We start from the raw sequence: 57,671 nt of genomic DNA, 5'->3' as shown, positions 1-57,671 counted from the left end.
CGGTATTGGTTGAGCATGGTTTCCGTCTGCCGTCAGCGCTGGATAATCGTCCACTCAAATTCGATGAGTTCGAAGGCAAGATGGATCAGATCATCTATGTATCGGCCACACCAGGCCCGTATGAGATCGAGCATACCGATACGATGGTGCAACAGATTATCCGTCCAACCGGTCTGCTTGATCCAATTATCGAACTGCGTCCAACGAAGGGACAGATCGATGACTTGATTGGTGAGATTAACGACCGGATTGCCAAAGACGAGCGTGTATTGATCACAACATTAACGAAGAAGATGTCCGAGGACCTGACGGATTATCTGAAGGAAGTTGGAATCAAAGTTCGTTATCTGCACTCCGAGATCAAGACGTTGGAACGGATGGCGATTTTACGTGATTTAAGGTTGGGCGTTTTCCATGTCCTAATCGGAATCAACTTGCTCCGGGAAGGTCTCGATCTGCCTGAAGTATCCTTGGTAGCCATTTTGGATGCCGATAAGGAAGGATTCCTGCGTTCCGAACGCTCATTAATCCAAACGATTGGTCGTGCCGCGCGGAACAGCGAGGGTCGTGTTATTCTATACGGTGACAAAGTAACGGATTCGATGGATAAAGCAATAAAAGAAACAGAGCGTCGTCGTGCAATCCAGATCGAGTACAACGAGAAACATGGAATTACACCACAGACGATTCGTAAAAAAGTGCGTGATGTAATAGAGGCAACCAAAGTTGCCGAATCCAAGAAAGATTATCTCACAGGCGCAGCCGAGAAGATGTCGAAGAAAGATCGCCAGGCGCTTATTCAGCGCCTAGAGGTAGAGATGAAAGATGCAGCCAAAAACCTGCAGTTTGAGCGTGCTGCCGAGCTTCGCGATGCGTTGCTGGAACTTCGCGCTGAATAAGATACAGCTCATTCATATGCTCCGGTAAAGATGGATCTGTAACAAGAGAACGGCCAATTGGCCGTTCTCTTGTTGAGTAAGGAAATCGTTGATATCTACCGATAATAAGAGATGTTGAAATCTTGAAATCAAGTCTATACTGATAGAAATGTTGAAATTGGTTAAAAGGTTTAATAGGAAAGCAATTGGGAGTCGAGAGTGCCCCAGTGTTGACCTTTGGAGCCGAGCCGAAGGCAATGGCGACCTGACGCGACCAGGGCGAAGCCGAGAGCGTCCGCTCTTGACCTTGGAGCCGAGCCAAAGGCAATGGCGACCCTGTCGCGACCAAGGCGAAGCCGAGAGCGTCCCGCTCTTGACCTTGGAGCCGAGCCAAAGGCAATGGCGACCTGACGCGACCAAGGCGAAGCCGAGAGCGTCACCTCGCAGTAGAGCGGTCGTATAAGGTTCCGGCAATGAGCCGGAACCTTATACGGAGCCGCGGGCACACGACAACCCTTCACATAGCAAGACCCGACCCCTCACCGTTGCACCGCTTGTTTCGGGTGTCCAGAGGGCTGCGCCCTCTGGGGCCCTCCCTTGGAAGGGAGGGTTTGGGAGGGATCGAAAAGCCTTTAAAGGTTTGGATTAACACACTGAGAGGATGAATACTATTGGCGAGCGATAACATTGTCATTAAAGGCGCACGAGCGCATAACCTGAAAAATATAGACATTACCATCCCACGTGACCGCTTTGTTGTATTGACCGGCCTGAGTGGCTCAGGCAAGTCCTCGCTGGCTTTTGACACGATCTATGCCGAAGGACAGCGGCGTTATGTAGAATCATTGTCAGCTTACGCACGGCAGTTTCTGGGACAGATGGAGAAACCGGATGTGGATTCCATCGAAGGATTATCTCCTGCCATTTCAATAGATCAGAAAACAACAAGCCGTAACCCACGTTCCACAGTAGGAACCGTGACCGAAATTTATGATTACCTGCGTCTGTTGTTTGCACGTGTGGGCCATCCACATTGTCCGGACCATGGCGTGGAGATCAGCTCCCAAACCGTAGAACAAATGGTTGACCGCATTATGCAATATCCAGAGCGTACCCGGTTGCAGATTTTGGCACCCATTATCTCGGGCCGTAAGGGTGAGCACAAAAGTGTATTTGCTGATGTATCCAAGCAGGGCTTTGTCCGTGTACGGGTGAACGGGGAACTGCGTGACCTGTCAGAAGATATTCAATTGGAGAAAAATAAAAAGCATACCATTGAAGTCGTTGTTGACCGGATTGTTGTTAAAGATGATGTACAGGCGCGTCTGGCCGACTCTATTGAAACAGCACTAAATCTGTCTGGTGGACAACTCCTTGTGGACATTATGGGCGAAGAAGAGCTGCGCTTCAGTTCCAACTTTGCCTGCCCGGTGTGCGGATTCAGTATTGAAGAGCTTGCACCACGGATGTTCTCATTTAACAGTCCTTTCGGGGCTTGCCCGGATTGTGATGGGTTAGGTGTCAAAATGATCGTTGACCCTGATCTGCTGGTACCAGATCGGACTAAGACCATCGAAGATGGAGCTTTTGATGCTTGGACAGGTGGTACATCCACCTATTATCCGCAGTTCCTGAAGTCGGTATGTGAGCACTTCAACATTCCGCAAAATGTACCTGTCGAAGATCTGCCAGCTGAGCAGATGAACAAGTTGTTGCAGGGTACAGGTACGGAGAAAATCCGTTTCCGCTATGAGAATGATTTTGGACAACGGAAGGAAGCACTGGTTACCTTTGAAGGTATCGTGAATAACCTGGAGCGTCGTTACCGTGATACAGCTTCTGAAGGTATTCGTGAATTCATCGAAGGTTACATGAGTGCGAAGCCTTGTGGTACATGTAAAGGTCAGCGTCTGAAACGGGAAAGTCTTGCGGTTACGATCAATGATCATAACATGGCGTATGTGACTAGTTTGTCCATTGGTGAAGCTGGCCGATTCTTTGATACATTGGAATTGTCGGAGAAAGAGCAGACGATTGCCAAGCTTATTCTGAAAGAAATCAACAGTCGTCTCGGCTTCTTGGTGAATGTTGGTCTGGATTACCTTACACTGAGTCGTGCTGCCGGTACATTGTCCGGTGGGGAAGCCCAGCGGATCAGACTGGCTACACAGATTGGTTCCAGTCTGATGGGTGTGCTGTATATTCTCGATGAGCCAAGTATTGGCTTGCATCAACGGGATAATGACCGTCTGATCTCAACACTTGCGCATATGCGAGACATTGGTAACACGTTGATCGTGGTTGAACATGATGAAGATACGATGATGGCTGCCGACTATATCATTGATATTGGTCCAGGTGCAGGTATCCACGGAGGTACCATCATGTCACAGGGTACACCGGAGGAGATCATGAACGATGAGAACTCCTTAACCGGTCAATATCTGAGTGGACGCAAATTCATTCCGATTCGTACTGAACGTAGAAGTGTAGGAGACCGTTGGTTGGAAGTACGTGGAGCCAAAGAAAATAACCTGAAGAATCTGAATGTGAAGATTCCAGTGGGTGTGTTTACTGCGGTAACGGGTGTGTCTGGCTCAGGTAAATCCACATTGATCAATGAGATTCTCTACAAAACGCTGGCACGTGATCTGAACCGTGCTCGGGTACGTCCGGGTCAGCATAAAGAGATTCGTGGTCTGGAGCATATCGATAAAGTTATCGATATTGACCAGTCGCCAATCGGGCGGACACCACGTTCCAACCCGGCAACGTATACAGGTGTCTTTGATGATATCCGGGATCTGTTTGCTCAGACGAATGAAGCCAAAGTCCGTGGATACAAGAAAGGCCGGTTCAGCTTTAATATCAAAGGTGGACGTTGTGAAGCCTGCCGTGGAGACGGCATTATCAAAATCGAGATGCACTTCTTGCCGGATGTCTATGTTCCTTGTGAAGTCTGCAAAGGCAAACGATACAACCGGGAAACGCTTGAAGTGAAATATAAAAACAGAAATATTTCCGATGTGCTGGAAATGACGGTTGAAGATGCAACCCAATTCTTCGAGAACATTCCGAAGATCCATCGTAAAATGCAGACACTGATGGATGTGGGTCTGGGCTATATTAACCTAGGACAACCTGCAACCACATTGTCTGGTGGTGAAGCCCAGCGTGTGAAGCTTGCTTCCGAGCTGTATCGCCGCAGTACAGGGAAAACCATCTACATCCTCGATGAGCCGACTACCGGTTTGCATGTCGATGATATCGATCGTTTGCTGAACGTGTTGCACCGTCTGGTTGATTCCGGGGAATCGGTGTTAGTGATCGAGCATAACCTGGATGTGATCAAAACGGCAGACTATGTTGTTGATCTGGGTCCAGAAGGCGGTAGCGGTGGAGGTACCATTGTTGCAACCGGAACACCTGAGGATATCGTTAAAGTGGAAGCTTCTTATACCGGCAAGTACTTGAAGCCGGTTCTGGAGAGGGATACCGAGCGGAGCAAGGCACTGCAGTTGGTGGACTAAGGTCCTCTAACCAGTAGTTATATCAATATGAAGTGGCAGTATTGGCCCTTCTTTTCGAAAAGGTAAAGACGTTGGATTACGATCTGATGTGCTCTGCTTCCGAGAAGAAGGGTTTTTCATTTTGAGTTATGCACAGTGTTTTCCTAGGACTAAGGCTATTTCGTGAAAGTGTTTACATATGCATTATGATGAGCGTTACAGGAATATTCAGCCAAATTGGATTTTTTTCATTTTTATGGATGATAGGGCTTGCATTACAAGCAGGGTACAGATAACATAGAGGAAGATATTAGGGTATGCGTTAGCTGTTCAACTATGGTAAGGAGGTCTGTCTATCCATGCTGTTTGCAGAAGCTGCCACGGCGAGTACATCGAATTTTAATGCATTTGATATTTTTGTCATCTTATTTACGATCCTGATTTTCATCGGAGTTGTTCGGCTTCTTCGGGCACCGAAGAAAAATCTGTTTGCGATCGGATTTGCAGTAGTCAGCCTACTGGTATTTCTGATGACAGACTATGCGATGATAACGGGTTGGTTTGCTCAGTAGGAATGCCGCAGAATTTAAATGTAATTTAAGCCAAAAGAGTTACAGATGAACACTTTCCACGAGAGACATGGAGGGTGTTTTTTTCATTTATACTGAAACGATTGAACAGGATTCTATCTTCTCTACTAAAATAGGACTTAAAACAATTGTATATCCAGATTCTGTATGATACATTGAGGGATACCGGAATTGCAGATGAGAGAAAGAGAGAATAGATTCAGCGATGAATCCGATGTCGAGTCGCGCAAGAAGGATGTATAGAGAGGGTCAGGTGAGAATATGAGCGTGTTGGGTAAAAAGGGGATAGCCATACTGATGGCTGCTGTACTCTCGATTAGTGTAGCGGCAACGGCCGGTGCAGCTGAATCCAAAGCGGCGATGCAAGCGAAAGTAGTAGACGGTCAAGTCTATGTGAACACCAAGGATCTGCTCAAGGCAGTTGGTGGAAGTGGACAATATGATGCCAAATCAGGAACGTACACGTACAAGGGAAGTGAAGCCATTCCCAAAGTGATCGAAACGGTATCTCCTTCGGTCGTAGGTATTATTGGGAAATCTACCGAAGTGCAGGACGGTGCAACATCAGACGACCGTTATAATCTTGCACATGGTACAGGTGTCATTATCCGGTCCAATGGATGGATTGTAACGAATGCACATGTGGTCGACGGATTAACGAATCCGGTTGTCGTAACGACGGATGGCAATACATACAAAATTACGAAAACATACAGTGATGCACTCAGTGATCTGGCGCTAATCAAAATCAATGCCAAATCACTCAAACCGGCGAGCTTTGCCAAAGCCTCACAAACCACTGTTGGAGAAACGGTGATTGCCTTGGGTACGCCGATTTCCTTTTCTTTGCGCAACTCGGCAACGGTAGGGGTAATTAGCGGCTTGAATCGTGGTGTTGAGGCGACCTACCGGTTGATTCAGACCGACACGGCCATTAACCCAGGAAATAGCGGAGGACCGCTGGTCAACCTGAAGGGTGAAGTGGTTGGTATCAATTCCATGAAATTTTCTGCGGTCGGCGTAGAGAGTTTGGGGTTTTCGATTCCAGTGGATACCGTTCAATATATCATCGATCAGTTTTTTAAATATGGAAAAATAAAACGTGCAAGTCTGGGGCTACAGCTGGAGGAAAGTTGGTCTGCGATTGTGGGCCTGCCTACAGATGATCCCTTAACGATTACGGGCGTATTGTCTCCAGAAGCCAAGAAAGCCAAAATCAAAGAGGGCGATGTCCTATACAGTGTCGCGGGCACACGTGTCTCTTCAGTAGTGGATATCAATGAGTTGCTCAAAAAGTATCTGCCTGGGCAAAAGGTAAAGCTGTTGATGCAATCGGATGGCGATATCGTCACCCGCACGTTGGTGCTTGCTGATCGCGCAGACATCGTAGACGAGGAAGATGAAGCGTTCCTTGCAGATGAAGAACAATAAAGCCCGGCGATCAGCCCGGATGGAGAGAGGACGAAAGAACGGAATGAAAAAGTCATGGATACGTGTGCTAAGCACAGGTGTATTAACCGGGATGCTGACCATTGGCGCGGCATTGCCTGTATGGGCATCTGATCTGACGACAAGTGAACTACGCGTCAAAGCGGGCAGCACGAGCGCCTACATTAACGGCGATAAGCAGGCCATAGCCAAACCGTACAAGGTCAAGGGCGTAACGATGGTACCTGTCGGTGTATTCAAGAAAGCATTTGGCAGTGAAATCCGGTTGGAGAAAAATGATGTTGTCAAAATCAAGGAAGGCCCGCACACCGTGACTCTAACGATTGGCAGTTCAATTGCTTGGGTGGATGGTGTAAAACATGAGATGGGTGCCGCTCCCAAGATGGTGAATGGTGTACTTATGGTTCCACTTCGTCCGGTTGCTGCCGGTATCGGAGCGACGCTAGCTCCAACCAGCTCCGGAGAAATGGTCATTCGTCTGTTGCAAACCGATGATTCGGTGAATGACGAGGATGGCCTTCATCCGGATGAAGGCAAAACCAGAATTGGCAACAGTTTTTATGGTTGGTCCATTAACTACCCGGCAGACCTTATAGTTTTCCAGACCGGTGAGCAGGAGCGCATGATGACTTTTGGCGCTGCGGACAACAGTTATTATCTTGAAGTGTATGTTAGCGATCAGGATGTGGCTCTGGATGCGGATGATTTGTTGCAGCAACTTGTCCAGGAGGCCAAACAATCGGGAGATACAGTGCTGGATCGTGAAGCGGTGTCGAAAGGCAAAACGCCTTATGCACGGATTATCGTGAAAGATGTAGACGGCATGTTATGGGAGATGCGTCAGTATCTGAGCGAAGGTCGTCAATATGATGTGTACCTCGCGGATTACGAAGCCCTGAATTATAAAGATCTGGGCAAACGTGCAGCGCTACTCAATTCATTCCAGCCAACCTATGCGGAATCGGATCGAACGATCAAGGATCTGTCCACCGTAGATAATGGCATGCGCTCCGCGTGGAACGATGATTATGGTATTGAATTGAAGATTCCTGCCGGCTGGTCTATGGATAACAATCAGATGATCTATGAAGCCAAGGATGGTGCATATCTGCAATGGCGTGTCACATCTGCGAAGGCAGGTACTACGGTAAAAGACTGGAGCGGCCAACTGGATAAGTGGATGCGTGAGACATTTACACCAGAGAGTTACGAGCCAATTGGTTCATATACGATGGATATCTCGGGAGAGACTGCCGAGGTGAATGAATTCCGTTATAACTTTGGCGGGGGCTGGCAGACCGAGTTCGATGTTCTTTTGCAGAAGAATGGGTATCGATATTATGCAGAGTATACGTTCCCTGAGGAGCAGGTTGCAGATCGGACATGGTTCGAACGAATTATGAAGAGTGTGGAGATTGATTTTGATACGGTTGCCGATAATTTCGGTCAGCTGGATGAAGATCCTTATTTGACAGACAAAACGAAGACACTTACACGTACGTCCAAACGTTATAAATACAGTGTAGATATTCCGCGTTACTGGACGCCGTATAGTGATCGATTCGAATATTCACCTGTGGTGTACACCTTTACTGGCGGAGAATTCTCCATTGCGGCGAGCGAAGACAAGTCGATCGAGATGACGGTCAGCCAATTGAGAGAAGCCTATGCCGAAGCCACCAAAACCCGTAAGAACTTCAAGTTGCTTGGCAGTGAAGAGCTGACGTTTGCGGGTGTGCCTGCATTTTCCTTTACGTATCATGAGCTGGACAAAGGCGTGCCATATGCGGGTCGTCAGATCGTGTTTGAAAAGGACGGAACAACCTATACGATCACAAGTGGGCTGAATGATGCCAACAAGACAGAAGTTCAGGCGGCAGCCTTGGAAAAAGCAGTGAACTCATTTACTTTTATTAAATAAATGTAGTGGAGCCGGAGGGTCAAAAGACCTTTCGGCTTATTCGTTTTCTGTATAAGATAAATTAAATATTTACACTGGGACGAAGAGTGCAGAACCGATCTGAAGAAGCGAAGCGTGCGCGTTTATCACCAGATTTTTCCCCTTTAGAAAAGGAAATAAAAAATCTGGGGGTAACAGCGATCGGAAGATGGTACTGCAATCGAAGTGTCTAGTGTAAATCTTAATGGAAATGAAAATGGTAAACGGTTTTTTCAGGAAAACGTAGAAGAGTCGGTGCAGAAGTGGTACACTATACTAGTTCAGGAGTTATGACTACTGATCTGATGAATAGGATGACTGTAAGCTTGGAGTTCAGGCAATACAGACATAATAGATAGATATTGTAATACCGTGACAATGCAGGTGTACCCGATAAGGTGCAGTCTTAGGCTTAGTATGTTCAGACGTTTAGGGATATAGGGATGAAATCCGGCGGATAGCCGGTTATGGGGAGGATCTACATGAAAACAGCAACAATACGAAGAGAAGACGTTGAACTTCTGGCACCGGCTGGTGACTGGGATTGTATGCGTTCGGCGGTAGCTAATGGCGCAGATGCAATTTTCTTCGGAGTCGAAAAGTTTAATGCACGGGCACGGGCGAACAATTTCCGTATGGACGAGCTGCCGGAGATAATGGCGTTTTTGCACAGTTATGGCGTAAAAGGTTTTTTGACCTTTAATATATTGATTTTTGAAAATGAATTGACGGATGCCAAAGAACTGATTGACGCTTGTGTCGATGCAGGTGTGGACGCTGTAATTGTTCAGGATTTGGGTTTGGTGAAGATGATCCGCGAGATCTCGCCGGATTTCCCGATTCACGGTTCAACACAGATGACAATTACGTCTCCGGAAGCGGTCGAGTTTACGAAGCCGTTTGATATGGAACGTGTCGTTCTGGGACGGGAGAACAACCTGAAGCAGATCCAGAAGATCGGGGAGCAGGCGAAACTTCCAATGGAAGTATTTGTTCATGGTGCGCTGTGTGTATCCTACTCGGGGCAGTGTCTTACTTCCGAAATGTGGGGAGGACGTTCGGCGAACCGCGGGGAGTGCGCACAAGCTTGTCGTCTTCCATATGACCTGATGGTGGATGGGGTGCACAAACCGATGGGTGATGTGGCTTATCTGTTGTCTCCGAAGGATCTGGCAGCGATTGATCTGATGCCTGAACTGATCGAAGCAGGAGTAACTTCTTTCAAAATTGAAGGACGTCTCAAAACGCCAGAATACGTAGCAAACGTAGTAAGCAAATATCGTAAAGCGATTGATCGTTATTTTGATGGAGATAACACACCGCCAAGCAAGGAAGAAGTTCGCGAATTGCAGCAAAGCTTCTCCCGTGGCTTCACGCATGGTTTCCTCAGTGGTACAAACAACAAAGAACTGGTGGATGGAACGTTCCCGAAAAGCCGTGGTGTCTACCTCGGTCGTGTGGATCAAGTGTTGCGCGATGGTGTGGTCCTGAAGCTGGATGCACCCGTGAAACGTGGAGACGGAATTGTATTTGACGCCGGAGACCCTACTCAGAAGGAAGAGGGCGGACGTGTATACGATGTACGTCGCAAAGGCGTAAAACTCGAAGGCGAAGCCGAAGAGGGCTGGATCGTTGACGTTGTGCCAGGCCGCAGTGACGTAGATCTGCGCCGCGTGAAAGTTGGCGACAAAGTGTGGAAAACAAATGACCCGGCGCTGGATAAACGTCTGCGTCAAAGCTTCGAGACCGAGAAGCCGTACCGTGTATTCCCGGTGAAGGTGAAGGTCATCGGCAGCCCGGGGCAGCCGCTTAGCACATGGTGGACAGACGTACAGAAAGGCACGACCGTCCGCATTGATTCCGAGATGGAACTGGACATCGCGCAGAAGCGTCCAATGACACATGAATTGCTCGAAGAGCAGTTCGGACGTCTGGGAGGCACAGTGTTCCAACTGGAAGGAATGGACGTCAACCTGCACGGTGACGTCATCATCCCAATGCGTGAGTTGAATAACATTCGCCGTCAGGCGGTAGAACAACTCGCGGGCGAGCGTCCTAAACCACCCGTCTACGTGAAACGAGCGGTAGATGTGTACGGCGATTCGGTTAAACCGGCATCGCCAGTCGCTCGCGGTCAAGCAGAACTGACCGCACTCTGCCGCAGCCTGCCACAAGTGGAGGCAGCGATTGAAGCGGGTATCGGCATGATCTATGCCGACTTCGAGTTTATCAAGCAGTTCCCGGCAGCCGTGGAAGCTGTGCATGCCGCTGGTCGCAAGATCGCGCTGGCAACACCGCGTATTCACATGCCTGGGGAGAACGGATATCATAACAACATCTTGCGTCTGAAGCCGGATGCGGTATTGGTACGTAATACAGGCGCACTGTACTTCTACCTGCGTCACCGGATGGAGAACCCGGATGCGAAGCACCCGGAATTGATCGGCGACTTCTCATTGAACATCGCCAATCACAAAGCAGTTGAATTGTTCCTGGAAGCAGGATGTGACTGGATCACGCCATCCTATGACCTGAACATTCAACAAATGGTTGATTTGCTGGGCCACTCTCGTACAAGTCAAACCGAAGTGGTTATCCACCAGCATCTGCCGATGTTCCACACCGAGCACTGTGTGTATTGTACGTTCATGAGTGAAGGAACGGACTTTACGAACTGTGGCCGTCCTTGTGAGGAACAGCGTGCATCACTGCAAGACCGGATCGGTATGTCCCACCCGGTACGTGTGGATGAAGGTTGCCGTAATACGGTATACAATGCAGTGGAACAGTCAGGTGCCGAGTATCTGACCAACTTTATGGATCTGGGTGTATCCCGTTACCGTGTGGAGTTCCTGGAAGAGACACCTGAGCAGGTACGCGAAGTTATCGATCTATACAACCGCGCACTGCGCGGCGAGATCAGTGGTACACAAGTTTGGAAAACACTCAAAGCAACGAACCAACTGGGCGTTACACGTGGTCAATTGGTGAAATAACGTTTGTATGGTACTACAACAGTTACAAGCATGAAGGAACCCCAATCTCTGCTTCAAGGAGCTCTTGGGGTTTTTTTACATCATGATACAGGAGGCGAAGAAGCGTGGCGCCATTCACAATTATGGATATCAAATTGCTGTGCGGGGTCACGGCATTCAAGCGCGGAGAAGATTATAACCAATCTGGCAGGGTGACCAATCTGGTGGTCAGTGAGAATCAGCTTCATTATGAAGCACAGGTACGTGGATCGGAGCGTTATCAGGTGACGGTGGATATAGATGGATCAGGTGAGGTTGTGGCAGGTTGCAGTTGTCCGGGTGACGGCAGGCATTATGACTATTGCAAACATGTCGCTGCTGTCCTGTTGGCTATTCACGAATGGGGTGAGCAGCAGGAGCGTAATGCCACGATTGCTTCGGGGAAGCCTCCTCAACCTGCTCCAGGCCAAGGAGCCAATACCAGTTCCAGCTCAGGTTCCAAGTCCAGGGTTGGGACGTTGGTCGAAGAAAGCATATGGGAGCGACCACAGTCCGCTTCACAACGAGAGCAACTGAATGATGCCCCAGAGCGTCCGCCCGTTCACTTTGCCCAAGCAGGTCGTCCAAGCTCAGCTTCGGGGTGGGGCCGCTCGGCAGATAAACCTTCTTACCGTACGGCGGATCAGATTCTGTCCATGTTTGCCAAGGATCGGAGACCGCTGCATGGAAATGATCGTAAATACACTGCCCCTGTCAGCCGTTCCTCCCTGCGGGAAGAATTGCAGGTTCAGTTTATATGTAAGCTGACACAGGTTCACAAGGGTGGTGGGAAACTTGCTCTTGAATTGAAAGTAGGTAACAAACGTCTGTATGTGGTGCAGAAAGTGAAGCAATTCCTGAACTGTATCGAGAAGGGCGAGCCCATGTCATTTACCAAGCTGTTTCACTATGATCCATTGATGCATGTTTTCACTCCGCAGGATCAGGCCATTCTCTCGATGCTTATTCGAATGAGACAGAGTGAGGAGGCCTATCGCCAATCCATCTCCGGTTATCTGGGAGCTTCGGACGGACGGGATATACTGATTGCTCCGCTCGTATGGAAGCCATTGCTGGAATTACTACTACAGGCGGACAGTCGGATGGAGGGCACGGGATTTGCCAATGGGCCACTCACACTAGGGGAAGGGGTACTTCCTTTATTTTACCGGATCGCCCAGGGAGCGAATGAAGGGTATCAGCTTGAAATTTCGGGACTGCGTGAGCTGATTCTTCTTCCTGCTTATGATGCCGCCGTGGTGGAAGGACAGTTGCATATGTTGGAGCCGATGCAGATGCGAAGTCTGGAGGACTTGAGTGGGGCGCTCACGTCGTATGGAATCAAGGAAAGCATCGATATTTCGACTCAGCAGGTGGATGAATTCGTACAGCATGTCGTGCCAGAACTGCGTACGCTTGGACATCTGTCCATTGATTCGCAGGTGCGTGAACAGATCGCGGAACCGGAACTTTCACCGAAGCTGTACATTGACTTCTCTCGTGAACGTATTACAGCGCGTCTGGAATTCGACTATGAGGTCATGGTTATTAATCCGCTTGCCGAGTATTTAATAGATGAAGAAGAGAAAAAGGTTATTTTGGTGCGTGATCGATACAAAGAGCGGAATCTGATTGAACGGCTTGATCGATCCTTTCTCGAAAGGGATGGTAGTGTTTGGGCGAGCGAACGGGAAGATGCAATATATGATGTAATGTATCATCTGTTGCCTGAGCTTGAGAAACAGGTAGATATCTATATGCCAAACGCCGTGAAGGCGATGGTGCAATCCTATCCAACACCGCCGAAAGTACGGGCAGATTTGGGAAGAGGATTGGACTGGCTGGAGATTTCATTTGAGATGGAAGGTGTGGACGAGCAGGAGCTTCAGGAACTCATGCGTCGCATTGTGGAAAAGAAACCGTATTTCCGTCTCAAGAGCGGTGTCTTTCTTTCACTTGAAAATGAAGGTGCAGATAGCTTCGCTCACATGGCCGATTCACTTGGGCTGGGAGCAGATGACATCAAGAGTAGCCATATCCGGCTGCCAGCTGTTCGGGCGTTACAATTGCCAGGCAGGGACGAAGTTTCCGGTCATGTGAAGTGGGGAGGCTCTCTGAAACGTTTCCTCGATGATCTCAGAGATCCCGAAAGGATGGATTTTGCATTGCCGGGATCACTGACCCCCATCCTGCGGGATTATCAGAACAGCGGATACCAGTGGCTGCGTACCCTCGCTTATTATCGTTTTGGCGGCATTCTTGCGGATGATATGGGACTTGGCAAAACGTTGCAAAGCATCGCGTATATCACAGCAGTGCTTCAGGAGAATCCCGACTACAATATGGACAATACGGGCGTTGATAAATACCGGGAGAGCGGATCATTACGGGGCGGTGAAACGTTGACGACTTCCGACATCGATCCCAAAACTGGGCTCCCATTGGATAAGATGGCTTCAGTGAATACGGATGGTTTATGGTCCACGATGCAGCAGGATGGACTGACAATCCGAACGAGGGTCATTCACCCTCCGGTACTTGTCGTGGCGCCTGCCTCGCTAACCTATAACTGGGCCAATGAGTTTGCGCGGTTCGCCCCGCATCTGAACGTACTGATTGCCGCAGGTCAGAAAGAAGAACGAGCCAGCATGCTTTCAGGCATGGATGAGGCAGATGTAATTGTGACGTCGTATCCTCTGTTGCGACGGGATTTGGACAGCTATCTCGGCCGAACCTTCCATACGCTCATTTTGGATGAAGCTCAGGCAATCAAAAATGCTTCTTCTCAAACCGCGCAGGCAGTGAAACAAATTCAGGCTCCGCGTCGTTTTGCACTCACAGGAACGCCTGTAGAGAACTCACTGGATGAATTGTGGTCCATTTTTGAAGCGGTATTCCCTGGATTGTTTCCAAGTTACAGAAGATTCCGCGACCTTCCTCCGGAACGGATCTCGCGGATGGTCCGTCCGTTTATTCTGCGCCGTCTGAAGAAGGATGTGTTGGAAGAATTACCTGATCGAATTGAAACGGTACAGCGGTCAGAGCTTACGGTTGAACAGAAGAAACTGTACGCCGCATACCTTTCCCAGCTTCAGGATGAAGCATCGAAGGACATGGAGGATAACGGATTCCAGAAGAATCGCATCAAAATTTTGGCTGGCATCACGCGCTTGCGTCAGTTGTGTTGTCATCCGGCCCTCTTTGTGGAAGGATATCAAGGAGATTCCGGGAAAATGGAACAGTTGCTAGAAACGGTCGAGGATTGTTTGGCTTCAGGCAAACGAATCCTCATCTTCTCCCAATTTGCGAGCATGTTGAACCTGATTCGTCAGACCCTTGCAGCACAGGGAAGAAACCTATTTTACCTCGATGGTCAGACCCCTGCTCAGAGCCGGGTCGAGATGTGTCACAGATTTAATGAGGGCGAAGCTGAACTGTTCTTAATCTCCCTGAAAGCTGGAGGTACCGGATTAAACTTAACAGGGGCAGATACCGTTATATTATATGATCTGTGGTGGAATCCTGCCGTGGAAGAACAGGCAATTGGCCGTGCCCATCGCATGGGACAGAAACAAGTGGTGCAAGTCATCCGCTTGGTTACCGAGGGTACGATCGAAGAGAAGATTTTGGAACTCCAGCAGCGCAAGAAGGACTTGATTGCCGAAGTAATCGAACCGGGAGACGGGGGATCGACGACCTTATCCGAACAGGATATCCGCGAATTGTTGATGGTATAATGAAGTCCAAGCATCCTAGCAATAAGAATCATTAAATATATGAATCTATACAAGATGGACTAATCATTTACATGATAACGGAGAGGACAGAAATAACCTGAAAAAGCGAAGCGTTCGCCTAAAAGCTTTCTGAAAGAAAGCTGCATCGGAAGCATACGCTATCCCCGGATTTTCCCCTTTAAAAAAGGGAATAAAAAAATCTGGGGATAACAGCGATTGGAAGGTTGTTCTGTCATCGTAGTGTCAGTGTAAATAATTTTCAGTTCAACTTATCTAGCAAAAGGAGTGGGTTCGTGTGCGTATTCGCAAAGCGATTATTCCAGCCGCAGGGCTGGGTACCCGGTTTCTGCCTGCCACCAAGGCGATGCCTAAGGAAATGCTGCCCATCGTGGACAAGCCAACGATTCAGTACATTATTGAAGAAGCCGTAGCTTCAGGCATTGAAGATATCATTATTGTGACAGGTAAAGGGAAACGGGCCATTGAAGATCACTTCGATTATTCTTTTGAGCTGGAGCAGAATCTGGCGGATAAACAGAAGTGGGACTTGCTTAACGAAGTACGCAAACCCTCCGAGATGGCAGATATTCATTATATCCGTCAAAAGGAACCGAAGGGACTTGGTCACGCCATTTGGTGTGCCCGCAAGTTTATCGGCAACGAGCCTTTTGCCGTCCTGTTAGGGGATGATATTGTGGAAGCGGAACATCCCTGCCTGAAGCAGATGATCGATGTCTATGATGAACTGCAATCTCCGATTGTTGGTGTACAGCCTGTTGATTGGAGCGAGGTATCCCGCTACGGGATTGTAGACGGAGAATTGCTGACTCCTACCGATGATCGTGTTTTTCGGGCCCGCCGCTTAATTGAGAAACCAAAGACCGAAGATTCCCCTTCGAACCTTGCTATTATGGGACGTTATATTCTTACACCGGATATCTTTGAGATACTAGGTCAACAATCTGCTGGTGTCGGGGGAGAAATCCAGCTCACGGATGCCTTGTCCCGATTGAATGAACAGCGGCAGATTCTCGCATATCATTTTGACGGACTGCGTCATGATGTTGGTGAGAAGTTGGGCTTTATTGAGACATCTATTCACTACGCATTGCAACGCCCGGATCTACGGAAAGATCTCTTAAAGTATTTGGAACAGGTCGTAAAGGATCAATAAATGGTTTTCCGCATGCCCTTGAAGTCCAGCCGAAGAATGATATCGCGGCTGGGCTTTAATTTATTTTATGGAAGAGTAAATATGAGGGTTATACAGGCCAATGAACAAACACATACCCGACACTTTACATATACATAGTCAATATGAAGAAATGATGTCAACAGCAAAACGGAGGGATGTCATGAAGGTACTTCCGCTGTTTATGGATGGCGCTGCCATATTGGAACCCAAGGTTTATGGTGATCACCGTGGATATTTTATGGAGAGTTATAATGAGCAGGTTCTGCGTGAACAGGGGATACAGCACGTCTTTATTCAGGACAATCAATCCTTGTCGGCTGAAGCAGGTGTTCTGCGTGGGCTTCATTATCAACTTCAGCCCAAAGCACAGACTAAATTGGTTAGGGTTATATCTGGGGCTATATATGATGTGATTGTGGATGTCCGCACCTCATCCCCTACTTTTGGCCGATGGAAAAGTGTCATTCTAAGTGAGTACAACCAGCGGCAACTGCTTGTTCCTCAAGGATTTGCTCATGGATTTTGTACCTTGGTGCCTAATTGCCGGGTAACTTATAAGGTAGATGCCTATTATTCGCCTGAACATGATCGTGGAATTCTGTGGAACGATCCGGCGCTCGCCATTGATTGGCCTGTGACGAAACCTATATTATCGGAGAAGGATCAGAAGCATCCTTTACTGAAAGATGCTGAACTGAATTTCGACTAATTAATCAGACTTTTCAGATACTTCTGTATCTGGAGGCAGAGGGAGAGAGACAGCATGAAACTACTGGTTACGGGTGGGGCCGGATTTATCGGCAGCAACTTTGTGTTATATATGCTTCGTGAACATCCGAGTTATGAAATTATCAATGTGGATGCATTAACGTATGCAGGGAACTTGGAGAACTTGCATACGGTAGAGTCCAATCCCCGATATACCTTCATCAAGGCAGATATTGCAGATGTACAGCAGATGGAAGCTGTTTTTTCTCAAGGCATCGATGTGGTTGTGAATTTCGCTGCCGAGTCTCATGTGGATCGAAGTATTTTGTCCCCGGATATCTTTGTGCGTACCAATGTGATGGGTACTCAGGTTCTGCTGGATGCGGCAAAGAAGTATCAAGTCACCAAATTTGTTCAGGTATCGACGGATGAGGTATATGGATCATTGGGTGCAACAGGGTTATTTACTGAAGATACACCTCTGATGCCAAACAGTCCTTACTCTGCAAGTAAAGCTGGCGGGGATCTGCTCGTAAGAGCCTATCATGAAACCTTTGGACTGCCTGTAAATATTACACGTTGCTCCAATAACTACGGGCCTTTTCAATTCCCTGAGAAACTGATTCCGCTGATTATATCCCGTGCATTAAATGATGAAGCCATTCCAGTATATGGTGACGGCCTCAATATTCGTGACTGGCTTTATGTCGAGGATCACTGCAGCGCGATTGATCTGGTGATTCATAATGGACAATCTGGAGAGGTATACAACATTGGTGGTAATAATGAACGTACTAATATATATATTGTGGAGAGCGTGTTGGAACAACTGGGTAAACCGGCGAGTCTGATTCAATATGTACAGGATCGATTGGGACATGACCGACGTTATGGTATAGATCCTACCAAGATACGTACAGAGCTCGGATGGCAACCTGCACACAATTTTGAGACAGGGATCAAGGAGACGATCGAGTGGTATCTGAAACATCAAGATTGGTGGACGAGAATTCAATCAGGCACATATCAGGACTATGTTCAGCTTCAGTACGGTAAGCGGATGGGTGATTCGTCCAAATGAACTATAGAGTTATGGTGACTGGCGCGGCAGGACAGCTGGGTTATGATGTGGTGAAGACCTTTCAAGCAGAGGGTCATCAGGTATTGGCCTGTGACAAAAACCAGATGGATATTACCGATCAACAGCAGTGCACAGATATGATTACAACGTTCCGGCCTCACATCATTATTCACTGCGCTGCTTACACGGCGGTCGATCAGGCTGAGGTAGATGAGGATACAGCATACGCAATTAATGCATCAGGTACTAGAAATATCGCGGTTGCCGCCGAGAAAGTGAAAGCAAAATTGGTATATATCAGTACTGATTATGTATTTGATGGGAGCGGGAGTACACCTTACCGCGAGTACGATGTAACGAATCCGCAGAGTGTATATGGCAAGTCGAAGCTTGCTGGGGAACGGCTGGTTCAAAGTTTGTGTACGCAATGGTTTATCATTCGAACATCATGGGTGTTTGGCGTGTATGGCAGTAATTTTGTCAAAACCATGCTGGAACTTATGGAAAAACGTCCACAACTGCAAGTTGTTCATGACCAACAAGGTTCGCCAACCTATACGGTCGATCTTGCCCGATTCATTCATATCCTTTCCATAAGTGAAAAATATGGTATCTATCATGCCTCCAATTCAGGAACTTGCACATGGTACGAGTTTGCAGAGGCAATAAAAGAAGAAGCCAATAAGCAGAGTGGGCTCGAGCCGACAGCCGAACTTACGCCATGCACAACCGATCAGTTTCCGCGTCCAGCCCCCCGTCCTGCATACTCGGTCATGGATCATTTGGCAATTCGAACGAACGTTCTGGAACCTCTGAGACCTTGGCGTGAGGCGCTGATTGCGTTTTTGAAAGAGTTGAGTGTACAGCAAAAGGACTGAGCATGTGGAGGGTCCGTGCTTTATTCCCAAACTACACCCACCATTTAACAGCCGCCTCGGGCGGCTATTTTGTTTTACACCTCATCAATTCGGGTAGTTAGCTAACAAAAAGGTACTGAGGATGTGAATGTGATATGAAACGCATTGCCGCCGTGTTAATACTACTGATCGTTACCGTGGGCACACTCTTTTTCGCCTATGAAAGCGAGAGTGAGGAACAACGGGACGGATTTACCGCCTATAGATTAATCGCCCATGCGATGGGCAGCATTCGTGATCAACCATATACCAACGCCTATGAAGCGATGATTGCCAATTACGAGAAAGGCACACGTGTATTTGAGATCGACTTTATGTTAACCTCGGATCGCAAAGCCGTAGCCAGACATGAATGGACCGCTAATATGAGCAAAATGCTAGGACAGGACGAACAGCTTCCGGAGGATAGACAAGCCGGGGCACTGACACATGATGAATTTATGAATACGCCTATTTTAGGCATGTATCAACCCATGGATGCTGATGGCATTATAGATGTACTGGCCGAGTATCCGGATATGTATATCGTAACCGACACCAAGGAACAGAAGGATGAGGATATTCAGCAGGTGTTACAGTCCCTGGTGGATGCAGCTAAAGAACATGATCCCTCCGTGCTGGATCGGGTGGTTGTACAGATTTATAACGAACCGATGCTCGAAACGGTGAAAGAAGTCTATGCATTCCCTTCCATTATCTATACGTTATATGCCACACAGGATACAGAAGCTCAGGTTGTTGATTTTGTACAAAAGAATGATATTGATGCCGTGACTATGCCGGAATATAAAGTAAACCAGAATTTCGTCGCCAAGCTGAATAGTGCAGGTTCTGTCACCTACGTGCACACCATCAACGACACTGAACAGGTGGCTAACTATGAGAAATGGGGCGTGTACGGGGTATACTCTGACGTGCTGACGGAGCAGGAGTTGGATGAAATGAATACACGTTTTGCCTGGAAACCGTAAAAATACATTTTTTTCTGTTCCCCTTTTTATACGAACATTGACACTCGCTGCCTGCTGACTTAGACTTAGTTTACAAGCTTTCTAGGATGCAGAAGAACCTCTGGAGGAATGTTCGTTGATAGACATGATTAAGCAGTGGAGACATGTATTTAAGCTTGACCCAGACCGGGAAATTACGGACGAAGAACTCGATCTGGTCTGTATGTCGGGGACCGATGCAATTATCGTTGGCGGATCTTCGGGGATTACCTATGATAACACGGTAGACCTGATGTCCCGTGTGCGTCGTTATGAGTTGCCATGTGTGCTTGAAGTATCCGATCTGGAGGCTGTTGTTCCCGGGTTTGACGGATATTTGATCCCGATGGTCTTGAATGCAACGGACAGCAAATGGATGATTGGGCACCACCAGCAAGCGATAGAGCGTTATGGTTATCTCATCCCGTGGGATCTACTTATTGCCGAGGGTTATATTGTGCTCAATGCAAACTCCACGGTAGCTCGGTTGACTGGCGCAGATACGGATCTGACGACAGGAGCTGCGGTGGCATATGCCCAGGCTGCGGAGCGTCTGCTCAATCTTCCAATCGTGTACATGGAGTACAGCGGAACGTTCGGAGATATGGAGCTTGTTGGTGAGACACACAGACAATTGGATCGGGCACACCTTATCTACGGCGGCGGAATTGATGATTCGGAGAAAGCCGCGCAAGCTGCCCAAGTGGCAGATACTGTCGTGGTAGGTAACATTGTGTACAGCGATTTAACTAAGGCACTTGAGACGGTTTTGGCTGTAAAAGGAACCATTTAATCGGTTTAGTTTACCATTCCCCCATTTTCCCCTTATGATCTGTTAAAATAGAACTTTGCCCTTACTAATTAAGCAATTCGTATACAAGAGTAAGGTTTACACAGAAACGAAGTGTTCTCTCTTGTATTTTTACTACCTTTAAATATAAGCTAAACTAATTTTTACACGAGAACGAAGAGGACAGAAATAAGCTGGAGAAGCGGAGCGTTCGCCTTTATTACCGGATTTTTACCTTTGAAAAAGTAGATGAAAAATCCGGGAATAACAGCGATCGGAAGATTATTCTGTCATCGGAGTGGCAAGTGTAACCTATTAATTTTGCTTTATAGACCAACCAACGAAAGGAGCATGCATGCATGCAACCTGTAAATATACATGATGCCGTTGCACGACTTAACACCCCTCAACGGCAAGCCGTCGAGGCGACGGATGGCCCGCTGCTGATTATGGCCGGAGCCGGCTCCGGCAAGACGCGGGTGCTGACACACCGGATTGCCTACCTCATTGCAACACGGAAAGCGCCCCCGTGGGGCATTTTAGCGATTACATTTACGAACAAAGCCGCCCGTGAGATGCAAGACCGTGTATCCCAACTCGTAGGTGGATCTCAGGGCCGCGACATATGGGTATCCACGTTCCACTCCATGTGCGTGCGTATTTTGCGCCGTGACATTGAACGTATTGGCTTTACCTCCAACTTCAGTATTTTGGACTCATCGGACCAATTATCTGTAATTCGTAGCTGTATGAAAGATCAGAATATCGATACCAAGAAATTCGAGCCCAAAGCAGTTCAATCCATGATGAGCACGGCCAAGAATGAACTGATCAGTCCGGAGCAATATGAGAAGCAGTCGGGAGACTATTTCGAGGGTATTGTGGCGAAGGTATATAAGATGTATCAGAAAAAGTTAAGAGCCAACAACTCACTTGATTTCGACGATCTCATTATGCAGACCATTCAACTGTTCAAAGAAGTGCCGGAAGTCCTCGACTTTTACCAAAAGAAATTCCAATACATTCACGTGGACGAGTATCAGGATACGAACCGTGCACAGTACATGCTGTGCCGCATGCTCGCTGACAGTCACCATCACATCTGCGTTGTAGGGGATAGTGACCAGTCGATCTATCGCTGGCGTGGGGCGGATATCAGCAATATCCTGAACTTTGAGAAAGATTACCCTGAAGCAAGTACGATTTTGCTGGAGCAGAACTATCGTTCAACTTCCAATATCCTGAATGCAGCGAATGAAGTGATCGGCCTGAATACAGGGCGTAAACCGAAGAAACTGTGGACGGACAAAGAGGGTGGTTCGAAGATCAAGGTGTACCGTGCGGATTCCGAGCATGATGAGGGGTATTTTGTTACCTCTGAGATTAGTAAAAATGTGAAGAACGGCAAATCCTATCAGAACCATGCCATTTTGTACCGTACCAACGCTCAGTCCCGGGTTATAGAGGAAATTCTGATCAAGTCTGATATTCCGTATCAGATTGTCGGCGGCATCAAGTTCTATGATCGTAAAGAGATCAAGGACATTCTGGCGTATCTGCGCCTGTTATCCAACCCCGACGATGATATCAGTCTTACCCGGATCATTAATGTACCGAAACGTAGCATTGGTGATACAACAGTAGCGAAGCTCGCGGCTGCGGCAGGAGAGCGTGGAATTTCTATTTTCCGTGTACTTCAGGTCGTAGATGATCTTGGTTTTGCTGGTCGTACGCGGAATGCGCTGGTGGAGTTCTATGACATGATCGCTGCGTTGCATCAGATGGTAGAGTATCTGTCTGTAACTGAATTGACCGAGAAGATTCTTGAGATGAGCCAATACCGTCTTGAGATGCAAAATGAAAACACACTCGAATCCCGTGCACGGCTGGAGAACATTGAAGAGTTCCTGTCGGTAACGATGGAATTTGAGAAAAATAATGAAGATAAAACGCTCGTGTCGTTCCTCACCGATCTTGCATTGATTGCTGACATCGACAGCATGAACGATGATGAAGAGGATCAGAGCGACGCGGTTACCCTGATGACCATGCACAGCGCCAAAGGTCTGGAGTTCCCGGTTGTCTTTATCGTAGGTATGGAGGAAGGAGTCTTCCCGCATAGCCGTGCCTTTATGGACAATGAAGAGCTGGAGGAAGAACGCCGACTTGCTTATGTAGGGATCACCCGTGCGGAAGAGCAACTTTTCCTGTCTTGTGCACAGATGCGGACGTTGTTTGGACGTACAACAGCGAACCCGCCTTCCCGCTTCCTGGATGAAATTCCGGATGAGCTGAAGGAAGACACCTCCATGGCTCGTGATCGTTACCGCCGTGGCAGTAGCGGAGGAGGCTCATATGGTGGACGTGGGTTAGGCTCTAGTGGAGGAAGTAACTTCGGTGGTGGCACCAAGCTGTTCGATCACCAAAGTAAAAGCGGTTCATCTGCTACCTCATCCACGCCAACTTCGCGTGTGACCACAAGTGTCTCCCGCCCAACATATTCTACGCCATCCTCTGCTTCCAAGCCGGTAGCTTCTGATGGTGAAGCAGGATTCAAGGCAGGAGATAAAGTGCAGCATGGCAAATGGGGGACAGGCACCATTGTTGCGGTCAAAGGGACAGGTAATGATACCGAACTGCAGATTGCCTTCCCGGCTCCGGTGGGTGTGAAACGTTTGCTTGCCGGATTTGCCCCAATTACGAAAGTAGAATAAGAACGAAACCTCCTTTTGCACGATAACAGAGAGAGCAGAAATAACTTGAAGAAGCATAGCGTTCGCCTTTATCCCCGGATTTCCACCTTTTAAAATGGATTAAAAGAAATCCGGGGATAACAGCGATCAGAAAGTTATTCTGTTATCGGAGTTCACGTGCAATAGGAGTGTTCGTTCTACATAGATCAAATTAACGGAGGGATGGCCCTGTATGGACCCGATGCACCGGATGGAGCAACTCGTTACCGAACTGAACCAGCATAATTATCAGTACTACACGATGGATCAGCCACAGATCAGCGATAAGGAGTATGATCTTCTGTACGATGAACTGGTTACGCTGGAACAGGAAAGCGGCATGGTTCTGCCTGATTCTCCAACACAGCGTGTGGGTGGCGAACTGCTAAAGGGGTTTACCCCGCATCGCCACTTATCCTCCTTATGGAGTCTGGACAAAGCACAGAATATTGAGCAGCTTCGGAGCTGGAATACCCGTGTACTAAAACTGATTAATGACTATAACAGTAAAAATCCCGATACGCCTTTACCGGAACCAGGTTATGTCATTGAGTTGAAGTTTGACGGATTGACGCTGAACCTGACATACACCAACGGTGAGTTGGTGCAAGCCTCTACACGAGGGAACGGTACCGTAGGTGAAGGTATTTTGGCACAGGTAAGAACGATCCGATCCGTTCCACTCAAAATTCCTTATACAAGCGGTACAATTGAAGTACAGGGTGAAGGTATCATGAATCTGTCTGTCCTGGATCGATACAATGAGACAGCGGCAGAGCCGCTCAAAAATGCGCGGAATGCAGCAGCGGGAGCGCTCCGCAACCTGAATCCGAAGGCGACGGCTGAGCGTCGGTTGAATGCTTATTTTTATAATGTAGGTTATTCGGATGACATTCAGTTTGCCAATCATCAGCAGATGATGGACTTCCTGCGTGAGAACCGATTCAAAGTTAATCCATCCATCACGTATTTCCATGAGTTTGATGATGTGATGGAACAACTGGCCGCGATTCAGGAGAACCGGGGGCAGCTAGACTACCTGATCGATGGAGCTGTTATCAAAATTACGGACATGCGCACCCGCGAAGTGCTGGGTTATACCGATAAATTCCCTCGCTGGGCGGTGGCATATAAATTCGAGGCAGAAGAGACCACGACGGTTCTTAACGCTGTGGTATGGAATGTGGGCCGTACTGGCAAAGTAACTCCGCTGGCACGCGTAGAACCGGTTGAACTTGCCGGGGTAACGGTACAGAACTGTACTCTGAACAATGTCGGCGATATTGAGCGCAAAAATCTGAAGTTTGCTCTGGGCACACGGGTCTTTATCCGTCGCTCCAACGACGTCATTCCTGAGATTCTGGGTAAAGTGACGGAGGAGAGTGATGGTGAGGAGATCGTCTTCCCTGAGCATTGTCCTGCATGTGGATTCCCACTGGAGCAACGCGGAGCGCATCTGTTCTGTAACAATAGACTTGCGTGTAAACCACAAACGGTGGCACGTATTTCCCATTTTGCTTCCCGTGATGCTATGGACATCGAGACGTTCAGTGAGAAAACAGCGATTCAGTTGTATGATGAATTGAACGTACGTGAGCCTGCCGACCTGTATACGTTACAGTTTGATGATCTGGTGAAGCTGGAGCGGTTTGGGGAAAAGAAAGCGAACAACCTTATCGCTGCGCTTGAGCTTAGTAAAGATAGAGACTTGGCTTCCTTCTTATACTCACTGGGTATTCCGAACACAGGTAAATCGACAACGCGCATGCTCGCTGATCATTATCGAGATCTGCACGCCATTATGAATGCAACCGTGGAAGAACTGGTTGAACTACCCGACGTGGGTGGTATTGTGGCAGAGAGCATCGTAAACTTTTTTGCAGATCCGTTTACACAGGCTGCAATTGAGAAAATGCTTAACTTGGGCGTGAAAGCTCAGGCACCTGAGGCACCAGCCGTTGCTGTTGTGGAAGATTCCTTCTTCAGTGGTAAAACGGTCGTCTTGACCGGAACGCTGCACCAATTGACGCGGGAAGAGGCAACGCAAAGACTGGAAGCGCTCGGAGCGAAGGTGACTGGCAGTGTGTCGAAAAAGACAGATTTGGTTATTGCCGGAGAGAAGGCAGGTAGTAAACTAACCAAAGCCCATGATCTTGGCATTCCTACGATTGAGGATGAGGACGAACTTGTACGTCTTTTGAACCCACAGGGTTAAAGTGTAATCAGAGAGTTCATAATGAGGAAAAAGAAAAAAGCCCCCGAAGACACGAATATGTGATCGGGGGCTTTTGCTGTTTATTGAATTATTTTTACAACGAAAGAACGCTCACCAATCTTATCTTATCTCATCATGATCCACTTAAATTGTTAGGGATGCGCTGAGATGCCCCTGTAAGCCATGCATCCTTATCATATCCTCGTTCTTCCCAGTAACCGATATGTTCGCTGTCGATGAGTTCAATGCGATTCAACCATTTTACTGATTTATAGGCATACATCTGAGGAATGACGAGCCGTACCGGACCGCCAAGATCAGCAGGGATAGGTTTGCCATCATGCATGACAGCGACCATAATATCTTCCATTTGTGCTTGATCCATCGTAATGGCATCCGTATACACACCATCACCGGAATAAAACTTCACGCTGTGAGCTTCCGGTTTGACCCCGGCTTGTTTCAAAAGCTGTGCAAGAGAAATGCCTTCCCAGGTATTCTTATATACAGACCAGCCCGTTACACAGTGGAAATCACTAACCTGTACGGTGCGCGCCAGCTTCACGAATTGTTCCCAATTCCAGACCTGTGCCCGTTCAACCAGTCCATCGATTCGGAAAGACCAGTTAGCATTGGAGAAGGACGGTATAGGCGTAACCGTATATACGCGGAAATGACCTTCAGCTCCGCCTCCAATGGGAGGTGAAGAGGCAGACAGCGGTTGTGGCAGAGGAACCATACGGTTAGGATCGTTCTCCAGCATGCTATCAATACTATTATCGATCTTGAGATTTCGACCTACCCAGGATATAAAAGTAGGACCAAGAGTCACGGCGAGACCAACCCCCACAGCAGAACGGATGAAAGCTCGTCGTGTATACAACGGTTGAGGTCGCTCCTCTGATTTGAGGGGATCTCTCTGGGAACTGCGATCAAACTGGGAAGAAGATATAGCAGCCGGAGTTTCTTTTTCATCCGATATTGAATCAGATGGATCAGCTGTATTTTGAGTTCGTGTTGAAGTTGTAGTGGTTTTAACCGCACGACGTGCAGGGTCCATTAACCATTTGGTCCGAGTGATGGAGTGATAGATAATATAAGGTAAGCCCACCCAAGTCAGCAGGTCATGGATCAAAAGTGCAGCATTCGACCATCGAGGTCCAGCTAGCTTGAACTGCCATAATACAATACCCGAGAGTAGCCAGCCTACCAGCAGCGCAAGAACAAAGATGGTGTTCACCTTTTGCCAGGGTCTATTACGAAGCTGTTTCCAGTGCTTTCCGGCCAAAATCAAGTAATATACTACGGGTGCCAGCATAGCTAGCCCAACGATGATATGTAGCCATTTTAACCAGACACGTCCAATTCCGAGTATCTCGCGCCAAAAGCCGCCTACCAGCATAAGACCTGTTATAGCAAGGATCACAACAATCCAGGCATTCCACGCATGGATGGAAACCAACTTTTTGCCGTAACCTTTCCGTCTGTTCTTTAACCATTGCTTCAAGTGCGATCACCCCATATAGGTTAGTAATGAGTTTATTCAGAACTTTGATATGTACTAGCTAGCTGTGAATGGAGTACGTGATCTGTGTAAAGGTGCAATGCGAGATGGATATACGATTGTTCATAGGCTACTTATGAAAGTAGTACACTTGACTGGTTAACCTTATCTCTATATCTATATACCTTATTATAGAGTTTTTGGATCACTTTCTTCAAACCATCAGAAGGGCAGGGATCGTTATCCCGATCGGTACTCTAACTAAAACTCATCTAGATCATTATTAATTGTGGTTATAGAAGGGAGTATTTATAGAATTGAGTTATTTCTTTTATATGTAATGCACTTTAAGGGTACCCTTCACTTGTTTAGAGAATGTGCTAATCTGTCGAATACAGGTTGGAAACAAGACACCGTAGATGAAGATATCATGATATCAGAAGGTTGATTAAAAATGCTTGCTAAATAAATCACTACGTGATATATTATTTCTTGTCGCTTCAAACGAATGATTGTCATAATCATTTGAAAGATGACGAAAACAAAGTGTTGACAGTAAGTTAGTTAACATGATATGATAAGATTCCTGTCCGGTTGACAAACGTCAACATAAACGGACATACAAGTTCCTTGAAAACTGAACAAATGGATAGTAACTTTTGATTCACAATGAATCGTCAGATTCAAAATGAGCTTATCGCTCTTTTCAATACTTTATTGGAGAGTTTGATCCTGGCTCAGGACGAACGCTGGCGGCATGCCTAATACATGCAAGTCGAGCGGAGTTGATAGGAAGCTTGCTTCCTTGATACTTAGCGGCGGACGGGTGAGTAACACGTAGGCAACCTGCCCTCAAGTTTGGGACAACTACCGGAAACGGTAGCTAATACCGAATAATTGTTTTCTTCGCCTGAAGGAAACTGGAAAGACGGAGCAATCTGTCACTTGGGGATGGGCCTGCGGCGCATTAGCTAGTTGGTGAGGTAACGGCTCACCAAGGCGACGATGCGTAGCCGACCTGAGAGGGTGATCGGCCACACTGGGACTGAGACACGGCCCAGACTCCTACGGGAGGCAGCAGTAGGGAATCTTCCGCAATGGGCGAAAGCCTGACGGAGCAATGCCGCGTGAGTGATGAAGGTTTTCGGATCGTAAAGCTCTGTTGCCAGGGAAGAACGCTTGGGAGAGTAACTGCTCTCAAGGTGACGGTACCTGAGAAGAAAGCCCCGGCTAACTACGTGCCAGCAGCCGCGGTAATACGTAGGGGGCAAGCGTTGTCCGGAATTATTGGGCGTAAAGCGCGCGCAGGCGGTCATTTAAGTCTGGTGTTTAATCCCGGGGCTCAACCCCGGATCGCACTGGAAACTGGGTGACTTGAGTGCAGAAGAGGAGAGTGGAATTCCACGTGTAGCGGTGAAATGCGTAGATATGTGGAGGAACACCAGTGGCGAAGGCGACTCTCTGGGCTGTAACTGACGCTGAGGCGCGAAAGCGTGGGGAGCAAACAGGATTAGATACCCTGGTAGTCCACGCCGTAAACGATGAGTGCTAGGTGTTAGGGGTTTCGATACCCTTGGTGCCGAAGTTAACACATTAAGCACTCCGCCTGGGGAGTACGGTCGCAAGACTGAAACTCAAAGGAATTGACGGGGACCCGCACAAGCAGTGGAGTATGTGGTTTAATTCGAAGCAACGCGAAGAACCTTACCAGGTCTTGACATCCCTCTGATCGATGCAGAGATGTATCTTTCCTTCGGGACAGAGGAGACAGGTGGTGCATGGTTGTCGTCAGCTCGTGTCGTGAGATGTTGGGTTAAGTCCCGCAACGAGCGCAACCCTTATATTTAGTTGCCAGCACTTCGGGTGGGCACTCTAGATAGACTGCCGGTGACAAACCGGAGGAAGGTGGGGATGACGTCAAATCATCATGCCCCTTATGACCTGGGCTACACACGTACTACAATGGCCGGTACAACGGGCTGCGAAATCGCGAGATGGAGCCAATCCCAACAAAGCCGGTCTCAGTTCGGATTGCAGGCTGCAACTCGCCTGCATGAAGTCGGAATTGCTAGTAATCGCGGATCAGCATGCCGCGGTGAATACGTTCCCGGGTCTTGTACACACCGCCCGTCACACCACGAGAGTTTATAACACCCGAAGTCGGTGGGGTAACCGCAAGGAGCCAGCCGCCGAAGGTGGGATAGATGATTGGGGTGAAGTCGTAACAAGGTAGCCGTATCGGAAGGTGCGGCTGGATCACCTCCTTTCTATGGAGAATCGTTTCCTGCAACGGAAACATTCAAATATGCAGGTTCTTAGAACCTGCAACAGCAACACAGTTACTTATCCATTTGTTCAGTTTTGATGGAATTTGAGGGGCCATAGCTCAGCTGGGAGAGCGCCTGCCTTGCAAGCAGGAGGTCAGCGGTTCGATCCCGCTTGGCTCCACCAAACAATTTCATCTATTTGGCTTGTTCTTTGAAAACTAGATATCGAAACGAAACAAACGCGAATTAGAACATTCCTTTAAGCTGAACTTGTGCAAACAAGTCAAGTGTATAAAGGTAGTTAAATTGCTTTTGTGATGGTATCGGGTGAGAGCGACTTTTGGCTTTGCGCAAGCAAAACAAGGGAAGCGAGCGACCGAAACCGGAACAAAATGGTTAAGCTACTAAGAGCACACGGAGGATGCCTAGGCGCTAGGAGCCGATGAAGGACGTGGCGAACAACGAAACTGCCTCGGGGAGCTGTAAGCAAGCTTTGATCCGGGGGTGTCCGAATGGGGAAACCCAGCTGGGGTAATTTCCAGTTACTCATAACTGAATACATAGGTTATGTAGAGGCATACCAGGGGAACTGAAACATCTAAGTACCCTGAGGAAGAGAAAACAATAGTGATTCCGTCAGTAGCGGCGAGCGAACGCGGAGAAGCCCAAACCAGAGAGCTTGCTCTTTGGGGTTGTGGGACGTCTCACATGGAGTTACAAAGGAACCGGTTAAGCGAAGAGGTCTGGAAAGGCCCGCCAAAGAAGGTAAAAGCCCTGTAGTTGAAAGTTGGTTCCCTCCGAGACGGATCCCGAGTAGTGCGGGGCACGTGAAACCCCGTATGAATCCGGCAGGACCATCTGCCAAGGCTAAATACTTCCTAGCGACCGATAGTGAAGCAGTACCGTGAGGGAAAGGTGAAAAGCACCCCGGAAGGGGAGTGAAATAGAACCTGAAACCGTGTGCTTACAAAAAGTCAGAGCCCGTTTTAGGGGTGATGGCGTGCCTTTTGTAGAATGAACCGGCGAGTTACGTTCCCGTGCAAGGTTAAGGTGAAGAGCCGGAGCCGCAGCGAAAGCGAGTCTGAATAGGGCGAATTAGTACGTGGACGTAGACCCGAAACCGGGTGATCTACCCCTGTCCAGGGTGAAGGTGCGGTAACACGCACTGGAGGCCCGAACCCACGCATGTTGAAAAATGCGGGGATGAGGTGGGGGTAGCGGAGAAATTCCAATCGAACTCGGAGATAGCTGGTTCTCCCCGAAATAGCTTTAGGGCTAGCCTCGGAAAACAGAGTCGTGGAGGTAGAGCACTGATTGGGTGCGGGGCCCGCAAGGGTTACCAAGCTCAGTCAAACTCCGAATGCCATAGACTTACTTCCGGGAGTCAGACAGTGAGTGCTAAGATCCATTGTCAAAAGGGAAACAGCCCAGACCATCAGCTAAGGTCCCCAAGTGTGTGTTAAGTGGGAAAGGATGTGGAGTTGCACAGACAACCAGGATGTTGGCTTAGAAGCAGCCACCATTGAAAGAGTGCGTAATAGCTCACTGGTCGAGTGACTCTGCGCCGAAAATGTAACGGGGCTAAACACACCACCGAAGCTATGGCTTGATGCTTTGCATCAGGGGTAGGGGAGCGTTGTATAAGGGTTGAAGGTGTACCGTAAGGAGCGCTGGACATTATACAAGTGAGAATGCCGGTATGAGTAACGAAAAGATCAGTGAGAATCTGATCCGCCGAAAGCCTAAGGGTTCCTGAGGAAGGCTCGTCCGCTCAGGGTAAGTCGGGACCTAAGGCGAGGCCGAAAGGCGTAGTCGAAGGACAACAGGTCGAAATTCCTGTACCACCGTAAGCCGTTATGAGCAATGGGGGGACGCAGTAGGGTAGTGACGCGGACTGATGGATGTCCGTCTAAGCAGTAAGGCTGATGTGTAGGCAAATCCGCACATTGTAAGGCTGAGCTGTGATGGGGAGCGAAAATTATAGTAGCGAAGGTCATGATCTCACACTGCCAAGAAAAGCCTCTAGCCAGGTGATGGTGCCCGTACCGCAAACCGACACAGGTAGGCGAGAAGAGTATTCTAAGGCGCGCGGAAGAACTCTCGTTAAGGAACTCGGCAAAATGACCCCGTAACTTCGGGAGAAGGGGTGCCCCGGTAGTGTGAATAGCACGAGGGGGCCGCAGTGAAAAGGCCCAAGCGACTGTTTAGCAAAAACACAGGTCTGTGCGAAGCCGTAAGGCGAAGTATACGGGCTGACGCCTGCCCGGTGCTGGAAGGTTAAGGGGAGTGGTTAGGAGCAATCCGAAGCTGTGAACCGAAGCCCCAGTAAACGGCGGCCGTAACTATAACGGTCCTAAGGTAGCGAAATTCCTTGTCAGGTAAATTCTGACCCGCACGAATGGCGTAACGACTTGGGCGCTGTCTCAACGAGAGATCCGGTGAAATTTTAATACCTGTGAAGATGCAGGTTACCCGCGACAAGACGGAAAGACCCCATGGAGCTTTACTGCAGCTTGATATTGAATTTGGGTACGATCTGTACAGGATAGGTGGGAGCCTTTGAAACGTGAGCGCCAGCTTGCGTGGAGGCAACGTTGGGATACCACCCTGATCGTATCTAGGTTCTAACCTGGTACCGTAATCCGGTGCGGGGACAGTGTCAGGTGGGCAGTTTGACTGGGGCGGTCGCCTCCTAAAGAGTAACGGAGGCGCCCAAAGGTTCCCTCAGAATGGTTGGAAATCATTCGAAGAGTGCAAAGGCATAAGGGAGCTTGACTGCGAGACCTACAAGTCGAGCAGGGACGAAAGTCGGGCTTAGTGATCCGGTGGTACCGCATGGAAGGGCCATCGCTCAACGGATAAAAGCTACCCTGGGGATAACAGGCTTATCTCCCCCAAGAGTCCACATCGACGGGGAGGTTTGGCACCTCGATGTCGGCTCATCGCATCCTGGGGCTGAAGTAGGTCCCAAGGGTTGGGCTGTTCGCCCATTAAAGCGGTACGCGAGCTGGGTTCAGAACGTCGTGAGACAGTTCGGTCCCTATCTGTCGTGGGCGTAGGAAATTTGAGAGGAGCTGTCCTTAGTACGAGAGGACCGGGATGGACGTACCGCTGGTGTACCAGTTGTTCCGCCAGGAGCACCGCTGGGTAGCTATGTACGGACGGGATAAACGCTGAAAGCATCTAAGCGTGAAGCCCCCCTCAAGATGAGATTTCCCAGTATGTAAGACCCCTTGAAGACGACGAGGTAGATAGGCTGGGGGTGGAAGTGCAGCAATGCATGGAGCTGACCAGTACTAATCGGTCGAGGGCTTATCCAATTAGCAAGTTGTAATTCGCGTGTTTCGTTTCGAATCTAGTTTTCAGAGAACGATCTCTGAAATGTAAGCTAAGCTATGCGTTTGGTGGCGATGGCGGAGGGGTTCCACACGTACCCATCCCGAACACGACCGTTAAGCCCTCTAGCGCCGATGGTACTTGGACCGCAGGGTCCTGGGAGAGTAGGACGCCGCCAAGCGAAGAACCACTGCCGATGTTATTCGGTGGTGGTTTTTATTTGTTTATTTTAGGGGATGCGAAAGCATCTCTTATTTGACTTTGTAAGAATCCTCTGACACACTCTAAGGGGTACATATATCAGATATCAGGCCATGATTTGGATTGATATAACTCTAGCGAATGGGGTGTAGGACAACATGGAAATTCAGAAATTGACGGTAGATGATTTTGAACCGGCGATGGCACTCTCCGAATATGCTTTTCAAGTAGTAATGAGTGAAGAACAGAAAGAAAAACGGCGGAGTCAATTTTCGTCACAGGATATATGGGGTGTATATGAGGACGGGCAGCTAGGAGCCAAACTTCACATCATTCCTTTTCAAACCTATATTCATGGCAGATCGTTCGAGATGGGCGGTATTGCGGGTGTTGCCACCTGGCCAGAGTATAGACGCAAAGGCTGGGTAGCGGGTCTGCTGAAGCATGCGTTGGAAGAAATGAATCGTAACAAACAGAGCATATCATTCTTGCATCCATTCTCTTTTGGTTTCTATCGGAAGTATGGATGGGAGACGTATGTTGAATTTAAACGTTATAAAGTACCTACAGCTCATTTGCCTCTGAAAAAAGCGACACCTGGAACGATTCGACGTGGGGATCCAGGCCTCAGCATATTAAAGGAAGTATACAGTGCTTATGCTGAGCGTTATAACGGAACTCTGGTTCGGGATGATGCAAGGTGGGAGAATTCAGTTCTTGTTAATGGGACCAGCCAGAAGGCTGTATATTACGATGAAGCTGATGCAGCACAAGGTTATCTTTTATATGAGGTTAAGGAAAATAAATTTACCATTAAAGAGATCATCTATCTGAATGAAGAGGCTAGGCAAGGGCTGTGGACCTTTATTGCTAACCATGATTCCATGATCCAGGAAGTTACGTTGCAGGCGCCTGCCAGTGATACGCTTGCCTTCCAATTGGATAATCCACGGATTCAGCAGGAGATTGTACCTTATTTTATGGCGCGTATCGTTAGTGTAGAGCAGTTTATATCCCAGTATCCATTTGCAAGCCAGGACTCACCGGTGCAGATTGTACTTCAGGTAGAAGATGCCCACGCTCCATGGAATGAAGGGGTATGGCAATTAAACGTGGCAATGAACGGAACAGCGTCCATATGGAAAACATCGGAGCCAATTACTGATGATCAGATCATTAAGGTGGATATTCAATCCCTTACCGCGGTCCTGATGGGATATCGCAGACCAACGGAAATGGCACGAATCGGAAGAATTCACGGACCGAACACAGCAATCAAGGCTTTGGAACAAGCGATTCCTGAACGGGAAACCTATTTGCTCGATTTCTTCTGATGACTATTCCCACTGCTCCATTTAACTTGATTAGCTTATATAGAAATACGGCGTGATTGAAAGACCAATGGACTTCTCCAGCAATTTTGGGGAGGTTTTTTTGTGTCCGGGGAATATTTCGTGTAAAATCGTAAAAAATGAATAGTGACCCCACTTGGCAAAACCACAAAATATGCTATAATGGTTATAAAGTCAAAGAAAGTCAAAGTCAACTAAAGGTTTAATACTTAAGTAGCTTTCTTTCTACAATCTGATGCATGATCGCCAATATACGGGATTCATTTCATCGGAGGATCAAGGGAATATTAAAGGACCTTCGTGCTTCCTTCGCTCTCCTGTTGACACCTGTGGAAGCAAGATTCGCTGTTTCCCTGATTGGTTAAATGGGTAGAGAAGGTGTACTCTGTGGGGGCGTGTGGGTCCTTATTGACTTAACGTTTCAGACAGTGGAGGATGATTGGATGCGTAATATCTCTGATATTATCGAACGATATCTGAAGAGTATTTTGCATGAAAGTCCCGAAGGAATGGTTGAAATTCAGCGTAATGATCTGGCAGATCAATTCTCATGTGTACCTTCCCAGATCAATTATGTCATCAGCACACGTTTTACACTCGAGAAGGGATACCTGGTAGAGAGTAAACGCGGCGGTGGTGGTTATGTTCGCATACAGCGCATTGAATTACCGGCCCAATCAGCTCTGCATAATCATTTGCACCATAGTATTGGTGAAGAGATCGGGCAGACAGCTGCCGAAGGTCTGATCTATCAACTGGAAGAAGCGCGCTTCTTGAACAAGCGGGAAGCCGGGTTGATGCGAGCTGCTGTATCTAGAGAGGTTATATTGGTCAAACTTCCTTACCGGGATCAAATTCGTGCCAGAATGTTGAAGGCGATGTTAATATCTTTGCTCGGTAAATGAAAACTATCGGGGTCAAAGGAGGTACATCAATATGCTGTGCCAAGAATGCAATAAACGTCCGGCGACACTTCATTTTACGAAGATCGTAAATGGAGAGAAGACGGAATTCCATATTTGTGAGTCATGTGCCCGTGAAAAAGGGGAAATGATCCCTGGAACAGCAGGTGGGTTTTCCATTCACAACTTGTTGTCCGGATTGCTTGATTTTGATCCAGCCGGCAAAAGTGGATCGGCAGGAACACCACCTGCAAAAGCTCTTCAATGTGAAGAGTGTGGTATGACGTACGCACAATTTAGTAAGATAGGCCGGTTCGGCTGCAGTTCATGTTATAAATATTTTGACAGTCGTCTGGATCCTTTGTTCAAGCGGGTTCATGGTAATACGTCCCATGTAGGCAAAGTGCCTGCACGAGCTGGTGGTCGCATCAAGGTGAAACGGCAAATTGCTGATCTGAAGCGTGAGCTACAAGAGAGCATCGCGCAAGAGGAATTTGAAGAGGCGGCCCAGATCCGTGACCAGATCAGAGGACTTGAAAAAGGAATAGCTCAGGAGTAAAGTTTGTCATGAGTAGGAGGGATGCGTAATGCCTAATCTGCGCTTTACAGAGAAGGCGCTCAGCGACTGGATGCGCAGTGATGCGGCTGATTCCGAAATTGTCATTAGCAGCCGTGTCCGGATTGCACGCAACCTTCAGCATGTTCCGTTTCCGATGCTGGCTTCCAATGAGCAATCGGAAGAGGTGCTGAATAAGCTGAGCGAAGTACTTCAATACGATGACGTTCATGCCTTTGGGGATTTTCATACGTTGGATCTGATCGATATTGACGAACTCGACAAACGGGTGCTGGTGGAGAAACATCTCATCAGTCCAAGTCTTGCGAATGAATCCAGGAATGGTGCGGTTATTCTCAGTGAGGATGAGTCTGTCAGTATTATGATTAATGAAGAGGATCATCTTCGTATCCAGTGCCTCTATCCGGGGTTCCAGGTGAAAGAAGCCTGGGAGAAAGCTTCCGCAATAGATGATGCTTTTGAAGCGCATGTGGATTATGCTTTTGATGATCGCAGAGGATACTTAACCAGCTGTCCTACTAATGTAGGTACAGGTGTCAGAGCATCGGTTATGATGCACTTGCCTGCCCTCGTGATGACACAGCAGATAGGCCGTATTCTAACCGCAGTTTCCCAAGTGGGATTGACGGTAAGAGGAATATACGGTGAAGGTAGCGAGGCGATGGGTAACCTGTTCCAGATCTCGAACCAGATTACATTGGGACAGACCGAACAGGAAGTCATTGAGAACCTGCATGGTGTTGTGTTACAGATGATTGGTCATGAACGTACAGCCAGAGAACGGTTAATTACCGACTCCAGACTGCGGATTACGGATCGTGTCATGCGTTCTTATGGCATATTGTCTCATGCAGCTATTGTTGATTCCAAGGAAGCTGCACAGCGCTTATCGGATGTACGCCTTGGCGTGGATCTCGGATTGTTGGATGGACTGTCCATTACGGTAATGAATGAGTTGAATGTCATGACACAGCCGGGATTTTTGCAGAAAACATTCGGGGAAGATATGCGCACAGATGAGCGTGACATATACCGTGCTCAGTTGATTCGTGATACGATCAATGCAGCGAAGCAGTCCTAGTAGCCTGATATAGTATTGAATTATGGTTTCATGCCGCATTGCGGCTTTTATATAATAAGGCATGTACAAATGCCGAATGACTTTATTCGCAGCATGGCTGCAAACAAAAATGATATGAAGAATACGACGGTTATTTCATTATATGACCCTCGTTTTATCCAAAACCATGGAGGTGCAGGAGATATGATGTTTGGAAGATTTACGGAACGGGCCCAAAAGGTGCTCGCACTCGCGCAGGAAGAAGCTGTCCGTCTCGGTCATAATAACATCGGTACTGAGCATATTTTGCTCGGCCTCATTCGTGAAGGCGAAGGCATCGCAGCCAAAGCACTGATCGGCCTGGGACTCGGATTGGAAAAAATTCAGGATGAAGTAGAAACGCTAATTGGCCGTGGCCAAGAGCAACCTACCAACATTGCATATACGCCACGTGCGAAAAAAGTAATTGAACTGTCTATGGATGAAGCTCGTAAATTGGGCCACACTTATGTAGGCACAGAGCATATCCTGCTCGGATTGATTCGTGAAGGCGAGGGTGTTGCAGCACGTGTGCTCAATAACCTGGGAATTAGCCTGAACAAAGCACGTCAACAAGTGCTGCAATTGCTTGGCAGCAGTGAAGCTGTATCCAGCCATAATGGCACACCTGCCAATGTCAGCACACCAACGCTGGACAGTCTGGCACGTGACCTCACGGCATACGCCAGAGAGAATAACCTTGACCCGGTCATTGGACGTAGTAAAGAAATTGAACGTGTCATCCAGGTGCTCAGCCGTCGTACGAAGAACAACCCGGTATTGATCGGTGAGCCAGGTGTAGGTAAAACAGCGATTGCTGAAGGCCTTGCACAAAAAATCATCGCAAATGAGATTCCGGAAACATTGCGCGACAAACGTGTAATGACCCTGGATATGGGTTCTGTAGTCGCTGGAACCAAATATCGTGGTGAGTTCGAAGATCGTCTGAAAAAAATCATGGATGAGATTCGCCAAGCAGGTAACATTGTTCTGTTTATCGACGAATTGCATACCTTGATTGGCGCAGGCGGAGCTGAAGGTGCCATCGATGCTTCTAACATTTTGAAACCGGCTCTGGCCCGTGGAGAATTGCAGTGCATTGGTGCAACAACGCTGGATGAGTATCGTAAATACATCGAGAAGGATGCAGCGCTTGAGCGTCGTTTCCAACCGATTACTGTAGATCAGCCTTCTCCGGAAGAAGCGATTCAAATCTTGCACGGTTTGCGTGACCGTTATGAGGCGCATCACCGCGTGAAAATTACGGACGAAGCAATTGTGCAGGCGGTTAAACTGTCTGACCGTTACATTACAGACCGTTTCCTGCCGGATAAAGCGATCGACCTAATTGATGAAGCGGGTTCCAAAGTAAGATTGAACTCTTACACGATCCCACCAAACCTGAAACAACTGGAAAGCCGTCTGGAAGATATCCGTAAGGAAAAAGACGCTGCAGTTCAAAGTCAGGAGTTCGAAAAAGCAGCAGCTCTGCGTGATACGGAACAGAAAATCCGTGAAGAGCTGGATGTAACGAAGAACCAGTGGAAAGAGAAACAAGGTCGCACCGATTCCGAGGTTACTCCTGAGGATATCGCACAAGTGGTAGCCAGCTGGACAGGAATCCCTGTGAACCAACTGAAAGAAGAAGAGACACAGCGTCTGATGAATCTGGAGTCTATTCTACATGAACGTGTCATCGGTCAGGATGAGGCAGTGAAGTCTGTCAGCCGTGCGGTTCGTCGTGCTCGTGCGGGACTTAAAGATCCAAAACGTCCGATGGGTTCATTCATTTTCCTCGGCCCTACAGGTGTAGGTAAAACAGAACTTGCTCGTGCTCTGGCTGAAGCGATGTTCGGCGATGAAAATGCAGTAATCCGGATTGATATGTCCGAGTATGGTGAGAAACATTCGACTTCCCGACTTGTCGGAGCGCCTCCAGGATATGTTGGGTACGAAGAAGGTGGTCAGCTGACAGAGAAAGTTCGTCGCAAACCATATTCCGTAGTCTTGCTCGATGAAATCGAGAAAGCACATCCAGAAGTATTCAATATCTTGTTACAAGTGCTTGAGGATGGTCGACTGACGGATTCCAAAGGTCGCGTCGTTGACTTCCGCAATACGCTGATCATTCTAACATCCAACGTGGGTGCCGAAGCGATCAAACGTAACTCTACACTGGGCTTCACTGCAGTTGTAGATGCAGGAGCAGATTATGACAACATGAAGGGGAAAGTGATGGATGAGCTGAAGAAAAGCTTCCGTCCAGAGTTCCTTAACCGGATTGATGAGATTATCGTGTTCCATTCACTCGAAGAAAAACACATCGCAGAAATTGTTACGCTTATGAGTGAAGAACTTCGTAAACGACTGCTCGAACATGAGGTCGATTTCGAACTCACTGATAATGCCAAGTCTTTCCTTGCGAAGTCAGGCTTTGATCCAGCTTACGGTGCGCGTCCGCTTCGTCGGGCGATCCAGAAGCATATCGAGGACAAATTGTCCGAAGAGTTGCTCACAGGTAACGTAACCAAAGGGGATTCATTGCTCATCGACGAAGAGAACGGTGCACTGTCTGTTACGAAAAAAGACGTAGTCGTTCCGTCCAATGAGGAAATCGAAACTAAATAATAATTAGCAAGCTTTGGAGTTAAACTTCAGCTTGTATTGATCCATAATCCTTAATCAAATCCTTCTCGGCTTCGGCCGGGGAGGATTTTTTGCACTTTGGACAGAAGACGGACATGATTATGTCAGGAACATGTGTAAAGTTTGCGATAATCCTTTACGAAAAATCTCAAACAATGGTAAACTTTTAGTAACCCTGCACGTCAGGGAGTTTGGGTGAAATTCGTCGAATAATGCAAAATGCTGTTATAAAATTAAATTATAGGAGTGCTGAAGTGGCCAAAGTTAAAACCAAGTTTCAATGTACGGAATGCGGCTATGAAGCCCCCAAGTGGTACGGTAAGTGTCCGGGTTGTCAGTCATGGAATTCAATGGTGGAAGAAACAGAGACGGTGGTCAAAACACAAGGGAGAAATTCTCCTCTGTTTGACAGTAAAGATAAACCGCTTCCTATCATAGATATAGATAGCGGTCAGGAACCGCGTGTACAGACTGGAATCGGAGAGTTGAACCGGGTATTGGGTGGCGGAATCGTTCCGGGTTCACTCGTTCTGGTGGGCGGAGATCCGGGTATTGGTAAATCAACGTTGATGTTGCAGACGTCTCATGCTTTGACGCATTCGGGTTTGCGTGTGTTATATGTTTCCGGTGAGGAATCAGTAAAGCAAACCAAATTGCGGGCAGACCGTCTCGGGGCACTCTCTGCCGAGTTGTATGTACTGTGTGAAACCAATATGGAACGTGTAGAGGAAGCGGTGGATCAGATCCAGCCGCATTTTCTGGTCATCGACTCCATTCAGACGGTATATCTTCCCGAAGTTACCAGTGCGCCTGGTAGTGTTGCACAGGTAAGGGAATGTACGTCAAGGTTCATGCGGATTGCCAAAGGCAGAGGCATTGCAACGGTTCTTGTGGGGCATGTTACCAAAGAAGGTGCTATTGCCGGTCCACGTATGTTAGAACATATGGTGGATTGCGTGCTTTATTTTGAAGGAGAACGGCATCATACGTATCGCCTGTTGCGTGCGGTGAAGAACCGTTTTGGTTCCACCAATGAGATTGGTATTTTTGAAATGGGCGAGGATGGACTTCGTGAGGTGGGCAATCCGTCCGAACTCTTTTTGTCGGAACGTCCACTGGGTGTAGCAGGTTCAACGGTAGTTGCCAGTATGGAGGGGACACGTCCTCTGCTCGTGGAATTACAGGCGTTGATCTCAACCACCCATTTCCCTTCTCCCCGCCGTATGGCAACAGGGGTAGATCTGCATCGATTAAATCTGATCATTGCAGTGCTGGAGAAACGGATGGGGATGTTTTTACAGACCCAGGATGCGTATCTGAACGTGGCTGGTGGAGTACGGTTGGATGAGCCCGCTGTAGATTTGGCGGTTGCCGTCAGCATTGCATCCAGTTTGAGAGATGTACCGACCAAGCCGGACGACGTCATCTTTGGCGAGATCGGTCTGACAGGTGAAGTTCGAGCCGTATCACGGGCCGAACAACGAGTGAAGGAAGCCGCAAAGCTGGGCTTCAAACGAGTCATTTTACCAGAAAAAAGCTTAAAGGGCTGGAAACATCCTCGCGGGATACAACTGATCGGTGTGAATACCGTGGCAGATGCACTAGCGGTTGCTTTAGATTAGGGGGCATAACAAGATGAAAGATATGAGCCAACTGGATAATATGAATGAGTTGTTAAGGCTGATCGCACCAGGTACACCTTTCCGCGAAGGTCTGGAAAATGTGCTGCGCGCCAAGACGGGCGCACTGCTTGTTGTAGGATACAGCCCTGAAGTAATGGAAGTGGTGGATGGGGGATTCTCGATTAACTGTGATTTCTCCCCGAACTATCTGTATGAACTCGCCAAGATGGATGGAGCCATTATTCTTAGCGAGGATTTGAAGCGTATTCTTTACGCCAATACCCAGTTAATCCCGGATTCATCTATCTCTTCATCAGAGACGGGGATTCGTCACCGGACGGCAGAGCGTGTAGCAAAGCAAACGGGTAAATTGGTCGTATCCATATCGCAGCGCCGGAATATCATTACCTTGTATCAGGGAACACTTCGTTATTCCCTCAAGGAAATCGGGGTTATTTTGACCAAAGCGAATCAAGCGATCCAAACCCTGGAGAAATACAAAGCGGTATTAACACAGTCCCTTACGAATCTGAGTGCTTCGGAATTTGAGGAATTAGTAACGATTCCTGAAGTGGTTAATGTGATTCAGCGTACCGAAATGGTGATGCGGATCAAAACGGAAATCCAACGGTACATTCATGAACTCGGGAATGAGGGACGACTCATTTCCATGCAAATGGAAGAACTTGTGGGTACAACGGAAGAAGAGGCCTGGTTATTGTATAAAGACTATGCCCGTGACGACAGTGATGACAAAATCCGTGAAATTATCGTGGGACTGAAAAGATTGTCGGACGATGAGTTGCTGGATGCACATCATATTGTCCGTCTTCTCGGCTATCCATCATCAGCGGCTACTTCTGAGGATTCGGTTGCCCCTCGTGGATTCCGGGTATTAAATAAGATCCCCCGCCTGCCCAATGTCATTATCCATAATCTGGTGGATCAATTCGAACAATTGCCTCATGTTATTATGGCTACAATTGAAGAACTGGACGAAGTGGACGGTATTGGTGAAGTTCGTGCCCGGACCATTAAGGAAGGCCTCAAACGTTTGCAGGAGCAAATGTTTATCGACAGACAGATGTAAGGGTTTGCCTATATAAAGGCTTGAAATGGATGAGGTGAAACAACGATGCTAACCAGATTCATTCCGAATCTCTTTACCCTGGGTAATCTGTTTCTTGGAATGATGGCAATTTTGCTTGCGATTGATGGAAATTACAGTTTGGCTGCCATTATGGTCATTGTAGCGATGCTGCTGGATGGTCTGGATGGCCGAGTGGCACGTGCACTCAATGCTCAAAGTGAATTCGGCAAGGAACTGGATTCCTTGTCTGACATGGTTTCCTTTGGTGCAGCACCAGCCCTGATCATATTTATGGTGTCGTTTCAAGATTCAATGCCGATCCTCGCCTGGATCGCAACAGCGGCTTTTCCGATCTGTGGAGCCATTCGTCTTGCACGGTTTAACGTTCGTCCGGGAATTCCCGGATACTTCACAGGTCTGCCGATACCGGCAGCCGGCGGGGTACTGGCCACACTGTCCTTGTTCAATAAGGATATTGGCCCGGTTAGCATGATGATTGCTACGTTGCTGTTATCGTATCTGATGGTGAGTTCGCTTAAATATCCCAATTTCAAAAAGGTCGGTTTGCCACGCAAGGCAATCTGGATTGCACCATGGGTTGTGTTATTTGCCATAGCCGTAGCCGTTATTTTCCCGGAGCAGTTATCCAAATTGATCTTTATTCCGTTGGTGTTATACGCCCTGTATGGAATGAAGCATAATGTGCGAACAGCGGCCTCACGTAGTCGGGCGAAAAAGCGCAAGGATGAGAAATCTTCCCGTCCTTCCGATCGTTAAGTCGCCTTGGGAACAGACACTATACAAAGAAAGCACGTACTCTCCTGAACTGGAGAATGCGTGCTTTTTGTTTATTCAGATCTATTTACGGTAAAAGAAACCCTTACGGACGACATACATATCTTCTTACGACAGATTAAACATCCCTAACGTTGAACACTTCTGTGATTCGTGATTTACGACCTCTTCCATGTTAATGTCCAGCAGATTGCAGAGAGCCGACATGTAGAACAGGTTCCGCCCTAGCTCAGAGCTGATGACCTCTCTGCAGTTCTCACACAACTCACCTTCCACATGCGTTTCCAGCAGGCCCTTGGTTTGAGCGATATCGCTCTCCGGGGCATATTTCTGCTTGGTGGCGTGCAGCTCGATGCAGCCGCATTCGGTAATGGCTTTGGACACGGCACGGTTAACAGACGCTCCGGCTTGTCCCGTTTTGGACAGTACATCAATCAGGCTGCGATGACGCAACAACAGTTCAGAAACTTGATCCTGGAAAGCCTGTAAACTTAGCGTACTCATTTTGCCACTCACCTCGGGATATGAATTGAATTCATTATATGCCAATAATTTACCTACTTTCAACTGACGATTGCAACATTTCCAAAAAGTTCTTCCAGATGGGATTAGTAATTCAGGAATTGGATCATACTGGATATAAAGATCAAGATACATTGAAGGAGGTGCAGGGACTAATGTGGAAAAAAGGCATTTTAACTTTTACAGGATTGTGCGGTGCATGGTTCGGCTACACGGCATATCATCTGGCAGGAAAATCGGTCCCATGGATGGCGGAGTGGATTCAGTCAGCAGGATTACTGGGAGCTGGTATATCGACGCTGCTGGGAGCTGTAATGTTTATGGCTGTATGTAATATTGGTGGAACATTGATGGCAGACAGGCTGCATAGTGGAATTAATTCATTGGCAAAAGTACCTATGAACGAATTGGCTGCAGGTGCTGCAGGTACAGTTGCAGGATTGCTCGTGGCCTTGTTGCTCTACCCTGTTGTGGGATGGATGGGGACGGCAGGAGAAGTGCTGCAAGTGGCGCTGACGGTGATTAGTGCTTATTCCGGTTATGCCCTTGCCATGGCGAAGAAAGACGATCTAGGGGCCTTCTGGATGACTGGACGATGGGGTCATCCCGAGGTGGACGAGGACAGACGGATGGAAGAACATAAAATTCTGGATACCAGTGTTATTATCGATGGGCGTATCGCTGATATATGCAAAACCGGATTTATTGAAGGCACGATCGTAATTCCGGAATTTGTTCTGGAGGAGTTACAGCATATTGCCGATTCATCGGATCTGCTCAAGCGGAACAGAGGACGGCGTGGACTGGACATTTTGAACAAAATCCAGAAGGAACTTGATGTAAAAGTCCTGATCTACGAGGGGGATTTCGAGGAAATCTCCGAGGTGGACAGCAAACTGGTTAAACTGGCTAAAGTGCTTCAGGGCAAAGTGGTCACCAATGACTTTAACCTGAACAAAGTGTGCGAACTCCAGGGTGTATCTGTGTTGAATATTAATGATCTCGCCAATGCGGTTAAGCCGGTTGTTCTGCCAGGTGAGGAGATCATGGTGCAGATCATCAAGGATGGCAAGGAGCATGGTCAAGGTGTAGCCTATCTGGATGATGGCACAATGATCGTTGTGGAGGGCGGACGCGAGTATATCGGCATGATGATGGAAGTGCTGGTGACCAGTGTGTTGCAGACTTCAGCGGGACGAATGATTTTTGCCAAGCCGAAACTGTTGGAAAAAGCCCAATAAAGCGGTATGATGGGTAGTGTATCGTTGAATGATATTGTATATCTTTGGACGATAAACTGACAGACAAGGCAGGGATTGCGGCATGGATAAAGGGTGGGGCGTTGTCATTGTGGCAGCAGGTCGCGGAACCCGGATGGGGACGACCGAGAGCAAACAGTTTCTGTTGCTGCAGGACAAGCCCGTTTTCATACATACGCTTGAGGTATTTGCTGCGCTGGACGAGATCCGCGAGATGGTGCTGGTCACAGGAACCGCAGATGTTGAACGCTGCCAGGATTGGGTAAAAGAATACCAACTGGATTCACGTGTCCGTGTTATCCCCGGAGGGAAAGAGAGACAACATTCTGTCCATAAAGGCCTTGAGGCACTTGGGACGGATTGGGTTCTCGTTCACGACGGGGTACGTCCTTTTGTGAACCATGAGCAGATCAAGGGATGCATGGCGGCCGCCATAGCCGGTGGTGGAGCAGCTGTACTGGCGGTTCCCGTGAAGGATACGATCAAACAAGTGAATGCGGAAGGAGTCGTTACGGCGACGCCAGACCGCAGCAGTCTGTGGAGCATTCAAACCCCGCAGGCTTTTCGTCTTTCTTCCCTGCTCTCCGCCTACGAATCAGCTGAGCAGGACGGATTTCTGGGAACAGATGATGCCATGCTGGCTGAACGTCAGGGAATGTCGGTCAAGGTTGTGGAAGGCAATTATACCAATATCAAATTAACAACGCCGGAAGATTTGAAATATGCTGCGTTTTTGCTGGGGGGAGAGAAGAAGCGATGATACGTGTAGGACAGGGATTTGATGTACATCAGCTGGTAGAGGGACGCCCGTGTATTATTGGCGGAGTAACGATTCCTTATGAAAAAGGCCTGCTGGGTCACTCGGACGCAGACGTGCTGTTGCACGCGATCAGTGATGCCATTTTGGGTGCACTGGCACTTGGGGATATTGGCAAGCACTTCCCGGATACCGATCCGGAATTCAAAGATGCCGACAGCCTGAAATTGCTGGAGCATGTATGGCAGCTTGTGAAGGATCGCGGGTATAAGCTAGGGAATATCGATTCAACGATTATTGCCCAGAAGCCAAAGATGGCTCCTTATATCCCACAGATGGCTGAGGTTATTGCCAAGGCACTGGAAGCGGATGTAACACAGGTGAACGTGAAAGCAACAACGACAGAGCAACTGGGATTCCCGGGACGGGGAGAGGGCATTGCCGCTCAATCCGTTGTTTGCCTTGTACGTGTGTGATATCATCAATCAATTAGTGACGGAGGGGATCATATGAGCACGGATATTCGTGTGCGTTACGCGCCGAGCCCAACGGGACACCTGCATATCGGGAATGCCCGTACGGCGTTGTTTAACTATTTATATGCCAAACATAATAACGGTAAATTCATTATTCGTATTGAAGATACGGACGTGAAACGGAATATTGCCGGTGGTGAAGAAAGCCAGCTGAAATACCTGAAATGGCTCGGAATTGAGTGGGACGAAAGTATTGACGTGGGCGGAGAATACGGACCATACCGTCAAACGGAACGTCTGGACCTCTATCGTAAATATACGCAGGAATTGCTGGATAAAGGTCTGGCTTACCGTTGCTTCTGCACGGAAGAAGAATTGGAGCAAGAGCGCGAGGAACAGTCTTCACGTGGAGAAACACCGCGTTATTCTGGCAAACACCGTGACCTGACTCCAGAGCAAATTAGTGCGTTTGAAGCGGAAGGCCGCGTAGCGAGTATTCGTTTCCGTGTGCCGGAAGAGCGCACATATACGTTTGATGATATGGTTAAAGGCACAATCTCGTTCAACAGCAAGGAATCCGGTGACTTCGTCATTGTGAAAAAAGACGGCATTCCCACATACAACTATGCCGTTGCTGTGGATGATCACTTGATGAAGATCTCCCACGTCCTGCGCGGGGAAGATCACATCTCAAACACGCCGCGTCAACTGATGATCTATGAAGCGCTTGGCTGGGAGCCACCGCAATTCGGTCATATGACGCTGATCGTGAATGAAAATCACAAGAAGCTGAGTAAACGGGATGAGTCCGTTATTCAGTTCATTGAGCAGTATGATCAGCTCGGCTATTTGCCTGAAGCGATGTTTAACTTCATTTCCTTACTCGGCTGGTCGCCGGAAGGGGAAGAAGAGATCTTCTCGCAAGAGCAACTGATCTCCATTTTTGATACGAAACGTCTGTCCAAGAGCCCGGCGGTATTTGATACCCACAAGCTGGCTCACTTGAACAACCACTATATCAAACATGCTGACCCGGAACGTATTGCCGAAATGGCCATTCCGCATCTGCAAAAGGCTGGACGTATTTCTTCCGAGCTGTCTGCTGAACAAAAAGAATGGGCTTATACTCTGGTACACCTGTACCAAGAGCAGATGAATTCTGCCTCCGATATTGTGGAATTGTCGGAAGTATTCTTCCGTTCCAATCTGGAGCTTGAAAGTGAAGGAGAAGCAGTGCTTGCGGAGGAGCAGGTGCCAACCGTACTGAAGGCATTTGCGGATAAAGTACAGGCGAGCGAAGAGTTTACTCCAAGTAAAATGGCTGCATTGATCAAGGAAGTACAGAAAGAAACCGGCTTTAAGGGCAAACAGCTCTTTATGCCAATTCGTGTAGCCTTGACTGGACAGACGCATGGACGGGATCTGAACCAAACGATCGTACTTCTGGGTCGTGATACGGTGATCGAACGCCTGCTTGCACAAGTAAAATAATCTTAGTCGAGGACATTCCGTTTATTTGGAATCTGAACACAGTCCTACGATGGATAGATTACGTAGGAGGCTGTTGTCAGTCTGAGGCCTTTTCGCTATAATAACAACACAACGAATAATTGATATGATGTATCTAATAGAACAGCAAAGATCGGGAGGAGTAGACTGACCCGGACAGATTCAGAGAGGATGGTCCCGTAGCAAAGAGAGATTTCTTTGGATGCGGTGGCTGTGAACCATCCACTGTCCATCAGTCGAAATGCGCCCGTGAGCTGCACAGCCGAATCCGGCCCCGCCTTTGTCGATCATGACATGGGAAAACGTTAGGATAGGTTGTGACGATTGGTTTCCGTTACCAAACCGCTTGAGGGCTCATTCTATTTAAGAATGGACCGAGCAGAGTGGGACCGCGATAAACGCCTCTGCAGCTAAATGCTGCAGGGGCGTTTTTTTGTTTAGGCGAGTGTGCAGTACACTACCAAGGAACGCGCCGTCCGGTAAGCCGGAGGACGGGAACCTGAACAAGAGGGGAACGAGCATGTTCAAGAAGATCAGATCAGATATCCAGGCGGTGTTTGAAAACGATCCGGCGGCCCGAGGTTGGTTTGAGGTGGTATTCACCTACTCAGGGCTGCATGCGATATGGGCACACCGGATCGCTCATTTTTTATACAAGCGAAGATGGTTCTCGGTTGCCCGGTTCATTTCGCAGGTTAGCCGTTTTATGACAGGAATTGAGATACATCCTGGAGCTACGATCGGAAATCGGTTGTTTATTGACCACGGAATGGGCGTCGTTATTGGAGAAACATGTGAGATTGGCGATGATGTCGTTATCTATCAGGGGGTTACCCTGGGCGGAACAGGGAAAGAAAAAGGAAAGAGACATCCGACCATTGGTAATAATGTGGTTATCTCATCCGGAGCCAAGGTGCTGGGTTCATTTAGCGTGGGGGATCAATGTAACATTGGTGCGAACTCTGTTGTGCTTAAGGAGGTCCCTTCCAATAGTACCGTAGTAGGTATACCGGGCAGAATTGTTAAACAGGATGGCCGACGGGTAGATCGCCTCAGTCAGCAATTGCCCGATCCGGTCGTTGACTCCTTGCGCGGTATGCAAAAAGAACTCGAACGATTGCAAGAAGAAGTACGTACACTGCAAAATGCCCGTGAAAATGAGACTGTGCGTGATACGTGATACAATAAATAAAGGCAGTATAGGATGAAAGGATAAGTGACCATGACGCTTCAGATTTATAATACGATGAGTCGTACCAAAGAGGAATTTGTTCCTCAAGAGCCAGGGAAAGTAAAAATGTATGTCTGCGGACCAACGGTATATGACTACATTCATATCGGGAATGCACGCCCGGTTATCTTTTTCGACACGGTTCGTGGATACCTGGAACAGACAGGGCATGATGTGAACTATGTGGTGAACTTCACGGATGTGGACGATAAGTTGATTCGCAAAGCAGAACAACTTGGAACAGACGTTCCTCACGTGGCTGAGAAGTTTATTGCTGCCTATTATGAAGACATTGAGGGATTGGGTATTCCCAAGGCAAGCAGCAATCCGAGAGTAACGGAAAACATGCCGCTGATCATTGATTTTATCCGTGAGCTGGTTGAAAAAGGATTTGCGTATGAAAATGGCGGTGACGTCTATTATCGCACAGGCAAATTCAGCGAATATGGCAAACTTTCGAAACAAAACCTGCAGGAGCTGCAATTTGGAATCCGTGTGGGTGTGGACGAGCGCAAAGAGCATCCCGAAGATTTTGTGCTCTGGAAGGCTGCCAAACCGGGTGAGATCTATTGGTCCAGTCCTTGGGGCGATGGTCGACCAGGCTGGCATATTGAGTGCTCCGCCATGGCTAGGGAGTACCTTGGGGATACACTGGACATTCACGGGGGTGGACAGGATTTGCAGTTCCCGCACCATGAGTGCGAATGCGCCCAATCCGAGGTGTTAACAGGTAAACCACTTGCGAACTACTGGATGCATAATGGATTCATCCGGATTGATAACGAGAAGATGTCGAAATCACTCGGTAATGGTGTTCTGGTTAAAGACTTGCGGAATCAATATAAACGCGAAGCGATTCGTTATTTCATGTTGTCTACCCACTACCGCAACCCATTGAACTTCACGGATGATACGATGGAGCAGGCACAGAACAGTGTGGACCGGATTGCAAATGCGGTAGGTAACCTGAATCATCGTCTGAATGCGGTGACTGTAGATCAGGATATCACAGCAGAGTTTGCGGCAAGACTCGACCAAATTCGTCAGCAGTATCACGAAAAGATGCAGGACGATTTCAATACTCCTGATGCGATCACTGCGATGTTTGAGTGGGCAGGGGAAGCCAACCAACTGTTGCAGCAAGAAGTAGTTAATGCGGCAGACATTCGTGCACTCCTCGAATTGTTCAGTGAATTGAATGCTGTGCTGCGCATCTATACTGACGCAGAGCCAGAACTTCTGGATGAGGAAGTAGAACGTCTGATTGAAGAGCGTGTAGAAGCGCGCAAGTCCAAAAACTGGGCAAGAGCGGATGAAATTCGCGATGAATTGTCTGCACGTGGCATTCTGCTTGAAGATACGGCGCAGGGCATGAGATGGCGGCGCAAATGAGCGAGGGACATCCAAATACACCAAAACAACAGGAGCAGGTCACAGAGGGAGGATGGTTCCCATATCCTCCTTCCAGACCTGCGAGGTTGATTCCACCTATTGCACTGGCCTATATTGGTGATGCGGTATATGAGGTAGCTGTTCGTCAATATCTGTTGTCGAAGGCCAACATGCGTCCCAATCATTTGCACCGTAGTGCAACCGGGTTGGTATCAGCGAAGGCACAGAGCCGCATACTTACAACGATTGAGGCTGAACTGACAGAGGAAGAACGTGATATCGTCCGGCAAGGGCGGAATGCCAAGTCGGGTAGTGTACCCAAAAATGCAGATGTGTTGGAATACAGACATGCCACGGCTTTTGAATGTCTCATTGGTTACCTCTACAGCAGTGGTCATCATGATCGCATGATTGAACTGATCGGGCTTGGCATTGAGCACGCGGAACAACAATCGCCATCACCGACAAAAAAATAGAAATTTCAACAAAACAACGCATTACAGAGAGGATCGAACAACGATGGAAGAAGAATGGATCGCCGGTAAACACTCCGTGACGGAGGCGCTGCGTTCAGGCCGGACCATTAATAAAATATGGATTGCCGATACAGCACAGAAACATCTGACTCAACCTATTATCTCGGAAGCTAAAAAACTAGGTATTGTCATTCAACACGTGGACAAGCGTAAGCTGGATCAAACGGTACCAGGCATTCAGCATCAGGGGGTAGTTGCTCAAGCGGCACCTTACGCTTATGTGGAGGTAGAAGACATTCTTGCCGTAGCAAAAGCAAAGAATGAGCATCCTTTCCTGATTCTGTTGGATGAGATTGAAGATCCTCATAACCTGGGGTCCATTTTGCGGACAGCAGATTGCACGGGTGCGCATGGCGTCATTGTACCGAAACGTCGCTCGGCAGCGGTAACCGTGACAGTATCCAAAACATCAGCAGGCGCTGTGGAGTACGTGCCAGTGGCTCGGGTAAGTAATCTTGGACAGACCATCGATCGCCTCAAAGAGGAAGGTGTATGGGTTGTAGGGACAGATGTCACGGCTCATGAAGGTGTCTTTGGTAATGGAGTCTTTACTGGCCCTGTGGCATTGGTAATCGGAAATGAGAACAAGGGAATGGGACGACTTATTCGTGAGAAATGCGATGTGCTGATCAAACTACCAATGCAAGGTCAGATTAATTCCCTGAATGCTTCCGTGGCAGCGGGGGTTGTCATGTACGAAGTGCTCCGCTCGCGTCAAGCGCAGGAATAGAAGGTATGGCTGATTCCCGTGATGTGCTTCTTGTAGACGGGTACAACATGATTGGCGACTGGCCGGAATTAACCAAACTGGCGGAAAGTGGGCTCGAAGAGGCGCGTAACAGGCTTCTCTTTCGTCTTGCAGACTACCAGGCTTTCTCCGGCCGGCGAGTCATTGTTGTGTTTGACGCCTACCTCGTGCCTGGACTCGGTAAATCCTTTACTCAGAGCAAAGTGCAGATCTATTTTACAAAGGAAAAAGAGACGGCAGACGAATGCATTGAGAGACTCGTTCGGGAACTAAGCATGCGAAGACGCCAAATCTATGTGGCTACGAGCGATATGGTAGAGCAACATGTTATTTTTGGACAGGGAGCGCTACGCGTATCTGCAAGGGAGTTACTAATTGAAGTTGAGCAGAACGAAAAAGAATTAAAAAAACGACTGGAAGAAGATCAGGCGAAGACCACGCGTAACACACTCGGGGGTAAGTTAAGTCCCGATGTATTGAAAGAGTTTGAGCGATGGCGCCGGGAATAACAGCACGTTTTTACAAAAATTAGAATATTGAAACTCTTGACATTTATGTTATTGATGTTCTTTTTTAGGCAGAGCGTGGTTGACGGTGTGAGGTACCATCATATATACTGATCCTATATTTCATAGAGTAGAGTAACGGGGTACCTTGCGTTGCAGCCGGAGGGATTGTCTGTGAGTGTCGACCTCAAAGATATCATGTTATCTAAGTATGATTACCAAAGTGACGAAGACATTGTCGAAGCTTTCCGTGAAGGCGAAAGCGAAGCGTTAGAGTTTCTAATTAACAAATATCGTAACTTTGTACGCGCCAAGGCAAGATCTTATTTTCTGATTGGGGCAGACCGGGAAGATATTATTCAAGAAGGAATGATTGGCCTCTACAAATCCATTCGAGATTTCAAAGGGGACAAACTGGCTTCGTTCAAGGCTTTTGCCGAACTGTGTATTACAAGACAGATCATCACGGCGATTAAGACAGCAACACGTCAGAAGCATATTCCGCTTAATTCTTATGTATCTCTGGACAAGCCTATTTATGACGAAGAGTCTGATCGTACGTTACTCGATGTGATTTGTGGAACCCAGGTCAGTGATCCGGAAGAACTTATCATCAATCAGGAAGAGTTTGTGGGCCTGGAAGATAAAATGTCCGAGATTCTGAGTGATCTGGAACGTAAAGTATTGATGTTGTATCTGGACGGGAGATCTTATCAAGAGATTGCAGTAGATTTGGACAGACATGTGAAGTCCATTGATAATGCACTTCAGCGCGTCAAGCGCAAACTTGAAAAGTACCTGGAAGTTCGAGATAATTAAACACATGTTGTCGTTGACGGAAAAGGCTCGGTGTTTGAGTCTTTTTTTAGTGTCTCAAGTTTATAAAATCTAAGAATGTTTATACTAGTAATCGCTCGGTCCAAGCAGGAGAAGAGAAAAACAGAGATGAGAAACGAATGTACGTTGTACGGAAGTAATACCCAATGAATGAAAGACTATTCTTTCATTGACATGGTTATACCCTTGTGATAAAGTGTTTTAGGTAGGCCTAAATTTATGGCTTTTTTTCAGGATCAATTTAGAGACTCTGCTTGAATGTGGAAGTCTTCGGGAGGTGTACATCATGCGGGTAATTATTACTTTGGCTTGTACTAACTGCAAACAAAGAAATTACACTACGACAAAAAACAAGCGTAATCACCCCGACCGCATGGAGATGAAGAAATTTTGCAAGTTTTGTAACGAGCAGACTTCTCATCGCGAAACCAGATAGTTTTTGGAGGTGTCGGCGTGAAACGAAGTTTCAAATCTCTGATTTCCTTTTTCTCAGAAAGCTGGGCTGAACTTAAAAAAGTTCGCTGGCCTAATCGTAAAGAGCTGACCAACTACACATTGATCGTACTTGGTACTGTTGTGGTTATGACGCTGTTTTTTTGGGTCATTGACATTGGCATCTCCTTTGTGATCGAAGCGATTATTTAAGAAGGGTTCCGGTGGCTTGATATGGAAAAAAGATGGTACGTCGTTCATACCTATTCAGGGTATGAGAACAAGGTCAAAGCCAATTTGGAAAAACGCGTAGAGTCTATGGGCATGGAAGACAAGATATTCCGCGTTCTTGTTCCTATGGAAGAAGAAGTGGTAAACAAGGACGGTAAGAAAAAAACCGTTATGCGTAAAGTTTACCCCGGTTATGTCTTGGTGGAAATGGTACAGACGGATGATTCTTGGTATGTTGTTCGCAACACACCAGGGGTTACAGGATTTGTCGGTTCGACAGGTTCTGGGTCCAAACCAACTGCATTGTTGCCTGAAGAAGTGGAACAAATTCTGAAGCACATGGGAATGGTTGAACCTAAGCCGAAAATTGAGTTCGATATTAAGGAATCCGTACGTATTAAAGTCGGTCCTTTTGCGAATTTCGTAGGCTCCGTGGAAGAAATTTTGGTAGAGAAAAGCAAGTTGAAAGTGCACGTGAACATGTTTGGACGGGAAACACCGCTTGAGTTGGAATACACGCAAGTGGAGAAGATCTAGTTTCTTCAAGTTTCTTGTGGGAGGGTTGAAAAACCCGTTAACCACTATTTTGCAAGGAGGTGTCAATCATGGCGAAAAAAGTTATTAAAATGGTAAAACTGCAGATTCCAGCAGGTAAAGCAAACCCAGCACCACCAGTAGGTCCAGCTTTGGGTCAAGCAGGTGTCAACATCATGGCATTCTGTAAAGAATTCAACGCTCGTACAGCTGATCAAGCGGGATTGATTATTCCAGTTGAAATTTCTGTATTCGAGGACCGTTCCTTTACTTTCATCACTAAAACTCCACCAGCAGCAGTTCTGTTGAAAGTGGCAGCTAAAGTTGAAAAAGGATCCGGCGAACCGAACAAGAAAAAAGTTGCTACTGTTAAACGTGATGCGGTACGTCAAATCGCAGAAACAAAAATGCCTGACCTGAATGCAGCAGACGTTGAGTCCGCAATGCGTATGGTCGAAGGTACTGCCCGCAGCATGGGTATCACCATCGAAGACTAATTTTCATAAGAAACATGGCTTCGTAAAACCGGTCGATTCGCGACCGGTTGATGTGGGAGGTATATCCGCTAACACCACAAAGGAGGAATAAAACATGGCTAAACACGGTAAAAAATACCTGGAAGCTGCTAAGCTGATTGACAGCGAAGCAACTTACGAGCCTTCAGAAGCTGTAGAGCTTGTGAAAAAGGCAGCTACTGCAAAATTCGATGAAACAATCGAAGCAGCAGTTCGTTTGGGCGTAGACCCTCGTAAGCAAGACCAGGCTGTACGTGGTGTTGTTGTCTTGCCACACGGCACAGGTAAAACACAACGCGTATTGGTATTTGCAAAAGGTGACAAAGCGAAAGAAGCGGAAGCGGCTGGCGCGGACTATGTTGGTGATGCAGACATGATCAACAAAATCCAACAAGGCTGGTTCGAATTCGACGTCTGCGTAGCGACACCAGATATGATGAGTGAAGTAGGTAAATTGGGCCGACTGCTTGGCGGTAAAGGTCTGATGCCTAACCCTAAAGCCGGAACGGTAACTTTCGATGTAACTAAGGCTGTTCAAGAAATTAAAGCCGGTAAAATCGAATATCGTCTGGATCGTGCAGGTCAAATTCATGCACCGATTGGTAAAGCTTCTTTCTCTTCTGAGCAACTTAATGAGAACTTCAAAGCTCTCATGGAAGCTCTGAATCGTGCTAAACCAGCGGCAGCAAAAGGTGTTTATCTGAAGAATGTTAGTCTTTCTTCCACGATGGGCCCTGGCGCACGCGTGAACGCAGCAGCTTTTAGATAATATCTCTTGACAGGCTTGTCCTGTTTTTGATAAGATATAAAAGTTGTGAGTCCGAGTGACTGACCGTTGACATTTGAATATGCTTGCCGTAGACAGTAGGTGCCATTTGGCTTAATTTCCTGCCGAGGTGTGATTATAGAACTTAGAACGATGCAAATCGATGATGAGTATATATCAAGCCTTCGTGATTCTACGGAGGCTTTTCTTAATGGGATAAATTTGATCAGGAGGTGTACAGATTGGCAAACGCAAAAGTGATTCAAGCAAAACAAGAATCCGTTGATGCAGTAACAGCAAAATTGCGCGAGAGCGTTACAACTGTTGTTGTTGACTATCGCGGATTGAACGTTGCCCAAGTAACTGAGTTGCGTAAGCAACTTCGTGAAGCAGGGATCGAATTCCAAGTGCTGAAAAACTCGTTGCTTCGCCGTGCAGCTGCAGCAGCAGAACTGACAGAACTTGAAAATGTTCTTACAGGTCCTACTGCAATTGCATTCAGCGTAGATGACGTTGTGGCTCCAGCTAAAATTCTGAACGACTTCGCGAAAAAGAACGATGCACTGGAATTGAAAGGTGCAGTCGTAGAAGGTCGCGTAATCGGAGTAGAAGAAGTTAAGGCATTGGCAGAACTGCCATCCCGCGATGGACTCCTCTCCATGCTCCTCAGCGTGCTTCAAGCGCCAGTGCGCAACTTCGCGCTTGCGGTTAAAGCAGTTGCAGAAAAAGAAGAACAAGGCGCGTAAGCAACTTGATCTGAATGCTGCTTAGGCGGCAAATGAATTTAAAAAAATAATATTATATATGGAGGTTCACTCATGAGTAAAGAGCAAATCTTGGAAGCAATCAAAGGCATGACTGTACTGGAATTGAACGATCTTGTTAAAGCAATCGAAGAAGAATTCGGCGTAACTGCTGCAGCTCCAGTAGCTGCTGCAGGTGCAGTAGCTTCTGCTGAAGCTGAGCAATCCGAGTTCGACGTAATCTTGACTAGCGCTGGTGCTTCCAAAATCAACGTTATCAAAGCAGTTCGCGAAATCACAGGTCTTGGCCTGAAAGAAGCAAAAGAATTGGTTGACAACGCTCCAAAAGCATTGAAAGAAAAAGTTGCTAAAGAAGAAGCAGAAGCGGTTAAAGCTAAGCTTGAAGAAGCAGGCGCTTCAGTTGAAGTTAAATAATTTAGCTATTACAAGCTAAATGAACAAAACAACAAACCCCTTGACTTATATCAAGGGGTTTGTTGCTGTAATTGTAAATGGAAAGTGAGTGAGGGCATGTCCAATCATTATTATTCGGACAAACCGCAAGTGGCGCATGATCGCAGAGCAACTGAAGCGGTTCTTCGCGGATTCAGTCTGCGATTCGTGACGGATGCCGGTGTGTTTTCCAAAAACGGAATCGATTATGGCAGCAGAGTATTGATTGATGCGATAGAGTTGCCATCAGGGGCTCATGTTCTCGATGTGGGCTGTGGATACGGGCCAATGGGTCTTACAGCAGCCAAACTTGTACCGGATGGGCATGTCACCATGATCGATATCAACGAGAGAGCCGTTGAACTTTCCAGGGAAAATGCAAAAGCGAACGGAATTAACAATGTTACGGTATTGCAAAGTAATCTACTGTCTGAAGTGAAAAAGCAAGATTTTGACGTTATCCTAACCAACCCGCCTATACGGGCTGGGAAAGAGACGGTTCATACTATTTTCGAACAGGCACATCGCCATCTGAAGGTAGGCGGTTCGTTGTGGATTGTCATTCAGAAGAAACAAGGAGCACCGTCAGCGAAAGCGAAATTGGAATCTTTGTTTGGAAGAGTGGAAGAAGTGACGAAGGATAAAGGCTATCGGATTTTCAAAGCGGTGAAATCGGAAGAGGTATCTACTAAAAGCTGAATCCGAGTTTGTAAAGTAAGCAGGGGATCATTTTTTTTGCAATAGGACTATTGACTTGAAATTCAGGTCGTGGTATAGTTGTAAAATGTCAGTATTAAGATGCCCTACTTGGCTTTAGCTAACTAAAAATGTCAACCTTTTTTTACGCCGAACGGGCTTATTATGCCTACGTTTGGCGTATAATATGTACATTTTGGGCAAACTGGGGATAAGAATGATTTGGAAAGACATCCGCCGATCAAAGTTGCTCTTTTTTCGAACGACATTTCGAGTAAGGGCTTTTCTTTATTTGTGGATGCATTGCTTTGCTCTGTATGTGTACCATTATAAGGTTACAAACAGAGGTTCGCAACGAAATTTTTAAAGTGAGTAGACATTGAGGGGTGAGTTT

43 protein-coding genes, 1 tRNA gene, 3 rRNA genes and 1 other annotated feature (1 of these 48 running past the window's edge) are annotated in these 57,671 nt (G+C 47.6%); of the genes, 45 read left to right on the top strand and 2 right to left on the bottom strand.

Annotated features, from left to right (window positions below):
• The 15 genes from uvrB to ligA form a co-directional block, all read left to right on the top strand.
• Positions 1 to 899, top strand: partial view of an excinuclease ABC subunit UvrB gene (gene uvrB, locus MHI48_RS27390; protein WP_405142284.1) — the final stretch only. Its footprint begins 1,093 nt before the window's first position; 899 of the gene's 1,992 nt are visible here — the last part of the coding sequence; its start codon lies beyond the left edge, outside the window; it ends in the stop codon at positions 897 to 899.
• Positions 900 to 1,549: 650 nt separating this feature from the next.
• The gene (gene uvrA, locus MHI48_RS27385; RefSeq protein ID WP_091013108.1) at positions 1,550 to 4,408 is read left to right on the top strand and encodes an excinuclease ABC subunit UvrA; all 2,859 of its coding nucleotides are present in this window, start codon (positions 1,550 to 1,552) and stop codon (positions 4,406 to 4,408) included.
• A gap of 338 nt (positions 4,409 to 4,746) precedes the next feature.
• Positions 4,747 to 4,959: a hypothetical protein gene (locus MHI48_RS27380; RefSeq protein ID WP_017692026.1), complete on the top strand. Its 213-nt coding sequence runs from the start codon at positions 4,747 to 4,749 to the stop codon at positions 4,957 to 4,959.
• 279 nt (positions 4,960 to 5,238) lie between these two features.
• Positions 5,239 to 6,408 (top strand): S1C family serine protease, encoded by a 1,170-nt coding sequence (locus MHI48_RS27375; RefSeq protein WP_405142281.1) that lies wholly within the window; start codon positions 5,239 to 5,241, stop codon positions 6,406 to 6,408.
• A complete protein-coding gene (locus MHI48_RS27370) occupies positions 6,395 to 8,347 on the top strand; it encodes a stalk domain-containing protein (RefSeq protein WP_405142279.1) in 1,953 nt (650 codons plus the stop codon). Before MHI48_RS27375 ends, MHI48_RS27370 begins: the two co-directional genes overlap by 14 nt.
• A 500-nt stretch (positions 8,348 to 8,847) precedes the next feature.
• Positions 8,848 to 11,361: a U32 family peptidase gene (locus tag MHI48_RS27365; RefSeq protein WP_017692029.1), complete on the top strand. Its 2,514-nt coding sequence runs from the start codon at positions 8,848 to 8,850 to the stop codon at positions 11,359 to 11,361.
• A 104-nt stretch (positions 11,362 to 11,465) separates the two neighbouring features.
• On the top strand, positions 11,466 to 15,116 hold the full coding sequence (locus MHI48_RS27360) for an SNF2 helicase associated domain-containing protein (protein ID WP_405142277.1): 3,651 nt from the start codon (positions 11,466 to 11,468) through the stop codon (positions 15,114 to 15,116).
• 295 nt (positions 15,117 to 15,411) lie between these two features.
• Positions 15,412 to 16,290 carry a UTP--glucose-1-phosphate uridylyltransferase GalU gene (gene galU, locus MHI48_RS27355; RefSeq protein WP_076209856.1) on the top strand — a complete coding sequence of 293 codons (879 nt, stop codon included), beginning with the start codon at positions 15,412 to 15,414 and terminating at the stop codon, positions 16,288 to 16,290.
• Positions 16,291 to 16,471: 181 nt separating this feature from the next.
• Positions 16,472 to 17,020, top strand: coding sequence for a dTDP-4-dehydrorhamnose 3,5-epimerase (gene rfbC / locus MHI48_RS27350; protein ID WP_340018603.1), 549 nt, complete (start codon positions 16,472 to 16,474; stop codon positions 17,018 to 17,020).
• Positions 17,021 to 17,074: 54 nt separating this feature from the next.
• Positions 17,075 to 18,100, top strand: coding sequence for a dTDP-glucose 4,6-dehydratase (gene rfbB, locus MHI48_RS27345; RefSeq protein WP_036667707.1), 1,026 nt, complete (start codon positions 17,075 to 17,077; stop codon positions 18,098 to 18,100).
• On the top strand, positions 18,097 to 18,978 hold the full coding sequence (gene rfbD / locus MHI48_RS27340) for a dTDP-4-dehydrorhamnose reductase (protein WP_340018602.1): 882 nt from the start codon (positions 18,097 to 18,099) through the stop codon (positions 18,976 to 18,978). The genes rfbB and rfbD overlap by 4 nt, the downstream gene beginning before the upstream one ends.
• Before the next feature lie 134 nt (positions 18,979 to 19,112).
• The gene (locus tag MHI48_RS27335; RefSeq protein WP_076328773.1) at positions 19,113 to 19,988 is read left to right on the top strand and encodes a phosphatidylinositol-specific phospholipase C/glycerophosphodiester phosphodiesterase family protein; all 876 of its coding nucleotides are present in this window, start codon (positions 19,113 to 19,115) and stop codon (positions 19,986 to 19,988) included.
• Between the two features lie 115 nt (positions 19,989 to 20,103).
• On the top strand, positions 20,104 to 20,799 hold the full coding sequence (locus MHI48_RS27330; RefSeq protein ID WP_036612366.1) for a heptaprenylglyceryl phosphate synthase: 696 nt from the start codon (positions 20,104 to 20,106) through the stop codon (positions 20,797 to 20,799).
• Between the two features lie 356 nt (positions 20,800 to 21,155).
• Entirely contained in the window at positions 21,156 to 23,510 is a 2,355-nt protein-coding gene (gene pcrA / locus MHI48_RS27325; protein ID WP_036612363.1) for a DNA helicase PcrA, read from the top strand.
• Positions 23,511 to 23,721: 211 nt separating this feature from the next.
• A complete protein-coding gene (gene ligA / locus MHI48_RS27320; RefSeq protein WP_405142274.1) occupies positions 23,722 to 25,743 on the top strand; it encodes an NAD-dependent DNA ligase LigA in 2,022 nt (673 codons plus the stop codon).
• A 133-nt stretch (positions 25,744 to 25,876) separates the two neighbouring features.
• Here ligA and MHI48_RS27315 read toward each other — a convergent pair whose 3' ends face one another.
• Positions 25,877 to 27,250 (bottom strand): molybdopterin-dependent oxidoreductase, encoded by a 1,374-nt coding sequence (locus MHI48_RS27315; protein WP_405142272.1) that lies wholly within the window; start codon positions 27,248 to 27,250, stop codon positions 25,877 to 25,879.
• A gap of 711 nt (positions 27,251 to 27,961) precedes the next feature.
• Here MHI48_RS27315 and MHI48_RS27310 point away from each other — a divergent pair.
• The 12 genes from MHI48_RS27310 to pssA all read left to right on the top strand — a co-directional run bounded on the left by MHI48_RS27310 (position 27,962) and on the right by pssA (position 43,116).
• Positions 27,962 to 29,514, top strand: a 16S ribosomal RNA gene (locus MHI48_RS27310).
• Positions 29,515 to 29,622: 108 nt separating this feature from the next.
• Positions 29,623 to 29,698 (top strand) — tRNA-Ala (locus tag MHI48_RS27305).
• Positions 29,699 to 29,908: 210 nt separating this feature from the next.
• A 23S ribosomal RNA gene (locus MHI48_RS27300) occupies positions 29,909 to 32,834 on the top strand.
• Between the two features lie 80 nt (positions 32,835 to 32,914).
• Positions 32,915 to 33,031, top strand: a 5S ribosomal RNA gene (gene rrf / locus MHI48_RS27295).
• Together the 16S, 23S and 5S rRNA genes with 1 tRNA gene alongside form the textbook arrangement of a ribosomal RNA operon.
• A 178-nt stretch (positions 33,032 to 33,209) precedes the next feature.
• Positions 33,210 to 34,385 carry an enhanced intracellular survival protein Eis gene (gene eis, locus MHI48_RS27290; RefSeq protein WP_036607133.1) on the top strand — a complete coding sequence of 392 codons (1,176 nt, stop codon included), beginning with the start codon at positions 33,210 to 33,212 and terminating at the stop codon, positions 34,383 to 34,385.
• A 461-nt stretch (positions 34,386 to 34,846) separates the two neighbouring features.
• Complete coding sequence (locus MHI48_RS27285; RefSeq protein WP_036671579.1) at positions 34,847 to 35,308, top strand: CtsR family transcriptional regulator; 462 nt, start codon at positions 34,847 to 34,849, stop codon at positions 35,306 to 35,308.
• A 31-nt stretch (positions 35,309 to 35,339) separates the two neighbouring features.
• The gene (locus tag MHI48_RS27280; protein WP_036607138.1) at positions 35,340 to 35,864 is read left to right on the top strand and encodes a UvrB/UvrC motif-containing protein; all 525 of its coding nucleotides are present in this window, start codon (positions 35,340 to 35,342) and stop codon (positions 35,862 to 35,864) included.
• Positions 35,865 to 35,892: 28 nt separating this feature from the next.
• On the top strand, positions 35,893 to 36,963 hold the full coding sequence (locus MHI48_RS27275; RefSeq protein WP_036607140.1) for a protein arginine kinase: 1,071 nt from the start codon (positions 35,893 to 35,895) through the stop codon (positions 36,961 to 36,963).
• 183 nt (positions 36,964 to 37,146) lie between these two features.
• Positions 37,147 to 39,609 carry an ATP-dependent Clp protease ATP-binding subunit gene (locus tag MHI48_RS27270; RefSeq protein WP_036607223.1) on the top strand — a complete coding sequence of 821 codons (2,463 nt, stop codon included), beginning with the start codon at positions 37,147 to 37,149 and terminating at the stop codon, positions 39,607 to 39,609.
• Positions 39,610 to 39,881: 272 nt separating this feature from the next.
• Positions 39,882 to 41,249, top strand: coding sequence for a DNA repair protein RadA (gene radA / locus MHI48_RS27265; protein WP_036671578.1), 1,368 nt, complete (start codon positions 39,882 to 39,884; stop codon positions 41,247 to 41,249).
• Positions 41,250 to 41,262: 13 nt separating this feature from the next.
• Positions 41,263 to 42,339: a DNA integrity scanning diadenylate cyclase DisA gene (gene disA / locus MHI48_RS27260; protein ID WP_036607144.1), complete on the top strand. Its 1,077-nt coding sequence runs from the start codon at positions 41,263 to 41,265 to the stop codon at positions 42,337 to 42,339.
• 45 nt (positions 42,340 to 42,384) lie between these two features.
• Positions 42,385 to 43,116 (top strand): CDP-diacylglycerol--serine O-phosphatidyltransferase, encoded by a 732-nt coding sequence (pssA, locus tag MHI48_RS27255; protein WP_017692048.1) that lies wholly within the window; start codon positions 42,385 to 42,387, stop codon positions 43,114 to 43,116.
• A 126-nt stretch (positions 43,117 to 43,242) separates the two neighbouring features.
• Here pssA and MHI48_RS27250 read toward each other — a convergent pair whose 3' ends face one another.
• Positions 43,243 to 43,638, bottom strand: coding sequence for a hypothetical protein (locus MHI48_RS27250; protein WP_017692049.1), 396 nt, complete (start codon positions 43,636 to 43,638; stop codon positions 43,243 to 43,245).
• A 173-nt stretch (positions 43,639 to 43,811) separates the two neighbouring features.
• Between MHI48_RS27250 and MHI48_RS27245 the strand changes: the two genes are divergently transcribed.
• The 18 genes from MHI48_RS27245 to MHI48_RS27160 all read left to right on the top strand — a co-directional run bounded on the left by MHI48_RS27245 (position 43,812) and on the right by MHI48_RS27160 (position 57,280).
• Positions 43,812 to 44,897: a PIN/TRAM domain-containing protein gene (locus tag MHI48_RS27245; RefSeq protein ID WP_036607148.1), complete on the top strand. Its 1,086-nt coding sequence runs from the start codon at positions 43,812 to 43,814 to the stop codon at positions 44,895 to 44,897.
• An 82-nt stretch (positions 44,898 to 44,979) separates the two neighbouring features.
• Complete coding sequence (gene ispD / locus MHI48_RS27240) at positions 44,980 to 45,675, top strand: 2-C-methyl-D-erythritol 4-phosphate cytidylyltransferase (protein WP_036607150.1); 696 nt, start codon at positions 44,980 to 44,982, stop codon at positions 45,673 to 45,675.
• Positions 45,672 to 46,148 carry a 2-C-methyl-D-erythritol 2,4-cyclodiphosphate synthase gene (ispF, locus tag MHI48_RS27235; RefSeq protein WP_017692052.1) on the top strand — a complete coding sequence of 159 codons (477 nt, stop codon included), beginning with the start codon at positions 45,672 to 45,674 and terminating at the stop codon, positions 46,146 to 46,148. Before ispD ends, ispF begins: the two co-directional genes overlap by 4 nt.
• A 33-nt stretch (positions 46,149 to 46,181) precedes the next feature.
• The gene (gene gltX, locus MHI48_RS27230) at positions 46,182 to 47,639 is read left to right on the top strand and encodes a glutamate--tRNA ligase (RefSeq protein ID WP_338707131.1); all 1,458 of its coding nucleotides are present in this window, start codon (positions 46,182 to 46,184) and stop codon (positions 47,637 to 47,639) included.
• Between the two features lie 538 nt (positions 47,640 to 48,177).
• Positions 48,178 to 48,837 (top strand): serine O-acetyltransferase, encoded by a 660-nt coding sequence (cysE, locus tag MHI48_RS27225; RefSeq protein WP_036607155.1) that lies wholly within the window; start codon positions 48,178 to 48,180, stop codon positions 48,835 to 48,837.
• Between the two features lie 42 nt (positions 48,838 to 48,879).
• Positions 48,880 to 50,280: a cysteine--tRNA ligase gene (gene cysS, locus MHI48_RS27220; protein ID WP_036607158.1), complete on the top strand. Its 1,401-nt coding sequence runs from the start codon at positions 48,880 to 48,882 to the stop codon at positions 50,278 to 50,280.
• Positions 50,277 to 50,756 (top strand): Mini-ribonuclease 3, encoded by a 480-nt coding sequence (locus MHI48_RS27215; protein ID WP_036607160.1) that lies wholly within the window; start codon positions 50,277 to 50,279, stop codon positions 50,754 to 50,756. Before cysS ends, MHI48_RS27215 begins: the two co-directional genes overlap by 4 nt.
• Positions 50,757 to 50,799: 43 nt before the next feature.
• Positions 50,800 to 51,546 carry a 23S rRNA (guanosine(2251)-2'-O)-methyltransferase RlmB gene (gene rlmB, locus MHI48_RS27210; protein WP_076329934.1) on the top strand — a complete coding sequence of 249 codons (747 nt, stop codon included), beginning with the start codon at positions 50,800 to 50,802 and terminating at the stop codon, positions 51,544 to 51,546.
• Between the two features lie 5 nt (positions 51,547 to 51,551).
• Positions 51,552 to 52,073, top strand: coding sequence for an NYN domain-containing protein (locus MHI48_RS27205; protein WP_036607162.1), 522 nt, complete (start codon positions 51,552 to 51,554; stop codon positions 52,071 to 52,073).
• Between the two features lie 171 nt (positions 52,074 to 52,244).
• On the top strand, positions 52,245 to 52,889 hold the full coding sequence (sigH, locus tag MHI48_RS27200) for an RNA polymerase sporulation sigma factor SigH (protein WP_017692059.1): 645 nt from the start codon (positions 52,245 to 52,247) through the stop codon (positions 52,887 to 52,889).
• Positions 52,890 to 53,193: 304 nt separating this feature from the next.
• Positions 53,194 to 53,343, top strand: a complete 150-nt coding sequence (gene rpmG, locus MHI48_RS27195; protein ID WP_072735843.1) for a 50S ribosomal protein L33 — start codon at positions 53,194 to 53,196, stop codon at positions 53,341 to 53,343.
• Positions 53,344 to 53,360: 17 nt separating this feature from the next.
• On the top strand, positions 53,361 to 53,552 hold the full coding sequence (gene secE, locus MHI48_RS27190) for a preprotein translocase subunit SecE (RefSeq protein ID WP_017692060.1): 192 nt from the start codon (positions 53,361 to 53,363) through the stop codon (positions 53,550 to 53,552).
• Between the two features lie 21 nt (positions 53,553 to 53,573).
• Positions 53,574 to 54,107, top strand: coding sequence for a transcription termination/antitermination protein NusG (gene nusG / locus MHI48_RS27185; RefSeq protein WP_036607165.1), 534 nt, complete (start codon positions 53,574 to 53,576; stop codon positions 54,105 to 54,107).
• 68 nt (positions 54,108 to 54,175) lie between these two features.
• Entirely contained in the window at positions 54,176 to 54,601 is a 426-nt protein-coding gene (gene rplK / locus MHI48_RS27180; RefSeq protein WP_017692062.1) for a 50S ribosomal protein L11, read from the top strand.
• Positions 54,602 to 54,695: 94 nt separating this feature from the next.
• On the top strand, positions 54,696 to 55,388 hold the full coding sequence (gene rplA, locus MHI48_RS27175; protein ID WP_017692063.1) for a 50S ribosomal protein L1: 693 nt from the start codon (positions 54,696 to 54,698) through the stop codon (positions 55,386 to 55,388).
• A 68-nt stretch (positions 55,389 to 55,456) separates the two neighbouring features.
• Positions 55,457 to 55,604 (top strand) — a sequence feature (ribosomal protein L10 leader region).
• A 23-nt stretch (positions 55,605 to 55,627) separates the two neighbouring features.
• Positions 55,628 to 56,131 carry a 50S ribosomal protein L10 gene (gene rplJ / locus MHI48_RS27170; protein ID WP_047841127.1) on the top strand — a complete coding sequence of 168 codons (504 nt, stop codon included), beginning with the start codon at positions 55,628 to 55,630 and terminating at the stop codon, positions 56,129 to 56,131.
• 72 nt (positions 56,132 to 56,203) lie between these two features.
• Positions 56,204 to 56,563, top strand: coding sequence for a 50S ribosomal protein L7/L12 (gene rplL, locus MHI48_RS27165; RefSeq protein ID WP_017692065.1), 360 nt, complete (start codon positions 56,204 to 56,206; stop codon positions 56,561 to 56,563).
• A gap of 96 nt (positions 56,564 to 56,659) precedes the next feature.
• Positions 56,660 to 57,280, top strand: coding sequence for a class I SAM-dependent methyltransferase (locus tag MHI48_RS27160; protein WP_074096568.1), 621 nt, complete (start codon positions 56,660 to 56,662; stop codon positions 57,278 to 57,280).
• The last annotated feature ends 391 nt before the right edge of the window (positions 57,281 to 57,671 follow it).

Origin of the sequence: Paenibacillus sp. FSL H7-0942, from assembly GCF_045040715.1 — a bacterium.
Taxonomy (GTDB): Bacteria; Bacillota; Bacilli; order Paenibacillales; family Paenibacillaceae; genus Paenibacillus; species Paenibacillus amylolyticus.
The sequence above is the reverse complement of the archived record's forward strand: the minus strand, read 5'-3'. Positions and strand labels throughout refer to the sequence as shown.

Excerpts from the sequence above, each read along its gene's own strand:
- MHI48_RS27380 (WP_017692026.1), top strand. The coding sequence starts at position 4,747 with ATGCTGTTTGCAGAAGCTGCCACGGCGAGTACATCGAATTTTAATGCA.
- MHI48_RS27375 (WP_405142281.1), top strand. The coding sequence starts at position 5,239 with ATGAGCGTGTTGGGTAAAAAGGGGATAGCCATACTGATGGCTGCTGTA.
- MHI48_RS27370 (WP_405142279.1), top strand. The coding sequence starts at position 6,395 with ATGAAGAACAATAAAGCCCGGCGATCAGCCCGGATGGAGAGAGGACGA.
- MHI48_RS27365 (WP_017692029.1), top strand. The coding sequence starts at position 8,848 with ATGAAAACAGCAACAATACGAAGAGAAGACGTTGAACTTCTGGCACCG.
- rfbC (WP_340018603.1), top strand. The coding sequence starts at position 16,472 with ATGAAGGTACTTCCGCTGTTTATGGATGGCGCTGCCATATTGGAACCC.
- rfbB (WP_036667707.1), top strand. The coding sequence starts at position 17,075 with ATGAAACTACTGGTTACGGGTGGGGCCGGATTTATCGGCAGCAACTTT.
- rfbD (WP_340018602.1), top strand. The coding sequence starts at position 18,097 with ATGAACTATAGAGTTATGGTGACTGGCGCGGCAGGACAGCTGGGTTAT.
- MHI48_RS27335 (WP_076328773.1), top strand. The coding sequence starts at position 19,113 with ATGAAACGCATTGCCGCCGTGTTAATACTACTGATCGTTACCGTGGGC.
- pcrA (WP_036612363.1), top strand. The coding sequence starts at position 21,156 with ATGCAACCTGTAAATATACATGATGCCGTTGCACGACTTAACACCCCT.
- ligA (WP_405142274.1), top strand. The coding sequence starts at position 23,722 with ATGGACCCGATGCACCGGATGGAGCAACTCGTTACCGAACTGAACCAG.
- eis (WP_036607133.1), top strand. The coding sequence starts at position 33,210 with ATGGAAATTCAGAAATTGACGGTAGATGATTTTGAACCGGCGATGGCA.
- MHI48_RS27285 (WP_036671579.1), top strand. The coding sequence starts at position 34,847 with ATGCGTAATATCTCTGATATTATCGAACGATATCTGAAGAGTATTTTG.
- MHI48_RS27280 (WP_036607138.1), top strand. The coding sequence starts at position 35,340 with ATGCTGTGCCAAGAATGCAATAAACGTCCGGCGACACTTCATTTTACG.
- MHI48_RS27275 (WP_036607140.1), top strand. The coding sequence starts at position 35,893 with ATGCCTAATCTGCGCTTTACAGAGAAGGCGCTCAGCGACTGGATGCGC.
- MHI48_RS27270 (WP_036607223.1), top strand. The coding sequence starts at position 37,147 with ATGATGTTTGGAAGATTTACGGAACGGGCCCAAAAGGTGCTCGCACTC.
- disA (WP_036607144.1), top strand. The coding sequence starts at position 41,263 with ATGAAAGATATGAGCCAACTGGATAATATGAATGAGTTGTTAAGGCTG.
- pssA (WP_017692048.1), top strand. The coding sequence starts at position 42,385 with ATGCTAACCAGATTCATTCCGAATCTCTTTACCCTGGGTAATCTGTTT.
- MHI48_RS27250 (WP_017692049.1), bottom strand. The coding sequence starts at position 43,638 with ATGAGTACGCTAAGTTTACAGGCTTTCCAGGATCAAGTTTCTGAACTG.
- MHI48_RS27245 (WP_036607148.1), top strand. The coding sequence starts at position 43,812 with ATGTGGAAAAAAGGCATTTTAACTTTTACAGGATTGTGCGGTGCATGG.
- ispD (WP_036607150.1), top strand. The coding sequence starts at position 44,980 with ATGGATAAAGGGTGGGGCGTTGTCATTGTGGCAGCAGGTCGCGGAACC.
- ispF (WP_017692052.1), top strand. The coding sequence starts at position 45,672 with ATGATACGTGTAGGACAGGGATTTGATGTACATCAGCTGGTAGAGGGA.
- gltX (WP_338707131.1), top strand. The coding sequence starts at position 46,182 with ATGAGCACGGATATTCGTGTGCGTTACGCGCCGAGCCCAACGGGACAC.
- cysE (WP_036607155.1), top strand. The coding sequence starts at position 48,178 with ATGTTCAAGAAGATCAGATCAGATATCCAGGCGGTGTTTGAAAACGAT.
- cysS (WP_036607158.1), top strand. The coding sequence starts at position 48,880 with ATGACGCTTCAGATTTATAATACGATGAGTCGTACCAAAGAGGAATTT.
- MHI48_RS27215 (WP_036607160.1), top strand. The coding sequence starts at position 50,277 with ATGAGCGAGGGACATCCAAATACACCAAAACAACAGGAGCAGGTCACA.
- rlmB (WP_076329934.1), top strand. The coding sequence starts at position 50,800 with ATGGAAGAAGAATGGATCGCCGGTAAACACTCCGTGACGGAGGCGCTG.
- MHI48_RS27205 (WP_036607162.1), top strand. The coding sequence starts at position 51,552 with ATGGCTGATTCCCGTGATGTGCTTCTTGTAGACGGGTACAACATGATT.
- rpmG (WP_072735843.1), top strand. The coding sequence starts at position 53,194 with ATGCGGGTAATTATTACTTTGGCTTGTACTAACTGCAAACAAAGAAAT.
- nusG (WP_036607165.1), top strand. The coding sequence starts at position 53,574 with ATGGAAAAAAGATGGTACGTCGTTCATACCTATTCAGGGTATGAGAAC.
- rplK (WP_017692062.1), top strand. The coding sequence starts at position 54,176 with ATGGCGAAAAAAGTTATTAAAATGGTAAAACTGCAGATTCCAGCAGGT.
- rplA (WP_017692063.1), top strand. The coding sequence starts at position 54,696 with ATGGCTAAACACGGTAAAAAATACCTGGAAGCTGCTAAGCTGATTGAC.
- rplL (WP_017692065.1), top strand. The coding sequence starts at position 56,204 with ATGAGTAAAGAGCAAATCTTGGAAGCAATCAAAGGCATGACTGTACTG.
- MHI48_RS27160 (WP_074096568.1), top strand. The coding sequence starts at position 56,660 with ATGTCCAATCATTATTATTCGGACAAACCGCAAGTGGCGCATGATCGC.